At 58.8% G+C, this 54,212-nt stretch carries 66 protein-coding genes (2 of these 66 cut by a window edge); 7 read left to right on the top strand and 59 right to left on the bottom strand.

Features of this window, described 5'->3' with window-relative positions:
- The 41 genes from FIU93_RS27775 to FIU93_RS27975 form a co-directional block, all read right to left on the bottom strand.
- Nucleotides 1-701: the 5' portion of a hypothetical protein gene (locus FIU93_RS27775; RefSeq protein WP_152507381.1), read on the bottom strand. It extends 280 nt beyond the left edge of the window; 701 of the gene's 981 nt are visible here — the first part of the coding sequence; the start codon lies at nt 699-701; the stop codon falls past the left edge of the window.
- On the bottom strand, nt 702-2,396 hold the full coding sequence (locus FIU93_RS27780; RefSeq protein ID WP_152507382.1) for a hypothetical protein: 1,695 nt from the start codon (nt 2,394-2,396) through the stop codon (nt 702-704).
- A gap of 9 nt (nt 2,397-2,405) precedes the next feature.
- A complete protein-coding gene (locus FIU93_RS27785; RefSeq protein WP_152507383.1) occupies nt 2,406-5,690 on the bottom strand; it encodes a DUF4815 domain-containing protein in 3,285 nt (1,094 codons plus the stop codon).
- On the bottom strand, nt 5,690-6,793 hold the full coding sequence (locus FIU93_RS27790; protein ID WP_152507384.1) for a phage tail protein: 1,104 nt from the start codon (nt 6,791-6,793) through the stop codon (nt 5,690-5,692). The genes FIU93_RS27785 and FIU93_RS27790 overlap by 1 nt, the downstream gene beginning before the upstream one ends.
- Nucleotides 6,790-7,641: a baseplate J/gp47 family protein gene (locus FIU93_RS27795; protein ID WP_152507385.1), complete on the bottom strand. Its 852-nt coding sequence runs from the start codon at nt 7,639-7,641 to the stop codon at nt 6,790-6,792. The genes FIU93_RS27790 and FIU93_RS27795 overlap by 4 nt, the downstream gene beginning before the upstream one ends.
- A complete protein-coding gene (locus tag FIU93_RS27800; RefSeq protein ID WP_209010251.1) occupies nt 7,638-8,039 on the bottom strand; it encodes a GPW/gp25 family protein in 402 nt (133 codons plus the stop codon). Before FIU93_RS27800 ends, FIU93_RS27795 begins: the two co-directional genes overlap by 4 nt.
- Nucleotides 8,039-8,608 carry a phage baseplate assembly protein V gene (locus FIU93_RS31790; protein WP_173017424.1) on the bottom strand — a complete coding sequence of 190 codons (570 nt, stop codon included), beginning with the start codon at nt 8,606-8,608 and terminating at the stop codon, nt 8,039-8,041. The genes FIU93_RS27800 and FIU93_RS31790 overlap by 1 nt, the downstream gene beginning before the upstream one ends.
- A complete protein-coding gene (locus FIU93_RS27810; protein ID WP_152507386.1) occupies nt 8,605-9,243 on the bottom strand; it encodes a hypothetical protein in 639 nt (212 codons plus the stop codon). The genes FIU93_RS31790 and FIU93_RS27810 overlap by 4 nt, the downstream gene beginning before the upstream one ends.
- Nucleotides 9,240-9,722 (bottom strand): phage virion morphogenesis protein, encoded by a 483-nt coding sequence (locus tag FIU93_RS27815; protein ID WP_152507387.1) that lies wholly within the window; start codon nt 9,720-9,722, stop codon nt 9,240-9,242. Before FIU93_RS27815 ends, FIU93_RS27810 begins: the two co-directional genes overlap by 4 nt.
- A complete protein-coding gene (locus FIU93_RS27820; RefSeq protein WP_152507388.1) occupies nt 9,722-10,189 on the bottom strand; it encodes a DUF1320 domain-containing protein in 468 nt (155 codons plus the stop codon). The genes FIU93_RS27815 and FIU93_RS27820 overlap by 1 nt, the downstream gene beginning before the upstream one ends.
- A gap of 20 nt (nt 10,190-10,209) precedes the next feature.
- Entirely contained in the window at nt 10,210-10,680 is a 471-nt protein-coding gene (locus FIU93_RS31640; RefSeq protein WP_209010252.1) for a hypothetical protein, read from the bottom strand.
- Nucleotides 10,681-10,900: 220 nt separating this feature from the next.
- On the bottom strand, nt 10,901-11,860 hold the full coding sequence (locus FIU93_RS27830) for a capsid protein (protein WP_152507389.1): 960 nt from the start codon (nt 11,858-11,860) through the stop codon (nt 10,901-10,903).
- Between the two features lie 28 nt (nt 11,861-11,888).
- Nucleotides 11,889-12,263 carry a DUF2190 family protein gene (locus FIU93_RS27835; protein ID WP_152507390.1) on the bottom strand — a complete coding sequence of 125 codons (375 nt, stop codon included), beginning with the start codon at nt 12,261-12,263 and terminating at the stop codon, nt 11,889-11,891.
- A 1-nt stretch (nt 12,264) separates the two neighbouring features.
- Nucleotides 12,265-13,245: a phage protease gene (locus FIU93_RS27840; RefSeq protein ID WP_152507391.1), complete on the bottom strand. Its 981-nt coding sequence runs from the start codon at nt 13,243-13,245 to the stop codon at nt 12,265-12,267.
- A 390-nt stretch (nt 13,246-13,635) separates the two neighbouring features.
- Nucleotides 13,636-14,841, bottom strand: a complete 1,206-nt coding sequence (locus tag FIU93_RS27845) for a phage minor head protein (RefSeq protein ID WP_286202389.1) — start codon at nt 14,839-14,841, stop codon at nt 13,636-13,638.
- Between the two features lies 1 nt (nt 14,842).
- Entirely contained in the window at nt 14,843-16,441 is a 1,599-nt protein-coding gene (locus FIU93_RS27850) for a DUF935 domain-containing protein (protein WP_152507393.1), read from the bottom strand.
- Nucleotides 16,435-18,093, bottom strand: a complete 1,659-nt coding sequence (locus FIU93_RS27855; RefSeq protein ID WP_286202277.1) for a terminase family protein — start codon at nt 18,091-18,093, stop codon at nt 16,435-16,437. Before FIU93_RS27855 ends, FIU93_RS27850 begins: the two co-directional genes overlap by 7 nt.
- Nucleotides 18,090-18,686 carry a DUF3486 family protein gene (locus tag FIU93_RS27860; RefSeq protein WP_152507394.1) on the bottom strand — a complete coding sequence of 199 codons (597 nt, stop codon included), beginning with the start codon at nt 18,684-18,686 and terminating at the stop codon, nt 18,090-18,092. Before FIU93_RS27860 ends, FIU93_RS27855 begins: the two co-directional genes overlap by 4 nt.
- Complete coding sequence (locus FIU93_RS27865; protein WP_152507395.1) at nt 18,687-18,983, bottom strand: hypothetical protein; 297 nt, start codon at nt 18,981-18,983, stop codon at nt 18,687-18,689. It lies immediately after the preceding gene.
- 1 nt (nt 18,984) lies between these two features.
- Nucleotides 18,985-19,308 (bottom strand): DUF2730 family protein, encoded by a 324-nt coding sequence (locus tag FIU93_RS27870; protein ID WP_152507396.1) that lies wholly within the window; start codon nt 19,306-19,308, stop codon nt 18,985-18,987.
- 6 nt (nt 19,309-19,314) lie between these two features.
- Nucleotides 19,315-19,707 (bottom strand): hypothetical protein, encoded by a 393-nt coding sequence (locus tag FIU93_RS27875; protein WP_152507397.1) that lies wholly within the window; start codon nt 19,705-19,707, stop codon nt 19,315-19,317.
- Complete coding sequence (locus tag FIU93_RS27880; protein ID WP_152507398.1) at nt 19,704-20,906, bottom strand: N-acetylmuramidase domain-containing protein; 1,203 nt, start codon at nt 20,904-20,906, stop codon at nt 19,704-19,706. The genes FIU93_RS27875 and FIU93_RS27880 overlap by 4 nt, the downstream gene beginning before the upstream one ends.
- Nucleotides 20,907-21,042: 136 nt before the next feature.
- Nucleotides 21,043-21,453, bottom strand: a complete 411-nt coding sequence (locus FIU93_RS27885) for a hypothetical protein (protein ID WP_152507399.1) — start codon at nt 21,451-21,453, stop codon at nt 21,043-21,045.
- Nucleotides 21,450-22,085, bottom strand: coding sequence for a regulatory protein GemA (locus FIU93_RS27890; protein ID WP_152507400.1), 636 nt, complete (start codon nt 22,083-22,085; stop codon nt 21,450-21,452). The genes FIU93_RS27885 and FIU93_RS27890 overlap by 4 nt, the downstream gene beginning before the upstream one ends.
- A complete protein-coding gene (locus FIU93_RS27895; protein ID WP_152507401.1) occupies nt 22,082-22,312 on the bottom strand; it encodes a hypothetical protein in 231 nt (76 codons plus the stop codon). Before FIU93_RS27895 ends, FIU93_RS27890 begins: the two co-directional genes overlap by 4 nt.
- Nucleotides 22,313-22,317: 5 nt before the next feature.
- The gene (locus FIU93_RS27900; protein ID WP_152507402.1) at nt 22,318-22,599 is read right to left on the bottom strand and encodes a gas vesicle protein V; all 282 of its coding nucleotides are present in this window, start codon (nt 22,597-22,599) and stop codon (nt 22,318-22,320) included.
- Between the two features lies 1 nt (nt 22,600).
- On the bottom strand, nt 22,601-23,284 hold the full coding sequence (locus FIU93_RS27905) for a DUF2786 domain-containing protein (protein WP_152507403.1): 684 nt from the start codon (nt 23,282-23,284) through the stop codon (nt 22,601-22,603).
- Nucleotides 23,274-23,465 (bottom strand): hypothetical protein, encoded by a 192-nt coding sequence (locus FIU93_RS27910; RefSeq protein ID WP_152507404.1) that lies wholly within the window; start codon nt 23,463-23,465, stop codon nt 23,274-23,276. The genes FIU93_RS27905 and FIU93_RS27910 overlap by 11 nt, the downstream gene beginning before the upstream one ends.
- Nucleotides 23,458-23,652, bottom strand: a complete 195-nt coding sequence (locus FIU93_RS27915) for a hypothetical protein (protein WP_152507405.1) — start codon at nt 23,650-23,652, stop codon at nt 23,458-23,460. Before FIU93_RS27915 ends, FIU93_RS27910 begins: the two co-directional genes overlap by 8 nt.
- The gene (locus FIU93_RS27920; protein ID WP_152507406.1) at nt 23,642-23,911 is read right to left on the bottom strand and encodes a hypothetical protein; all 270 of its coding nucleotides are present in this window, start codon (nt 23,909-23,911) and stop codon (nt 23,642-23,644) included. Before FIU93_RS27920 ends, FIU93_RS27915 begins: the two co-directional genes overlap by 11 nt.
- Nucleotides 23,912-23,913: 2 nt before the next feature.
- Nucleotides 23,914-24,582 carry a DUF3164 family protein gene (locus FIU93_RS27925; protein ID WP_152507407.1) on the bottom strand — a complete coding sequence of 223 codons (669 nt, stop codon included), beginning with the start codon at nt 24,580-24,582 and terminating at the stop codon, nt 23,914-23,916.
- A gap of 42 nt (nt 24,583-24,624) precedes the next feature.
- On the bottom strand, nt 24,625-24,915 hold the full coding sequence (locus tag FIU93_RS27930; RefSeq protein WP_152507408.1) for a hypothetical protein: 291 nt from the start codon (nt 24,913-24,915) through the stop codon (nt 24,625-24,627).
- The gene (locus tag FIU93_RS27935; RefSeq protein ID WP_152507409.1) at nt 24,905-25,288 is read right to left on the bottom strand and encodes a transcriptional regulator; all 384 of its coding nucleotides are present in this window, start codon (nt 25,286-25,288) and stop codon (nt 24,905-24,907) included. The genes FIU93_RS27930 and FIU93_RS27935 overlap by 11 nt, the downstream gene beginning before the upstream one ends.
- Nucleotides 25,285-25,929: a hypothetical protein gene (locus tag FIU93_RS27940; RefSeq protein WP_152507410.1), complete on the bottom strand. Its 645-nt coding sequence runs from the start codon at nt 25,927-25,929 to the stop codon at nt 25,285-25,287. The genes FIU93_RS27935 and FIU93_RS27940 overlap by 4 nt, the downstream gene beginning before the upstream one ends.
- Nucleotides 25,929-26,687 carry an ATP-binding protein gene (locus tag FIU93_RS27945; RefSeq protein WP_152507411.1) on the bottom strand — a complete coding sequence of 253 codons (759 nt, stop codon included), beginning with the start codon at nt 26,685-26,687 and terminating at the stop codon, nt 25,929-25,931. Before FIU93_RS27945 ends, FIU93_RS27940 begins: the two co-directional genes overlap by 1 nt.
- Before the next feature lie 67 nt (nt 26,688-26,754).
- Nucleotides 26,755-28,947 (bottom strand): DDE-type integrase/transposase/recombinase, encoded by a 2,193-nt coding sequence (locus tag FIU93_RS27950; RefSeq protein ID WP_152507412.1) that lies wholly within the window; start codon nt 28,945-28,947, stop codon nt 26,755-26,757.
- 214 nt (nt 28,948-29,161) lie between these two features.
- Nucleotides 29,162-29,620, bottom strand: a complete 459-nt coding sequence (locus FIU93_RS27955; protein ID WP_152507413.1) for a hypothetical protein — start codon at nt 29,618-29,620, stop codon at nt 29,162-29,164.
- Complete coding sequence (locus FIU93_RS27960) at nt 29,613-30,455, bottom strand: ParB N-terminal domain-containing protein (protein WP_152507414.1); 843 nt, start codon at nt 30,453-30,455, stop codon at nt 29,613-29,615. Before FIU93_RS27960 ends, FIU93_RS27955 begins: the two co-directional genes overlap by 8 nt.
- Before the next feature lie 141 nt (nt 30,456-30,596).
- Entirely contained in the window at nt 30,597-30,830 is a 234-nt protein-coding gene (locus FIU93_RS27965) for a hypothetical protein (RefSeq protein WP_152507415.1), read from the bottom strand.
- Nucleotides 30,827-31,144 carry a hypothetical protein gene (locus tag FIU93_RS27970; protein WP_152507416.1) on the bottom strand — a complete coding sequence of 106 codons (318 nt, stop codon included), beginning with the start codon at nt 31,142-31,144 and terminating at the stop codon, nt 30,827-30,829. The genes FIU93_RS27965 and FIU93_RS27970 overlap by 4 nt, the downstream gene beginning before the upstream one ends.
- Nucleotides 31,144-31,455: a helix-turn-helix domain-containing protein gene (locus FIU93_RS27975; RefSeq protein ID WP_152507417.1), complete on the bottom strand. Its 312-nt coding sequence runs from the start codon at nt 31,453-31,455 to the stop codon at nt 31,144-31,146. Before FIU93_RS27975 ends, FIU93_RS27970 begins: the two co-directional genes overlap by 1 nt.
- A gap of 113 nt (nt 31,456-31,568) precedes the next feature.
- Between FIU93_RS27975 and FIU93_RS27980 the strand changes: the two genes are divergently transcribed.
- Nucleotides 31,569-32,084: a helix-turn-helix transcriptional regulator gene (locus FIU93_RS27980; protein WP_152507418.1), complete on the top strand. Its 516-nt coding sequence runs from the start codon at nt 31,569-31,571 to the stop codon at nt 32,082-32,084.
- Here FIU93_RS27980 and FIU93_RS31930 read toward each other — a convergent pair.
- Both FIU93_RS31930 and FIU93_RS27990 read right to left on the bottom strand, forming a co-directional pair.
- A complete protein-coding gene (locus FIU93_RS31930; RefSeq protein ID WP_152507419.1) occupies nt 31,990-32,601 on the bottom strand; it encodes a GNAT family N-acetyltransferase in 612 nt (203 codons plus the stop codon). The genes FIU93_RS27980 and FIU93_RS31930 overlap by 95 nt on opposite strands.
- Nucleotides 32,602-32,934: 333 nt before the next feature.
- Entirely contained in the window at nt 32,935-33,699 is a 765-nt protein-coding gene (locus FIU93_RS27990; protein WP_209010253.1) for a hypothetical protein, read from the bottom strand.
- Nucleotides 33,700-33,967: 268 nt separating this feature from the next.
- Between FIU93_RS27990 and FIU93_RS27995 the strand changes: the two genes are divergently transcribed.
- Nucleotides 33,968-34,282, top strand: a complete 315-nt coding sequence (locus tag FIU93_RS27995; RefSeq protein ID WP_152507420.1) for a hypothetical protein — start codon at nt 33,968-33,970, stop codon at nt 34,280-34,282.
- A gap of 51 nt (nt 34,283-34,333) precedes the next feature.
- Here the strand turns inward: FIU93_RS27995 and FIU93_RS28000 are convergent, their stop codons facing one another.
- The gene (locus FIU93_RS28000; RefSeq protein ID WP_152507421.1) at nt 34,334-34,519 is read right to left on the bottom strand and encodes a hypothetical protein; all 186 of its coding nucleotides are present in this window, start codon (nt 34,517-34,519) and stop codon (nt 34,334-34,336) included.
- Between the two features lie 119 nt (nt 34,520-34,638).
- Nucleotides 34,639-34,818 (bottom strand): DUF1127 domain-containing protein, encoded by a 180-nt coding sequence (locus FIU93_RS28005; protein ID WP_152507422.1) that lies wholly within the window; start codon nt 34,816-34,818, stop codon nt 34,639-34,641.
- Between the two features lie 154 nt (nt 34,819-34,972).
- Here FIU93_RS28005 and FIU93_RS28010 point away from each other — a divergent pair, with 154 nt between their 5' ends.
- Together FIU93_RS28010 and FIU93_RS28015 are read left to right on the top strand one after the other, a co-directional pair.
- Nucleotides 34,973-35,422: an Lrp/AsnC family transcriptional regulator gene (locus FIU93_RS28010; RefSeq protein WP_031269661.1), complete on the top strand. Its 450-nt coding sequence runs from the start codon at nt 34,973-34,975 to the stop codon at nt 35,420-35,422.
- Nucleotides 35,423-35,603: 181 nt separating this feature from the next.
- Nucleotides 35,604-36,470, top strand: a complete 867-nt coding sequence (locus tag FIU93_RS28015) for a transporter substrate-binding domain-containing protein (protein WP_209010254.1) — start codon at nt 35,604-35,606, stop codon at nt 36,468-36,470.
- 31 nt (nt 36,471-36,501) lie between these two features.
- Here the strand turns inward: FIU93_RS28015 and FIU93_RS28020 are convergent, their stop codons facing one another.
- Nucleotides 36,502-37,347 (bottom strand): sterol desaturase family protein, encoded by an 846-nt coding sequence (locus FIU93_RS28020; protein ID WP_152507423.1) that lies wholly within the window; start codon nt 37,345-37,347, stop codon nt 36,502-36,504.
- A 115-nt stretch (nt 37,348-37,462) separates the two neighbouring features.
- On the opposite strand from FIU93_RS28020, the gene FIU93_RS28025 reads away from it, so the two are divergent.
- The gene (locus tag FIU93_RS28025) at nt 37,463-38,110 is read left to right on the top strand and encodes an alpha/beta family hydrolase (protein WP_152507424.1); all 648 of its coding nucleotides are present in this window, start codon (nt 37,463-37,465) and stop codon (nt 38,108-38,110) included.
- Nucleotides 38,111-38,227: 117 nt separating this feature from the next.
- Here FIU93_RS28025 and FIU93_RS28030 read toward each other — a convergent pair whose 3' ends face one another.
- The 3 genes from FIU93_RS28030 to FIU93_RS28040 are packed head-to-tail and all read right to left on the bottom strand — an operon-like array spanning nt 38,228 to nt 41,350.
- Nucleotides 38,228-39,214 carry an Hsp33 family molecular chaperone gene (locus FIU93_RS28030; protein ID WP_023001809.1) on the bottom strand — a complete coding sequence of 329 codons (987 nt, stop codon included), beginning with the start codon at nt 39,212-39,214 and terminating at the stop codon, nt 38,228-38,230.
- 10 nt (nt 39,215-39,224) lie between these two features.
- Nucleotides 39,225-40,154 carry an ornithine carbamoyltransferase gene (argF, locus tag FIU93_RS28035; protein ID WP_152507425.1) on the bottom strand — a complete coding sequence of 310 codons (930 nt, stop codon included), beginning with the start codon at nt 40,152-40,154 and terminating at the stop codon, nt 39,225-39,227.
- Nucleotides 40,154-41,350, bottom strand: a complete 1,197-nt coding sequence (locus FIU93_RS28040; RefSeq protein ID WP_075281428.1) for an aspartate aminotransferase family protein — start codon at nt 41,348-41,350, stop codon at nt 40,154-40,156. The genes argF and FIU93_RS28040 overlap by 1 nt, the downstream gene beginning before the upstream one ends.
- 441 nt (nt 41,351-41,791) lie before the next feature.
- Between FIU93_RS28040 and FIU93_RS28045 the strand changes: the two genes are divergently transcribed.
- A complete protein-coding gene (locus tag FIU93_RS28045) occupies nt 41,792-42,328 on the top strand; it encodes a GcrA family cell cycle regulator (RefSeq protein ID WP_023001812.1) in 537 nt (178 codons plus the stop codon).
- Between the two features lie 326 nt (nt 42,329-42,654).
- Here the strand turns inward: FIU93_RS28045 and phoB are convergent, their stop codons facing one another.
- The 9 genes from phoB to FIU93_RS28090 form a co-directional block, all read right to left on the bottom strand.
- Nucleotides 42,655-43,356, bottom strand: coding sequence for a phosphate regulon transcriptional regulator PhoB (phoB, locus tag FIU93_RS28050; RefSeq protein ID WP_023001813.1), 702 nt, complete (start codon nt 43,354-43,356; stop codon nt 42,655-42,657).
- Nucleotides 43,357-43,436: 80 nt separating this feature from the next.
- On the bottom strand, nt 43,437-44,132 hold the full coding sequence (gene phoU, locus FIU93_RS28055) for a phosphate signaling complex protein PhoU (RefSeq protein WP_023001814.1): 696 nt from the start codon (nt 44,130-44,132) through the stop codon (nt 43,437-43,439).
- A gap of 31 nt (nt 44,133-44,163) precedes the next feature.
- Nucleotides 44,164-44,925 (bottom strand): phosphate ABC transporter ATP-binding protein PstB, encoded by a 762-nt coding sequence (pstB, locus tag FIU93_RS28060; protein ID WP_228148061.1) that lies wholly within the window; start codon nt 44,923-44,925, stop codon nt 44,164-44,166.
- Nucleotides 44,926-44,972: 47 nt separating this feature from the next.
- On the bottom strand, nt 44,973-46,325 hold the full coding sequence (pstA, locus tag FIU93_RS28065; protein ID WP_023001816.1) for a phosphate ABC transporter permease PstA: 1,353 nt from the start codon (nt 46,323-46,325) through the stop codon (nt 44,973-44,975).
- A complete protein-coding gene (pstC, locus tag FIU93_RS28070) occupies nt 46,325-47,794 on the bottom strand; it encodes a phosphate ABC transporter permease subunit PstC (RefSeq protein WP_152507426.1) in 1,470 nt (489 codons plus the stop codon). The genes pstA and pstC overlap by 1 nt, the downstream gene beginning before the upstream one ends.
- A 65-nt stretch (nt 47,795-47,859) precedes the next feature.
- A complete protein-coding gene (locus FIU93_RS28075; protein WP_023001818.1) occupies nt 47,860-48,900 on the bottom strand; it encodes a substrate-binding domain-containing protein in 1,041 nt (346 codons plus the stop codon).
- Nucleotides 48,901-49,254: 354 nt separating this feature from the next.
- Nucleotides 49,255-50,247, bottom strand: a complete 993-nt coding sequence (locus FIU93_RS28080; protein ID WP_152507427.1) for a substrate-binding domain-containing protein — start codon at nt 50,245-50,247, stop codon at nt 49,255-49,257.
- 161 nt (nt 50,248-50,408) lie between these two features.
- Nucleotides 50,409-51,764, bottom strand: coding sequence for an ATP-binding protein (locus tag FIU93_RS28085; RefSeq protein ID WP_077290630.1), 1,356 nt, complete (start codon nt 51,762-51,764; stop codon nt 50,409-50,411).
- A gap of 244 nt (nt 51,765-52,008) precedes the next feature.
- Nucleotides 52,009-52,494: an SRPBCC family protein gene (locus FIU93_RS28090; RefSeq protein WP_023001821.1), complete on the bottom strand. Its 486-nt coding sequence runs from the start codon at nt 52,492-52,494 to the stop codon at nt 52,009-52,011.
- Between the two features lie 170 nt (nt 52,495-52,664).
- Here FIU93_RS28090 and FIU93_RS28095 point away from each other — a divergent pair, with 170 nt between their 5' ends.
- Nucleotides 52,665-53,567: an MBL fold metallo-hydrolase gene (locus tag FIU93_RS28095; RefSeq protein ID WP_152507428.1), complete on the top strand. Its 903-nt coding sequence runs from the start codon at nt 52,665-52,667 to the stop codon at nt 53,565-53,567.
- A gap of 12 nt (nt 53,568-53,579) precedes the next feature.
- On the opposite strand, the gene FIU93_RS28100 is transcribed toward FIU93_RS28095, so the two are convergent.
- Nucleotides 53,580-54,212 carry the 3' portion of a DUF1499 domain-containing protein gene (locus FIU93_RS28100; RefSeq protein ID WP_152507429.1) on the bottom strand. It continues 366 nt past the right edge of the window, so only the last 633 of its 999 coding nucleotides appear in the window; its start codon lies off the right edge, out of view; the stop codon is at nt 53,580-53,582.

Here is a 54,212-nt window from a genome sequence, read left to right on the forward strand (position 1 = left end):
ATACCGGCGTCCCGCAGTCCCTTCAGATCTCCCGGCACATGCAGAAGGTTCCCCGGGAACACCCCGAAATTGACAATGTCGAAATCAGCGGCTTGCGGGCCAACATTGAGCGGTTCGGTACGAGCTGCCCCCATGGAGAGCCAGAAAAGCAGCTCGTACCGCGCAAAGCTCCCGAGAGCCGAAGGAGTCCAAGTCGGGACGTTGATCAAAAACCTGTTGCGCTTCCAAATCCCTGTCGTGGTCATTGCATGCGTCTTGTAGTCAATGCCATTTACGTCATCGGCAGGGTTGCCGCTGTTTGCTGCAAGCCTCCCTTCAATGCCCACAGTCAGCGGATTATTCACACGCCCGTAGAACTCAACAGTGTACTCCTGATTGGTCATCCTCTGCGGATAAGGGAACTTGTATCTGAACCCTGCGTAATGCTCCGTTCCGGCCCCTCCAAGGGTGCCGTTGAAAGAGACGCGCAGATAATTATCCGGGTTTTGCGGAACTTGACCATGTGCTGGCGGAAACGCCATATCATCGGCAGAGAAAAGGCCGGGGAGTTCCGAGGCAAATACCGACATCCGGTCATGAACCAAACCTGTAGTGGTTCGGCTACCCAGACCGCGCTGGTTCACATCCATGAACCCGTTGATCACAAGGTCTTTGTTGGGTCCAACCGGACCGTCAATAAGGCTTTGCGGAAGAAACGTCATTTAAACCTCAGCTTCCAAGAGAAGGACGTTGCCGTTGTGGACACACTCGGCAGGCTGATTGACCGTCATCCCTGAGGACCCATCCATGATTAGTGTGAGCGCAGTCGTCTTGGCCCCGATGCTTCCAATGCTCGGCGGGTTGAATGTCCTGAACCCATTGGAGTAGACGCTTATCGCTCCGGACGTAGCCAAGGTGACGTCTGGGTCGCGGTTCATGTGCCCGTAGGTCGCACTGAACCTTGCGGAGCTAGCCGTTACGACAGTGCCTTGGAGCGCATAACCTTCGATCATGCGACAAAAGAAGTTGCACCGGTCCTTTTCGACATCGTCGCCACGGTAGTGGCGCACAACATCGTTAAGCACGGTGAACTCGTCGCGAACGTCGCCTTCAATGACCAGGAACCCGGTCATGTTGAGCCTCCACGCATCTGTAGAGGCATCAAGGCCTTGCCCCATCCGCACGCTGAAGTAACTGTCTGACTGAAGATCCACGCCGTCGATGTCGGGGACATCCATCTTCACCGCGTGGATGGTCCACGTCGGGTTCAAGATAATGTCCTCGCTATCCACGGTGAAGCGAGTTGGCGTTGCTGATGCAGCTCCGAAATACTGATCTGCAGATAATAGGAGACTGCCGCCTCCTGGGTTAACGCCACGAGCCAAGAAGACAACCGTGATCGTCTTCCCGGCGAACTGACGGGCGGAAGGCCACCTATGCTCTATTCGGCAATAGTCGCTGCCGGTCGTGACGTCGAATTGCAGATAGTGCAGGATTTCAAACGGCATGCCGTCTTCACCGCGCGTCAAGACTTCCCTCGTCACGTCACCGAAAGCCCCTGACCGGCTCGAATACCACCTGTCGAGCGTGTATCCGTTCGCGCTATATGCTGCCTGCCCCCGCGTGTTCAACTTCATGAACGGGTTCCAGGCGTGATTCCATCGGAAAGGCTTTTCCCCGGATGCCGTGAGCGCTTGTCTGATAAGGGCCAGTTCCGACACGTCTTTCGACAACTGTGCGAAGCCTACAGTTTCGAGAGACGGCGCGCCGATCTCAACAGCAGTGAACACCAAGGCGTTGAGCGTAATCCCATCAGGAGGCTTGTAGCTCAAAGTGACGTCCGAACCGTCCAGCGTGAAATCTTCGTGAAGCACCGAGACCCCATTGAGGTTGAGGATCACGGCATTCTTTGAATTGGGCGTTGCGGGAAGCGTGAAGGTGTCGGTCTCGCCATCGCATTCATACGACGCGACAGAAGGATCGACGGTCGGTGTCGTGACTTCCTGCACCAGCTCGGCGAGCGCTGCCTGGACGTTGTTCGCGGAAAGACCGTTGATCGGGTCGATGGCAAAGAACGCGGCCTTGGCGGCAACAGACACCCACTTCTCATTGAGATACTGCAGAAGCATGCCCTGTGTAGCGTCGGATACGTCCGTATCTTCCAGCCCTGCAAGCGTGCCGGACACGTTGGCAATGCTGTTTGCCAGCGCGTTCAGCGCAGCTTGCAGGCCGTCTACATCGTCAATGACATGGGTATGATTTGAAGGCGCAACGCCAGCAAGTGCCGTCTGGAGCGCATGGATAAATCCATCGATCATCTCCATCGCCAGGATGATACGGGTGAAGTCATAATCGACATTGTTGGCCGGGTCCGGCTTCGGAATGCCGAGTTGTGCTGTAATTGCGTCGGTTGGCATCGGAACCTCTTAGTATCCGTAGGCGCGCAAACGCGCGATGGAGGGACGCGCTGCCGGCGTGCCGTTAAGGGTGACCTTCACGCGGCCGCCGTTGGGGGCGGAGAAGCCTGCAAGATTAAGCTTCGGTTCCGTCCAGCCGCCGCCAAGCGCGCGGGCGCTCTCCTGAACGAGCGGCTGCCAATTTTCATCCCCATTGCTGTCAACGAAGATCGTCACCGTAGCGCCGGCCGGCTGCCAGCGATCGAACAGCGCTCGTAAGCCAACCGGACCTTCGATCTTGAAATTCTTCGAGACATAGTCCGCTTGCTCCTGCACCTGCCCGCCAATGATCGTGGTGCCCGGCCAAAGGACAGGCGACAGGTACTCGTTGCCGTTCAAAACCGCACGCAGAGTGATCGTCTCGGAGACATATTCATCGAACTCGATGGACTGCCCTGAAGCGAGCGGGATCACATCGCCATTGGCGCGAACAAGCTCGTACCGGAACCTGGTCTGATCGGATTGCAGCTCGACCGTGCCGCGAACGACCAGGTCGGTGATCGCCTCGATGTCGCCCTGGTACAGATCGACGGTTTTTTCCACCGGACTGAACTTGGCTGCGACGATATCGATCTTGAGATCGCTTTTCGGATGCGCCACCCAAGTGGTGCGGTTCGATCCGGAGAACAGGTCGCCATTGGTATAGGGCTGCGATGAAACCAGCTGCTGGGATTCAGGAACCACCTCACCAAGCGTTGCGATCTTCAGGGCGTGGTCCGCATCGTCGGTCATGATGACAACGCAGTATTTTTCCGAAGCACTGAGATAGTGCGGCGCATCCCAACGCGGGCTAACCTTGTCACCAGGCTGAACGCCAACCATCGGAATGAACGTGGTCGCCAGAACTTCATTGGTCGGATAACCGTTCAGGGTCCGGGCGAGCTGGCAAACCAACCCGTTGGCCGGGTCACCCACCTCGGCGATCTCCACGTCGAACCCAAGCATCATGCAGTCAACAGGCGGGACAAACGTAAAGGCAAGTGGATCGCCGTTCATGCCACCTTCACGACCGTTGCCTTCACCAGGGCCGCGATTGTTGGACACGTTGTTAACGTTGGTGACCCGCACGATATTGTTGATCACGTTGACCACGGGTGGCGGTGCGGCCCTGGTCACCAGATTGACCCGGCGCATCACCTCTACGGTGATTTCACCTGCGCCAACGAAGGACGCCTCGGCAAAACCGCCTGCAGCACCTTCCGCCCGGATTGCGTGCGTGCCGGTCGGGACACGAGCCGGGATCTGGAATGTGCCCTGCACATCACCGTTGGCACCGGCAACAAGCGGGCCGGCCGGTGTCACGTCCCGCCCCGCGAACAAAAGCTTTTCGAGCTGCTCATTTGGCGCGAAGCCTTCGATGCTGAAGTCGATATCGATCTGCCGCAGGAACTCTGCTGCCCGTGTCGTCTGCCGTACTTCTTCGGTAATCGTAGTGCGGCCCGGAGACTGACCGGGAGCTGCCGTGAACTGGCGCGTTATGGACGAGGTCCATTGCGTTTCGGTCTCAGTCCAGAAGTCGTTATTCGGGTTGAGTGCCAGCAATCCCGGCATCGGGTTATAGTTGGCGTACGGGTTGACCTTCATGGACCCGGTTGCGAGCGGCTGCGAGATGATCACTTCTTCGGTGTAATCAAGGATCACAAGCGTGTTGATCGTCTCGACAAACTGCTCATAGACCGGGAGCTGCAAGACGCCCTGGTTAGCGGCTGCTGTTTGGACCACACCCTCGTCGCGGTAGAAATCGCTCCAGAAATCATCCGTGAAGATGCCATCGGCAGAGATCGCAGCTGCGTCCGGCACAGATTGCTCCATGAGCGTCCGATTGAGCTGATCGGCAAGTTTCACCGTCAGCCGCAGATATCCCCAAAGTTCATCATAGGTCGGTACGCGGGTGCCATTGTTGACGATCTCCGGAGCGCCGTCCCACGTGTTGTGGATCTCGGCAATCTTCAGATAGCCCTCGGGCGGCTTCGGCGGCAGAGCGCCCTTGCGTGCGGACTGCCCTTTGACGATGCTCGGCGTGCCATCGATATCAAAAACAAGAACATCCTTGCGCGGGATCTTCGAGTTGTAAGTCAGAAGTGCCGTTTCATCGGTCACACCGCCTGACAGTGTGATGGTCGTTGCGTCGAAGGCATCCGGCGCGACCTGCTTGAAATACCGATAGGTGACGACATAGGTGCTGCCGGCAGCCGGCTCATCACCAGCCGGAGCCCAGGAGATATTGTCACCGGACAGGGAATATGTTGCCGGATCAAACGTGGTCGCAGCCTGCGTCACGCTTATGATTTCGACAATCGACGCTTCCTGCAGTTCATCGAGCCCGTTAGGCACAGGCCCGCGCGTCACGTTCTCGGAGATCTGCATGGTGACAACCGCAGAAACCACGTTCGCGATCGGCGGCCTTGCGACGGTCAGAACGGCAGTACCACTGCCACCATCGGTGAAGGTCTTTGCCTCGGCCGAGACCAGTTCAAGATCCGGATCTTGTGTCTGGAACAGAGTGAAAGCGGTTTCACGCGTACGGCGCCAGCCCTGAATGTTTGCAGCGCCAGCACCCACCGACAGGATCTGCCGATCGTTGCCATCGTCCCCAAGCGCGCTGACTTCGCAGCCGGCAACGATGTAGGAGCCGCGTGCGCGGTCGTAAATCGCAGCAGTCGCAAGAATGCCATCAAGTGCAGGCGGAGCGGTCTGATCAACGACGGTGCCATCGAGCAGCTTGTAGACCTGTATAAACTGGCCCTCGCCGCCATCGTTCAGCAAACCCCACTCAAGTGACCGGTTCGTCCGGTAAGCGCCCGGCTCGCCTTCTGCATCGGTACCCGGATGCAAGCCCACGAGAGACGGATCTTCCTCATGACCAATACGGGTGACCACCTGGCGCACACCAACGATCACGTCGCCGGAGATCGGAACATCATCAAACTGCGCTGCAGCAACGGACAGAACATGACCGTCAATGTAGATCCGGCCAGCCTGCAGGATGATGCTGGCCGTTGTCGGAATGGCATTCGGGTCTTCCGGGTCAATGTCGAATGCGACCTTGATTTCCGCATCGCTTTCCCGATTACCATTCCCAGCAACCAGATCGCCAATTGCCTGGATGCGCCGGCCGGTCAGCCCCTGCAGTTCATTGAGTTCCGCACCCTGAATGAAGCGGTCCTCGACAAAGACCAGATCCGTCCGGGTGGACGGCGCGTCTGGAGTTCTGTCATAGGCGGCGTCAATGCCGGACTCGTGTTCGTAGGCCATCAGAACCTCAAGAAAAATTGGACGTATTCACGCACGGTCTCGCCAAAAAGGATCGAGATCGGCTGTGACGCGATTTCAACGCCTCCTGTCAGGCCGGCAGGCTCCAGCCAGAGTTGGCCGGGTTTCGACTGGTCGGTGACATCAGCGCCGAAGACGATGGAGACAGACGCGGCTTCGGCGCCATAACCGTCACCGAACCCGGTGCGCGCAAAGACATGCACTCCGATCGGGTTTTCAAGGTTCGGCTCCAGGTAGTCAGTACCGAACGCGTATCCGGTAAGCCCTTGCTCAACACCCCGGCAGACGGCCCGGCGATAACCAATCGTCTGGTCAGCGTCATCGGCAAAGCGAAGCCAGCAAGGCAACGCCTCAATGGCACTCGCCATCGATACCCTGCGGCCAAGTGCGGCGTCATCGGCCCACTTGAAGGTGGCAGTTGCCCAGGGAAACTGCATGTCGGCCCAAAGCTGGCTCGGGACCTCGGGAAGCCAAACGCCAAGCGCGGTCAGGTTACCTTCCGTCAGAACGTGGGTGTAGCGATAAGCTCGACCGAAAGACCATTTCGGCCCCTTGCCATCGATCCGGACTCCGCTGTCATCCCCAAGGATCGAACCGCTCAAACGGGTTCGGCAACCCTCTGCGGCCGGCACATCGTAGCCATGGACGCCACGGCGGAATGTTGACCGCTCTGGAATACTGAGATCAACGATGCCTGCGATCTTGGGAAGATCGTCACGCTCATCGCGAACCCGGTCCAGATCGATCTGGAACTCTGCCCAGGCAAGACGCCGCGCAGGCGGGTCCTGGATCGTGCCCGAATAGCCCACCATGTCGAGACCTTGCGCAACCGCGGAATGGGTGCCACGCACCCTTGCCCAGGGCAGCCCGCGTGCAAGAACTTCGGCGTAGCTGGAAAGATACGGAACCAGAGCGGCAAGGCCGTATTCATCGACCAGGAACGGACGGAGATCCGGAGGCTGCCGGCTGTACTTCCAGCCGGAGATGTATTCGACGCCCGGCACAAGGTCGGGCATGAGGTAGGTGGCATTCGCCAGCGCACGGTGTTGTAGGCTGACATTGTCTGGCAGGCGGTCGGCGCTCATCGGCTGCGCCCCCCGTCGACAATTGTGACCGTGCCGATCGCAATGGCTTCATTTGATCCCGCAACCACATCACTGGCCGGAAGTTGGACCGCGATGTTGGAGACCCCTGGCAGCATGGCGTTCGCCGTGATCCAGGCCCGTGTCAGATCAAGCCCGAGAAGATCTACTTCAGCATCGCGTGCGGTTACGAGGTGGCTTTCAAGCTCCTGCAGGAGAGACGCCGGCGCATCCGGTGACAGGGTAACGATGATCGTTACGTCCACGATCTGGCGAACCGCAGACATGACCTCGTAGCGGTCAGATACGAGCTTTACCCCCGGAGCTTCAAGGGCCGTTTGAACGATGTTTAAAAGGCTTTGACTGGCGTTGCCGCCGATCTCGGTAGAGAGCACTGCAACGTTTACGGTTGGATCGCGACCAACGCGCCACGTTGCGATGTCGCGAACGCGGATATCCGCCCCCATCGCTACGCTCTTGAAGCGTTCCTTGGTACCGCCAACGGAACCGCCGATCGTTGCCAACTGGATACGCACCCGGAGCCGGGTGTCGTCTTCACCCGGAAGTCTTGCGAGATTGTAAAAGCTGGCAAGGTGGTCCAGATCCGCACCGGTGGAAAAGGCAAGGATCTGGTTGCGGGCGGCCTCGTTCACATAAGAGGTAAACAGCATGGCGTAGAACGCGGCCAGCTCCAGTTGGATCATAGCCGGGTCACTGGAGACGTTCGCGTCCCAGGTGATGCCGAGCGCATCGCTTTCGGCAACCATCCTGTCGATCATGTTCTGAAGCCACTCCTCATGGTCGATCGACTTCAGAACTTCAGGATCGGGGAGAGCCTCAAGATCTATCATGCGGCCTCCCGGTAGAGCTTGAGGGGAGCGGTCGAGGCTTCGACAGCAACCTTGTCTTCGTAGTTCCCGAAACGGCCCTCCGGATAGTAGGTACCCGAATGGCGGACGCCGAGACCGCCCTCCCTGGTCAGCCTGACAAGCTGCATGGAATGGATCCTGTATTCCGGTTCATGGGTATGCACGGCGGTGATGAGGGCGTTGTAGAGCCGGAGCGCGAGTTCCGGCGTGATGTCTTCGCCGTGCAGGGCAAAGTGTTCGGAGCCAAAGTCGAGCGCCATGACACGCACATCGAGACGCGTGGTCCAGATGATCTGAAGGCTCTGGGCAACATGCGCCCAGCCCGTCAACGGTTCGAAGGTTTCGAAGTGAACGCCGGTTCTGTAGCGGAGAGCTTTCATCAGGTGATCGCCCTCACTTTGTTGGACCCTTCGATGATCGGCCATAGGCCTTTCGAGGAACCAATTTTGACATCGACCCGATCGCCGACACGGGCAACCCGCTTACCGTCTTCGCCGCCCAGGTGAACGTCTTCGCTTTCGACAACGACTTTCGCAGACTTCACAAGTGCATCGGAGCCACGCAGCTCCAGCCGGGTATCACCGAAGGTCACCACGACTTCACCCGCATCATCGGAGGGCGATCCATTGTCGTCGTCATAGCTGCCGGCGATGGCGATGCTTGCCGTCCCGATCGTGCCGGACGGGCTGAACAGGATCATCTGTTCGTTGTCGGCCGGCACCGCATGAACCTTGAGCCGGCCGACACCGGGTGCCGCCCATTTGACGGGAGGAGAGAGGATCGGCTTGCCTTCAGCATCCACAGCAAGCTGCAGGCGAACGGTGCGCTCTTTCATGTCCTGGCTGCCGGGGTGGACCTTGCCGCGCAGGACGGCGCGCGCAAGCCGTCCTTCGGCACGGCGCAGAAACCGGCGAAGCGTTCTGAGTTCGAAAGCGGCGAGATCTGTCACGGTTCTTCCCCTTCGATCATGGCGATGATTTCGGGCGGGATGTCCGTTTCTGCGAGGAACTTCAGGCCTGGGCCGCGTTCTTCATCCGGCGCGACAAACGCCGGTGTTTCACCGCCGAGGAAATCGGGACCAAGGCCGATGATCTCTTGTGTCCAGGTAACGGCGTAATAGGCCGTCCCCTTCTGATAGGCGGTTGCGGTGAACATCGGCCGGAAAGCGGGGGCCGGTTCGGTAAGCGGCAGACCAATGTTGGCAAGCCCCCAATCAGAAAGGTCCGGATCGTTCAGGATCGCCAGCAAGCGGGTGCCGATGGCATTGGCAACGGTTTCCCTCGGTATCCGCCGGCCGCGCGGTTTGTCCGCGAAGTCTTCTGCGACAATGTACGCGGCAAAATCCACCGGCATGGTGTAGTGCCCGGCCGTTTCCCGCATGGCCTTAATTTGGGTCCAGCCGAGCAACACGCCCGGAGCGCGGATCAGGTCGCGCGACATCACATCGTAGATGTCCAGCTTTCCCGGATGAGAACGGACGGTCAGCCCGCCGATCTGCGCGCCGATGGTCGCGGTGATCGCGAGGGTCATGGCCGAAACCTGGTCGGCGTTGATCAGGTCCGTCAGGGTGGTCGGCTCAATCATTGCAGGCCTCCGATCCCGAGAAAGTCAGTCACCAGATCGCGGATCTCGATCTCGTTCTCCGCCGAGATCCCGACGAACGCACGCGCGGGGACAACGACCTTCTGCGCAAAGACGTTCTGACCGCCGATCTGAAAAGCGAGAGCCTTTGCGTCTTTGGGTTCGATGACGGCACCGAATTGATGGACATGTGCAAACTCCCAGCTCGCACCCCACTCCGCCTGCGTGGCGGAAGAAGTTGAGGCAACGCTGTCCAGGAGATTGCGGCCGGTCTCGCGCAGAATGCTTGTACCGTTGTGGTTCGGTGCCCACGGCGTTCCATCCGGAGATGTCTTTTCCGTTTCGATGCGGCGGCGGGTCTGGCTCTCACCAAGGGCGGCGATCGCCGCCATCAGCGGCGCGGGTTCGAAGTCCAGCAGCGGTTCAAGGCGCACCAGGGCATCGTCAAGCTCAGTGCTGTCAAGCCGGATTGAAACGCTCATTAAAACCCCCGTAAACGGTCACGGGTGAAGACACGCTCCGGGGCATCTATCAAAACTTCATTGGGTGAGCTGAGAGCATCGGAACCGTTTGAGGAACCGCCATCAGAGCCGGACGGCTCGAAAGACAGCCCACCTTTGCCGGAGGCAATGGCCTCAAGGCGTTTGATAGCCGCCTCGTACCGATCCTTGATCTGATCGTTCGAACGGGAGAAGGACAGCGCAATACGGTAGAGACCGATATCGATGGCATAGACCTTCAATAGCTCAAGGCTGTCGGCGTCGAGATTGTTCAGATCATTGCTGCCATAGCGGGCCTTGAGGATGCCACGGATTTCCGTGCTGGCGGACGCCAGCGCCCCCGCCACCCTGTCCGCATCGACTGAGCCGTCATTCTCATCTGCGGCAAGCAGAATGAGTTCATCAGGGTAACGCAGTTCTAGATCGGACTGGGAGGCGTAGGCGGTCATGGCTTCCTCAATGGCGGGGCTCAGTAGTCTTCGAATTCACCTTCCACGGCCTGAGACCGCTTCAGTTCCTCAAACTCGCTGCCGGTCATTTCGGGTTCGGCCTCGGGCTCGTAGGTATCGCCGTTCAGACGAACGTGGCAGAGCACGGGGATTTTCTTCCGTTCGGGTCCGTCCTGGGCGGAGGCTGCCGCTTTTGCTTCAGCTTCTGCTTTCGCCTTTGCATCAGCCTCCGCCATCGCGTCAGCCTCGGCTTTCGCCTTCGCATCGGCTTCAGCTTTCGCCTTTAATTCGGCCTCTGCTTTTGCCGCCTCATCAGCCGCCGCTTTTTCTGCAGCTTCATCCGCTGCTTTCTGTTTCGCTTCGGCTTCTGCCTTTGCCGCCGCGTCTGCGGCCTCTTTGGCGGCTGCCTCGTCAGCGGCGGAAGGCTTTGCGTCGGTCGATGCGGCCGTCTTGGGAGAACTGGTTTCATTGGATTGCTTGCGCGGTGCCATGATGTAACTCCTTTGGGGATCGATGAGGGCCTGCCAGCCCTCCTGGATGCCGGGAGACGCACTGGTCTCTTCTTGGGTCGGGGCACGGCATCTTCCCCTCGTATGCAAAGGCCGCTGTTTCCACTGGACCTGTGGGTCCGCCTGCCAGTGGAGGGGCTTCGCTCGGAGAGCCTTCAGTCCAAAGGCCCTCCTTGCTCGCGGCGCTCCCCGAGGAAACCGCTTAGACCGGGTTCTGGATCAGATAGCCCACGTCTTTGGCGACGATCTCTTCCTTGACCCGTTCACCGGAACGGATGCGGAAACCGCCTTCAAGGCCGATATCCGGATCTTCGATACGGCCGGCAACCTTGGTGCCGTACTGAGCCGTGAAGCCCCAGGTCACTTCATTTTCGATGTGCGCGGTCGGATCGGTGTAATGGGCGGCAATGAAGTTGCCCCAGGCACGAGTGAGATTGGCAGCTTGCCCAGGACGGGCGGTGTTGACATGGGCATCGCCCACAAGCACCTGCTTGATCTCAAGCAGCTCGGCGAGCTGCTGCTTGGTGATGAACCCTTCGTTGGTCAGATTGCCCTTGATGGCATTGACCAGTTTCGGGTGTCGCTTCAACCAGTTCCAGACCACATTGCCCATCGACAGCTGATTGGGGCGGTAGATCAGGGTGCCCTGCAGGGCGGTGTCCAGGACACCGAGCGGGTCGGAATTGGCGTAGTCGGACAGCTTGTCGGTGCCGACAAGGGCGACGCGCCGTGATGCATCGTAGTTGTTCGGATCCTGTACCTTGGCAGCGACCCGGACTTCGCGGTCAAGCTGAGTGATCTTGGTAAGCATCATGACCGAATGCTGTTCGGGATCGTAGGTCGAACGCTTTTCCTTGCGCGCGGCAGCGGCAGCATTGATGTCGGAGTTCGGGATCGGAACGTCGAGACCGTAATCCTTCACCGAACTTTCCCGCTCGGACCCGGAGAACACGATCTGATTGACCTGACCGCGCCGGCCGACTTCCGTGTCGGGCACGGTGAAAGCCTCGGCAATCGGATATTCGGTCCACTTGAACTGCTCGCCGCCGACGCTTTGACGGGGCATGACATCATCGGCAATCAGGGACTGTGCCGGATTAGAATAGCCGATCGCGATTGCGGTCAGGATCGGATCGACGACAAAGGGGCGTTTGGTAGCCATTTTAAAGTGCCTTTAAACTCGCGGCCGATCAGACCGGCGTGTTGAGAATGCCAGGGGCGATGACTGCGGAGAACTGATCGTCCATGGTCGCATCCTGCAGCGCATAGCCTGCGTAGCGGACAACTGAGCCGGCCACCGGCACCGCCTTGACCGCCTTGCCGTTTGCGTCCGAGGTGAAGAAATCACCGAAATCGAGGTCCCCACCAGCTGTGACGGGTGCGGGACCGGACAGGATGACATCCGCCATGTCACCGGCATCGATGTCGAAGGTGTCGGCCACCCCGATGATGAGATCAGTGGCATCGGAGGCGGTTTCGACTTCCTTGTCGACGGCAGACGCCGCGACGAGGCGCAACCCGGACACAGCCGTGTTCGCCCGGAAGGATTTGATAAGCGGCATCATGTCAGCCGTTTCCTTTCACGTGATTGACCGCCTGAGCGATATCGATGTGGATGCCCTTGGCGGCCTGCTCTGCCTGATAGGCGGTTGCCTTGGCCGAAAGGGTGACGGGATCGCCCGGCTCATCGTCAGACAAAGTCGTTTTGTCATCGAGGCCGGACGGAGCGAGACCTTTGGCGGTCGCGCCCAGGAGCGCCTTGACCTGGTCAAACCCTTCGTCGGTCGCGCAGAGCTTTTCGTAGTGGTCGCGCTGAGCGGGAAAGATCTTCTTGTCGGCGAGCGCGCCTTCCAGCAGCTCATCAACGTCCTTCTTGCGACCATCCGCTTTCAGGGTTGCAAGCTCTTGAGTGGCGGCCGACAACTTGGTCAGCGCCTCATCGTGAACGGATTTATCGACCTTGCCGGTCGACAGGGCCGTGATGGCGGTCAGGCAGGCAGCCTCATCCGCATCCGTACCCAGGCCAAGGGCCTCGGCAATAGACTTCATCGGGTCTTCCTCTGTTTCAGTCTCGGGAGAAGCGTGAGCAAGCGCCGGCATGGCGAGCGCCGGAGCCGCCACAAGAGCGACGGAATGCAACCAAGTGGCCTTGCCTTCCTTGGTGTGATGGAAAGTCGGGGAAATGAAACGCCGGCTTCTGGCGGCCAATACGTCCTTGCCGGTGTCCAGCCAATCGACACGGCCATAGAGACCGTCCGGCTTGGCGGCCATTTCCTTGATCCAGCCAACGGCGGCCGGCTTGTCGTTTTTCGAAATGCCGTGGTCGAGGTCGACAGGGATGTCGATACCATCGGCGTTGAACCGGGCAGCGAGCGCCTCGGCGTCGAAAATGTAAAAGCGACCGTCGCGGGTCGTTACCTTGCCGGCCGGAAGGATCTTGATCCACTCCGGCGCGGCGGCCATTTCAGCGGCAGCACCGGCCGTGGCGATTTCGGTAACCACGGCACCATGGGCAATGTCAGAAGGAGAGGCGGTCTGCTTTGTCATGCCGCCAAGCTAGGCTGGCGCGCGCATGCCAGCGGGGCTGACAACTGTCAGCCGCAGCACCGGGAGCAATTTTTGGGGATGGGTGGACCGTATCAGACCGGATTTGAAAGCGCTACCCGCATCTGGGTCTCACGTACGCAGGCACGATCGTTTTTAAACGGGGTTTAAACAGGCGTGAGCGCCTTCGTGCCTGTTTCGCGGGGCATTGGGCGTCAAAGCCCTTCCTCGGGCTTCTCAGCCGGTTTTTCTCGCGCCTAAAAATTCGGGAAGAATTCACACCTCTATGATGTTGTCAGATCGGTCGGAAAAACGCATATTCATATTCGTGGCGGCGCGAAGTCGATGGTGCCGGCCGAATGCGGCCGCGAGGGGTCACGTCCTCCCGCTACATTACTCCTTCTCAATCCATTTCAATGCACGGCGCTGATCGACCTGATAGATCGTGTGCAGCCGCAGGAAGCCATCCGCTGAGCGTTTGATGACCAGCTTCCACCAAGAAAGCCCCAGGCTGATATAGACCGCCCGTTCATTTTCCGATCGACCTTCGTCAACGATCGTTCCCAGATCAAGCATGTCCTGGACGATGCTGAAGGTGTCGATCGTCACCACTGCATGCTTTGCTGTCTTTGCCTGGATGGTATCGGTAGACGCCACGATCAGGGATGTCTTTGCGTCCAGAGCTTCCTGCAGCTGTGGGGCGACCGCGACCGGAAGGTGCACTCGTTCCTTCAGCCCCGCGATCACTTCAGGAGTGCGGCCAGAGAACAGCTCCTGGATGCGGCCACGAGCAACATCGGGACCGGCCGCATCCAGTTCCTCATTCAGGCGGTCGATCAGGGTGCGCGCACGAGCCCGGCCGGGGTTGGTGTGCCAGCCCGGATCGATCCCGACTGGAACCTGTTCCTCGATGTCCCGGCGCTTGTGCTTGAAGGTTCTGGTTTCAATCTGAGGGGCTGTCTTTTCGATCCGGACCCACTCTCCATCAATCGTTAGCCCGCCATCAGAAATCAGCCGGTTCGCTTCAAATCTGGTGACCTGACGGACGGCACATTTACAGCCCCAACCATTCGGCGGGAAATGCGTGTTCCAGAAAGGATCATCGACAGGCAGAAGAATACCGGCCCAGACGAGGTGTTCCGGTCGCGGATCGGAGGCAACGGAACGCACGTAGAGCAGATAGGGCAAAGCGCGCTTGGTTCGCTGAGCACGCTCCCATTGTCCCGCAGCTCGGGCGGAGCGCATGTTTGACCAGAAGATTGTCTTCAGCCGGCGCGACCGGGAAAAGTCGACCAAGCTGTCCTCTGCGATGCCGGTTGGGTCCTTGACCCGGCGCGGCCCCCACCAACCAATCTTGGTGAGATCAGTGGCAATCTTCTTCTTCCAGGTGTCGAAACTTTCGCCATTGGTAATTGCGTCGTCTAGCGACTTCTGGAAGGTGCCGAGCAGCTCGGTATCAACGGCCTTGGCAACCGTGAATGCAAAGGCATGTTCCTGCGCCCAGACATCCACCCACGAAAAGCCCGGCCGCAGACGTTTCTGGCGGAAGTAATCCGTGACCTCACGGGGTGTTTCGAAGTCCTTTGAGGTTTCGGCCAAGTCAGTCCTCATCCCTCGCGTCGCCAAGGCCACGGGTAATTGCCGTGAACCGGGCAAGCGATTGGCGCATTGGTTCGCTGTCCGGGCCGGCCTGGTCGAGACGGCGGCGCACGTCCTCAAAGTCGCTTGCTTCCAGAATGATCTTGCGAAGCGGTGCCAGGAGCGGATCGGTGACCGGCTCCCAGTCGATCGCCCCGAACAGGCGGTCGAACTCGTCCAGGTCCGGATTGGGATCGGAACGCAGGCTTGCGCAAGCCGAGCAGGCACAGCCAGCGACATGGGCGGCAAGCTTCGCTTTGTCACCTTCGGTCTCTGATCCGTCCTTTGCCTTTTTCGGATCGTCGGCCGGGGTCTCCACCTTCGCCGCTGCCGGCGCTGTCAGGATCTCTTCATCTTGAGTCGGCTCAGACAAGGCAAGCTTCTCGCGGACTTCCCGCTGCCCCACCTTCAACCCCATAGGCACCAATGTGCCGAGGGCGTTGGTGAGCGCCTCAAGATCTTCCGGCTGTGCAACCGGGAAGGAGACGAGCGGATAGACCTCCTGAGGGCCGAAGTTCATGTTGACGAACGGGATGATTAGATCGCGGTTATAGGTGGCCGCCATCTGTTTGCCGTCCGCCTCGTTGATATCGAGACGCACCTCGTTATGGATTGCCGCCTGGGCAAGCGACGATCCATCATCGGCGGTCATCGTCTGGCCAACCACGACTTTCGAGACCTGCCGATCGACATAGTCGAGCAGCTCGCCGAAGACGGCAGAGCCATGGGAGCCTTCCACCTTGTGGAATTCAACGTCCATTCCCTGAGGGATGATGGCGGCCGCGTCGTTGGCAATCGCCTTTACCGCGCGGAGCAAAGTACGCTTGTCCTGGTCGCTCGCCGTCGAGTGATAACGGCCGACGCGGATCGGGATGCCGTAGATCTCGGAGAACGCCGCCCAGTCTTTCAGGCCGAACGACTGGATCAGGAATGCCCAGGCGGCCGGACGGGCAAGGCCACGCCGCAACGGGATGCCCGCCTTGGTGCGAGGTTTGTGCACGATGAACTTGGCGGGCGGAAGTTCTTCGCCGTCGAGGTTGGTGTCAGTCGCCAGCAAGAGCTGCGTCAGCGATTTGCGATCAAACTGGAAATAGCGCGGATCTCGCCATTTGTATTCCACCGGCCGGAGAGCCTTGCGCTCATACTCCCACATGATCTCGCAGACCGAATAGCCTTTGCCGATACCGTCTGTGAGTTCCCCGGTGGTCTCGTTGATATCCGCTCCATCCATCAGTTCCTTGACCGCGTCAACGATCTTGGTTGGCACACCCTCAGCAGCTTCCACGACAGGCGACAGGCCCTCGATCGCCAAGCGGCGGGTCTGCAGCTGCGATGCATAGTGAAGGTAGCGTTCCTCCATTTCTTCAGCGAGCGTGAGATAGGCGCGCGCATGGCCGTTCTGCGCATCGATCAGGATCTGAGCCAAACGACCAGGAGTGAGGCCCGAGGCTTCCCGGTCTTCGATCGTGCGCCGCACCCCCATGATTTCCGGGGTGGCGATTTCCTTGGACAAGGCGGCCTTTTCGATCGGCCGGCCGTATTGGTCGATAAGCCCTACCAAAGCTGCCTCCCTGAGGTGTCGTTAAAGGCGCTGTCGGAAAGCGGGCTCTGCGAGGCCGTTTCTTCCTGCGCGGTGTAGGCGTATTCCGGAATGTCCCGCTCACTAGCGAAGTGACCGAGCAAGCAGGCAATGCCGGCATCGCCGTGACGCTTGCGTCCCCGCTTCGCCTTTTCAAGCGTGCGCTCATCGCTCGGGATCTGGGCCACGCCCTGGATCTGTTTGAAGCTCCTGAGATCCTGAAGGACATCGTCGTCGCGCGGGATTGACCGGATATCGCCATCTTCAAAAGCCTGTTTGAACTTCGGCGTATTCTCCCGGTACCACTCCTTGGAGAACTTGATCGCAGCAATCATGTGTTCGCCGAATTCCTGCTGCGCGACCTCTGCGAGGTAGGCCCCGTTGCCCCCGGCGTCCATAGCGCCACCGGCAAAGCGAGGCAGGCCCCGGATCAGGTAGAAAAGGATTTGCTTCTGCTGCTCATAGGGAACGTTGCGCAGTTCGATCGTGAACGGCGTATCGAGGCGGAGATCCCGCCCGATAGAAAACGGCCACAGGACACTCAGGTCGGCAACGCGTGCAAAGTCTTCCCCGAAGACATGGCGCTGGCGTTTGTCGAGATCTGCGAGCAGCGGCCCAACCTCGCGATCAAGCCAATCTTCGACATAGGCAATCCGAACGGCCTCGGGTTTGAAAACGAAGTCGTCGCTGCATTCCAGGCGAACAACGGGAATACCGTCCGCCATGCGGGAGCGGATTAGCGCGCCATTGAGGAAAGCCCCGGAGCCCTTGGACGGAATGCAGAACAGCTCTTCGTCGGCATCATCGCCATAGTCTTTCAGGATACCAGCGCGCCACTCCGCTTCGCCCTCGGGCGTCCATTCGTTTCCAGTCCGGAGACAGATCCGCTGGTAAAGCCCGTCCCTCAGGGCATCGTCAAAATCGAAGCGGACAATCTCGTAACTCTTTTTGCCGGCGCGACAGTCCTGGATCAGCTCGTTGAACGGGTTGTCTTCCCCATCATGGGTGGAGATGATGCAGACCTTGCCGCCCCAGATCAGGAACGCCATGGCGGCCTTGATCAATTCCTTCAGATCGTCATGGAACGCGGCCTCATCGACAATGACAAAACCTTGCCGGCCGCGAAGGGATCGGGGTTTGGAGGTAAGCGCAACGATCTCGAAGCCGCTCGCAAACTGGATCCGGAACGCCTGGATGAAGCGGTCGGCACCCTTCTCATCCCTGCCATCCGGAAACAGGTACTCTTTGACGCTCGCAGCGATGTCGTAAAACGACTTCGCCCACATGCCGCAAACGTCGATGAACTCGCGCGCCATGTCGAGGTTGTAGCCGATGTACATGGCATCCATGCCACCGGCAGATCGTGCCGCGCCGGCTGTAAGCACGGCCTGTGCCCCCAGCGCCCAGGTGGCCCCGGTGCGCCGGCTCTTTTCGACAATGACGACTGAATGGATCGACGTGGCAGAGAGAAGCCGCTTCTGATAGTCGAGCAGCACATCGACATGGTCGATGTCTGCAAGTTCCTGCAGTTCAGGCGGAAGGCCGTAGAGCGAAGCGGTTCGCAGCTCCTGCCATTCCTCCTGGGTAATGGCACGGCCGATCTTGAATTCGTCCTGGTCTGAAACCGCGCTCATATATCAAGCCCGAGGATCTTGGCCTTGATGGCGCGGACAGTGTCCTGGGTAAAGCCTTCGGCCTTTGCCACCTGCTCGATCGCTTGGGTGGCTTTGTCTGCAAAGTCTTTCTCAACCTTCTGCCGGCGTGTGGTCGAAACACCCTGTGCCTGACACGCTGCCCGCAGAGCATTGGCAAGGTTCATGGCTCCCTTCGGATCGACACCGCTCTCGCCGGCATCGGTCAAGAGTTCGAAGACCAGCGTCTTGATGGCCTCGGCCGCAATAAGGGTGAGATCGTCGGAGGCCTCCGCGTCGAACCGCTCGGAGATCGTCGCGGCGATGGCGCGGGTGTCTTCCAGCCGGCGTGTCAAATGCGCCTGCTTGATGGAATAGCGATTGAAGGCGGAAAAGGACGGGATTTTGAAGTCGAGTTCACCACGATGATCTTTCTGCAGCTCTTCAAGCTTCAGATAGAATTCTTCATAGATTTCCTTTTGTGTGTGCTCGCGCCCGCGCAGCTCGTTGGCCGCCCAGACAATGATTTCATCACATTCAGGCGGCAGTTGCTCGATCGCGGAGAGACGGCCACGGCCTTTGCGGCGATTTGCCATTTAGCCCTCCACGGAAGGACGGCCAACGCCTTCCAGGAATGCCCGACGCTCCACATGGTCGAGGCCAGCCCGCAGCAGTTTGACGACCAGGACACTGCCGACCTCTTTCACGCTGACGGCGTTCAAGCCTTCAAGCACCCGGATCTGAGTGCGGACATAGTCGCGGGTTTTGAGGTGTCCGAAATTCTCAAGAACCTTGGTAAGGATGGTTTCATTGAGCTGATGATCATTCTGGCCGGCCAGCTCTTTCAGCATGATCAGCCGGCAGTCAGCGGCGACAACGTCGAGATAACTCATGTCAGTTGCTCTCCTTCATCAGAAAGCCTTCAACGCGGCGGACAGTGCGTGAGATCCCGGACAGGCTTTCGTCCAGCCGCCCGACCGTCCCGTCCAGTTGAGCCATTGCCAGTTTGAGTTCGTTCACATCGTCTTTGTTCGGCAGATGCTTCAGTTCGCTTTCGATCGACTGCACGCGTCGATCCAGATCAACCAGCTTGGCGTCAACCGCTTTGAGGTGTTCCGCATTGGCTTTGGCCTTGGAAGTGATCCAGGCGTACACGGACGTGAGCAGCGATATCGCGAGCGCCACCACACCAAGCCATTCCTTCAATCCGTCCGGCATCGGGCCTCACTTCAGGATCTTGATGGCACCGACAACGGTGCCGGTGTAAAACAGCCAACGGATCATCTGCCCGCCCCATTCTTCCAGGATGGGGACTGTGGCCACCTTCCAACCGAACAAAAAAACGCTGTCCAGGATCACAGCCGCCCACCAGAAGCCGAGCGGCAAAACGAACAGGCCGGCGAACACCCAATAAAGCAGGTACTCGAATTTCGATTTCTGGAGATCCGCCATGATGCGTGATTCAGAGACTGCCGCCTTGACCACCTCAATGGTGGTCTGGGACTTGATCCGCTCCCGCTCGGTTCCAAGCGCAGCTTTCTGCTCCATGTAGCGAAGCGCCTTGTCGACCAGGCCGGAGCTGGCGAACTTGAGAACCCAGGCAAGAAGGAAGCTCATCCGATGTGCCTCCATTCCTTGGCATCGTAGAGCCGGCGCAATTTGATCTTGCGGGCAACGAGGTAGACGGCGACACCAATGGCAATGAGGGCAAGCCATTTGTTGCTGGAGATCAGTTGCAACACCGGCTGCACCATCCCGGCAACCTCCTGGATCGTGTCGGTAACGCCTTTGAGAGATTCAAGGCCCTGCACGCCCGGAACCGTCTCCAAGGTTTCAGCGCCGGCACCTGTCGCCAGCACACCGATCCCGATCCGGGTCAGCCAGTCGGCCTGCTTGATGGTTTCCGAACCGGCCTTCCGAAGATCTTTGACAGTCAGGTTTTCGCGGGTACCGCCCGGCTGGTCTTTCACCGGGATGGCCTTGTCCAGCATATCGCTGGTCTTGGGGCCGACGACACCGTCCGGCTGCAAGCCGTTGTCAGCCTGAAACGCAATGATCTGACGGCGGGTGGCCGGACCAAAATCAGCATCCGGTTTGACGTGATAGCCGAGATTGACCAACCGCTCCTGGAGAGCCTTCACCCGGTATCCCTCGGACCCGAGGCGCAGCAAACCGGGGTTATAGTCAACCCGACCCGTCTTGTTGGCGATCCGCTCATAGGCGGCTTTCATCAGGCCGGCATAACGCGCCACCTGTCCTGGGCCGTTGTAGCGTCGGGCAATCGCGCGCCAATCACGGTCGCGGATCGCCTGCAACAAGCCCACGCGCTCGAGATAGGTCAGGAAGGCTTCGATCTGATTGGCTTCGGTTTCGGCCAGCGCCAAGACGAATTCCTGCACGGTCGCATAGCCGCACAGCTGAGCGTTGAAGCCCATGATTTGCGGGCCGGCGTAGGAAGCCGAACGCAGGCCGGCTGTTTCCTCCAGCTCGACCATGGCTTCCAAACGATCCCAACGGGCATCAGAGCCGGAGCCGCCCAAACCTTTGTAGTTGGCCTTGCCCCACTTCGGCACCGCAAGGCCAAGGCGCTTGGCCTTGTTGCGCAGGTTCTGTGGAAGCTCCCGCCAGAAGACATGCTTTTCGGTGAGAATGATTAGGCGGCCCTTGTCATCAAAGGCGCGGCCATTGCTTTCGACTTCAAGGATCGCCTGCAGCACAGCAACTTCGCACTGCATGCGCGCGGCAGCCAGTCGGAGGACGCTGTCGTCGCTGAGCTTTCCTCCGCCTTGCCGGAGTTTGAAAATGATATCGGACATCGGGCCTCATCCTGGCGTCTAGGGAGGCCTTCAAGATCTGTTTTTCAGTGGGAATAGCGGGGCTGACAGGTGTCAGCCAGAGCGATTTAGCGTTCGGGAAGAGAATTTGAACGCCGTTTAATCGCTTGTCAAATGCCTAGAACAGCGAGCCTTGCTTGCTGTCTTCCTCTTCCCGGATCTTCTTGCGCATCCGGAACGCGGATCGCTCCGACAGGCCGGCCCGCCGTGCGGCCTCGCGGGCGCTTGTACCCGCTTCCAGTTCCCTTGCAAGCCGGGTTCGCGCCTTTGCCATGCAGCCGGCCGGACCACGGGGAATGACAACGTGTCGAGCGCCAGCCTCGCGACCTTCAGGGGACAGGGTGCGCAGATGCTTGCAAATCAGGTCTGCCGCCTCTCGGCCGACCGTTTTCACAAGCCAATGATCGTCGGAGGCTCGGGAAGGTATCGTGACGCGTGTCCCCCCGACCCGCTCGGCAATCGCGAACGCTGCCGGAAAACCGGCAATCTCCGCAATCTCTCCAAGCAGGCCGGGCAGGTCCTCGTTCATTTCTTCACCGACCGATAGAACTTGCCGAGCCGGTTCATGAGCTGGATCCAATCCGTGGAGTTCAGTGAACCCGGATCGTCTTTGCCACAGCACGCAACCATGTAAGTCGTGAGAGTTTGCGCGGGCTCTTTGCCGACCTTTGCCAACTCCGCCCAGATGTGCAGGCAGATCTGAAACCGATAGTCGTTCAGAATTGGGGACTGGTTTTGATCCTGGGTGAACAGGTCGTAATTCTGTGTTGACCGGCGCAACCACATCTTCAGCGCATCGATCGCCTTGTTGGCGTCTCGGCCGTCCTGCAAAAACCGATGATGATCCAAACCGGTCTGACGCTGCAGGAACGCGATCATGGCCTCATCGCTCTTGTTCGCGATGACACCGAGATTGTGACCGGCGATCCAGAGCGCCTGCAGCTTTTTGGCAAACTTGCCGGTCGCCCTCTTGCCCTGGGCCGCATTGGGGTCCTGTTCGGGCAGAAGCCGCTGCAATGCAGAGATGACCTTCAGTTGCTCGGCCGATGCCATGCCCTTGCAGGATCGTTTCCCGGTCTCCCGCTCCAGCAGGTCCCGGTACGTATCATCGTCCAGGTTGGCGTTTTTCTTCAGGACATGGATCTTGGCGTAGGCGTTCATGATCCGGCCCTTTCCTTCTTGATCTCGTTGACTTCCAGGATGGCTGCCGCAGCTAGTCGCATGTAACTGGGCCGCCGTTTCTGCCAGTCCTCGACAAGGCTGGTGTCGGTGTCAGCGCTCAAGGGCTTCTCGACCGAGGACAGGCCGTCCAGCGTCAGTGTGCTGGCAACATGAGGCGCGTAGACGGTCTTGAACATCGCAAAGGCAATCCGCTCAAGTTGGCTCATCTGCGTTAGTCCTTGTAGGGTAAGCGGCCCTGGGCGTATCCACCCACCGCACCTGCATCACCCATCGGTTCCATCCGGGTGGCTGGTTGCGGCGTGGCTTCCTGCCGGGCCTCAAGTTCACGTTTCAGGAGTTCGTTGGTCACCTGCTGAAGATCGCCCAGAAGGGCCTTCCGGTTTTGCAGGCGGTACCGGCTGTTCTCGGCCTTGCGCAGCAGAAGGGCACGCCTGTCGCGCAAGGCATCGGTCTCACTCAACACACGATGATCGGAGTTGGCGAGGCGGTGCATCTTATGAAGCTCCGGCCAGTTGTTTTTGCTGTGAGGTGCCGTCAACGCCGTGGGACAAGTTGACGTCCTTTGCGGCAATGAAACCGGAAGCAACCACTTCATGGAAACGGACGGAACCCGACCGTTTTTTAATTGCCTCTAGGTTTGGAAACAGTTCCTCTTTCGCATGGATCGAAGCCTCAAGTTCCTTGCGGTTCGCAACGCCCTTGAAAAGCTCCAGAAGCCGTTCCTGCAGCCTGATTGTCATCCCAAGCTTAAAGTCTGATACGGCCTGTCTCTTCGTCGCTTTCAACCTTCGACGGCGATAGAACGTTGACTTGCGAAAGTCCCGAACTGCCTTCTTGATTGCGCGATCGCAAACGACCCAGAGATACGCGGCAATCTCGGGACCAGGCTCTTTCCCGATGAACGTTAACCGGTCTCCATCATGGTCACATTCCAGCACGAATGCACAATTCGTGCAGAGCGCAATGATGGTCCAGAGACGGCTTTCCGGGGCTTGACCGCGCGTATCGCAACTGGCCGAACTTTGACGGATCTCAAGATCCAGTTCCGAAAGACCCGCTTCACGCATCAGGTCCGCTGCCTTGGCGGCAGCTGCCATCGCTTCCGCCTCGGTACAGCCATTCGCAGTCGTCTTGTCGCGCAAAGCATTGATGCGCTGTTTCAAACGATCAAGATCCATCGCCGCTTCCTTTCACAGCTTCGCTCCAACGCTCAAAGGCAACTCCGGATTTTTTATCCGCGTCGTAGAACGCACTTTCAGCCTTGTCCGCCGCCAGCCGTGTCTCGAGCATCTTCTGTTCGGCCTTGGCCCGTGCGAGACGGGCCTGGTCGTATTGGATACGGAGATCTTCGCTATTCACTTTCGACCTCCCGCACTGCGTCCACGATCTGCACAAGATCGTCGTATTCATCGGCAACCGACTGCATCCCGTAGGCGTGGCCATCGTCCCAAGCCTTTTCAAACATGAGGTCCAAGGCTTGCTTCGGCAGGTGTTCCACACCGTGGCGCTGCTCAAGTTGTTGCCGGATGTAAGCTTCACTGGACATCGCAATCCCCCTGGGCGTTCGAGATTGCGATCTCCAGGGGTGTCTCAACCTTGCGAAGGGCAGGCTTCTCATAGCCAAAGCGTTGGAGGTAAGTCCTGCGAGCTGACTGCCACGCCTTTCTAGCTGCAGCGGGTGCACTCTTGAGCGCGGGGCGTTCAGCATCCAACCGGGCGATCCGGTCTTTCAGCGGCAAGCTGTCCGGAAAGTCTTTCGTGACCTCGAACACATACCGTTCTGCTGTAGCCTTGAGGGTTCCCATCCTCACGCCGCCTTCGCCAGATCGATCGTGATGGTTTCCCAGTCCGCGTCCGGATGGTCGCGGCGGTAGAAACGCAGGTAGCTCTTGGACCCCGTGACACGCATGGAATCTTTCAGAGCGGCCATGGCCCGCTGCCAGCGCTCATCTTCAATGTCGAGGCGGAGCAGCATCAGGATCTCGGACTTGTTGATCTGCCCCTCTTTGTCGGTGTTGAAGGCACGGGTGACGATGGTGCGGATCTCCGAGCGGCTGTCCGAGGCCCATTCAATCAGGCATTCATCGATCAGAACCTTCGCGGTCTGGATTTCCGGGCCGAAGTCGATGAAATCCGCGACCTGCACCTGCACCTTCATGCAGCCGTCGATGGTCTGGAACGTGGTGTTGCCCTTCTTGCCGCCCTTGGTGGCGTCATACTGCTGAGCAAGCAGAGCAGTCAGTGCCAAGAGATCCGCAAAGGTGTGATTGCGGAACCGGGCGATCTGGCCGGACAGCTCTTCGGCAAAGCCGATCACCTTGCGCACCGTTTCGTCTTCCAGCTTGTGCTGCGGCTTGACGTTTTCCAGCGGCATCAGATTGTTCTTGGCGTCCCGCATGTACTTCTGGCCGTTGATGATCTCGACACCGTCTTCCGGTGCGCTCGATACGGCGGTTTCAGTTGCTGCATTTTCCATTTTTAAAGTTCCTTTAATGTCCCACTAAACGCCGGGAGATACTCAAGCTGCGCCGCCCTCGTCCGGCCCATCCGCCGAAGTGCGGATCGGGATGGAGTGGACGGGCACGGGCCGTTTCGCCTTCGGAAACAGCTCGATCTTTGGATCGGAGAGATCGACCAGGATGGCCGGTTGCCGGACCGCGTTGGCTTCAAGCTGCTTCGCCATCCGCACGCATTCGGTCAGGATGCAGCCGAGGGCGGCAGTCCGGTGCGCCGGCAATGTCAGTTCGCCGTGGGCGTTCTTTCGGATGTCCAGCTCACGCGCCAGAAACTCCAGATCTTCACTGAGCATGGCCGCCTCCCTTCAAGCGGGAGTGCGGACAACGGTTCCGGCAAGCCCGGTAGAGCTTCGACCTGGTTGAATTGGTCACCGCTCTGGGCTTTGCCTGCCAGTCAAGGCAGATGTGCCGCCCGATCTTCCCGAGGACGGGGCAATCAACCGTGACGCCCATAAGCGCGCCACGCACCTTGTCCTCGAGCTTCGATAGGTCCCCTCGATACTTGTTGCTGATGGTTTGGCTGATCACGGCCGGGGAATAGCCGAGCCGCGACGCACACGCGTTGAGGCCTTCGCATTCGGCCATGATCGCGAGTTCCGCAACCCAATCCGGCACGCCGTCTGCCCAGGCATTGGCCGCCTTCTGCTGCATGGAAAGCTTGTTCATGCGGCGCACTCCTCAGCGACAGGACGCCCCATGATTTCCTTGCGGTTCGCGTCATAAACGACTTTGGTGCGCAGGATCTTGGGCGGATTTGGTCCCGTGTTCATGGAGGACTTCAAGCGCCAGATCTGCTGAACCTTTGGGGACGCCTGCCGCAACACCTGCAGATACCCGGCGCGGCTCAAATGGGTCACATACCGCTTGGCGGTTTCCCTGGGCACCTCAACACTGTCTGTCGAGGCGGACACAGCCAGCTCAATCAGTGTGAAGCTGGACAAAGCCCGCATGGCGTTCCAAAGGTGCAGTTGCGCCAACCCTTGCGTTCCAGGGGTGCCGTCTCGGTTGATGATCGGCGTGGCAGAAGGGCGCTTGAGCAGGCGGTAGACATTGTGCAGGGCAGTGCCACCACCCGCCGTGTTCGCAAGCCTTTTCTGGTCGATCACTTCCAGGAAGCCTGCAGCGTGCAAGCGTTTCAGAAAGTCTCCAACGCAAGTATCGTCCCGGTCGTTGGACCGCAGAGCAACTTCCCGTCTGGTGAACGTCCTCCGGTCCTTTCCAAGATCGCGCACCACGCTCCAGTAATGATCGTGTCCGCGAAAGATCGGCGTGCCGGCTGTAACAGTCAGTTCAAGCTGGATGGACATCAGGCAGCCCTCCGATTGACGCGGCGGGGTGGTTCGCCGGTGTAGAACCAGCCGTTGTCGAAAGACGCGGCGTCGAACTCTGCCTCCCGGCTGTTGCGGGCATGCTCCAGCATCTTGTTGAGGTTGACGACGATGCGCCGAGCTCGGCCCTGCGTCGTGTCGACCAGGACATCAAGGAGATCGTCATGGATTTCGAGGTGCGGGCAGAACAGGTTCGCCAACGCCCTGGCATCCTCGATATCGCAAGGCTCCGCAGGTACCCATTCAAGCACCCGGTTATGCACTCGCTCGACCTTCATCAACTTTGCGGGCAACTGCTCTTCACCGATCAACAGCACCGGAACCTGACTGTGCTCCTGGATCTCGCGAACCAGCTCCAGCATGCCCTTGTCGGCCAGCTTGTCGGCCTCATCGATGATCAGCGGCCGTGTGTAATCGTCGCCCAGAACCATGATCGCTTCTTCGGTGAGATCGGCGATCGTCATGCGTCCCGGCTTTGCGCCGGCTTCGATCAGCAGCTTTTGCAGAAAGGTTTTCTTGTTCCAGCTGTCGCCCACTTCCAGGCGCAAAGCCCCCTTTTTGTTGGTTGCATAAAGAGAGGCATAGGTTTTGCCGTAACCGGAAAATCCATGGAACACGCCGAGGCCCGGCAGGTGCACTCCGCGGTTGATCAACGTTTCCATCAGGACAAGAAACCGGGAAACGTTCTTCAGGGCTGCGAGGCCACCGGGATTGACAGAGTTGTCTCCGTTCGTCATTCTTCACTCCGTTATCTAGTTATCAAGGCTCTGAAGGTTGCCCCCTTCAGGGCCGTTTTCTTGCCCATTAAGACGCGGGCGGTACGCGTTTCTGTGAGTGCTGCGTGTCTTCCCAAAGCAGCTTGTGAGCGCGATAGATCGGCCCGGCCTGAAAGCCGGCCAGCCAGATCGCGTCTTCATCTGAAATCGATGTTCCTTCTGCCAAGCGCTGTTCCAGCTGCAGCGCCCGCTTGAACAACGCTTCCGGCGTGTGCTGCTTGGAGAGCTTGTGAACCTTGGCCGTTGGCTGCAGCGCCTGTGGCAGGGTGTCGGCCTTCAGGCTTTCCATCATCGCGGCTTCGCGCTCCGACAGTTCCCTGGGCGCACGCCGCTTTTTCACGTCGGCGGCGGCAAGGGTTCTGGCCGTAGTGTGCTCTTCGCGTTTTTGCGGGAACGACAACACCTGGGCGCGTTCTTCGTTCATGACTGCCTTGAGGGCATCGCGCGGGCCGATTTCCTTCATCGCCTTTTTGATCGGCGCGACCTGTTCGTCCATGTAGGCCTTCTGCAGGGCGCGGTATCTGGCGATGGTTTCCACCGGGTCTGCGCCGACCAGGTCTGCGCAAATCGCGTGACCGAGGAAGGTCAGTCCTTCGGCATCGAACAACCAGATCCGTCCGAGATCCTTCGGGTCCATCCGGCACAACACCTGTTCGCCCGCCATCACCGCGCAATCGGTCATGACGTAGAACTCGTTGTCGACGCGCACGCCGCCTTTCTGGACCGTCCGGATACCGCCGCCATTCGGCACGGCAGCCAAAAGAACATCCAGGGCATCCGGGTCGACAGTCAGCACCTTTTCCGTCGAGGTGGCTGCTTTGGCCTCCGGCGACATTTTCTTCAGGCCGCCATGCGGGTTCCGGCCATAGGCGTTTTCAGCCCAGTCGTTCGCCATTTCCTGAAGTTCTTCGGGCGACACATCCACGCCAAAGACATTGTAGTCATCAAGGCCAAGGCGCTTGGCGAACGCCTTCCGCCCTTCAATGACTGAGCGTTCGGCAACGTTGTGCCCAACGAACCCCGGCAGCAGCTCTACAAAACCATGCTGGAATGTCTTGATGACACGCTCCACATGCGGCTTCTGTTCGGGCGAATAAGGCGGGCAAATCAGATGCTCAATGTCGAGATGCTTCAACAACCGAACGGTCGACTTCGCCTTGAAATCCGAGCCGTTGTCCGACTTGATGGCTTCCGGCACGCCCCATTTCAGGATGGCTTCGCGCACCAGGAGGCCAACAGCGTCCGCGCGAGGTGTGCAGGAAATCAGGAAGATCGACCGGCGCGACCAAACATCGATGCAGGCGTAAACGTTCCACCGGCCTTCCGTGGTCAACATGTCCACCGGCGAAGCGTCGATTTCCCAGAGTTGGTTGAGACGTTCGATCCCGGCAGATGCTCCGCCGATCATCACTGCCCGATCGGTGTTCTTCCAGCCGTCCGGATCGGTGTGGCGCTTGAGCGCGCTGGCAAATTCCAGCTTCCAGCTCTTCAAGGTGTGTTGAAACGTCCTCAAAGGTGGCAGGTCCCGCTTCGAGACTTCACCTGTCTCCGGATTTACGACCTCGATCTGCTTGCCGAATTTCGCTTCTGCCATCGCTCTGAGAACATTGGCCTTCAGGTGCGGTTGCTGGAATATCGCCGCAAGCACATAGGACTTCAGTGTGCCCTGTTCGGCTTGGTCCAGGACGCCTGTTCCCTTGCGCGATTGTGCAGGGTGGAACGCCAGTCGGTTTTGGCTTTCTTCTGCCTGGGACCGCCACCGGGCCAGACTGCGCAAGGAAAGGCCTTTGACCGTCGCATAGACCCAATCAGGGACCGGGACTTTCTTCTCGGCATAGATCAGGATGAACCAATGGTCGCTTGCATTCTGATGAAGGCCGGTCTGTGCCCGGAACCTCTCTGCAGCCCGCAAGACGATCAGCTTGGCATTCCGCTTCCGCTCGGCCCGGTGATCGAACTCGGGATCGTCGGAAGACTCCAGGATCAGGTCCTCATCCTTCAATTCAACGAAGGTGGCGCAATACTGCAGCTTCTGAGTGAGCGGAAAGAGATCCGTGTGATACTCAAAGCCACCGCCGCCTTCCCGGCCTTGCCGCTTACGGGCGTAGCAAGAGCTTGCCCATCCTTCGCGATCTGCCAGCTTTTGGACACCGCGCTCTGACGCAGGAAAACCATCCAGTTTCAGGTCTGCAATCTCTTGAGCGGTCAACCAGAGTTTCATGCACCAGCCCTCCGGTGTTTCTTCTCCTGTTTGCGGTCGTAGTAAAGTTCCCGGTAAGCGATGGAATACCTAGCCCGAACCGCACTCGGAACACCGTCGCCACTGCGAAGGTGCCGGCTGTAATCCCGCTGCGCTTTACGCAATCCGCACTTCGGCGACTGCTCATCGCAATCCGGCAATTTGCAGGTGAAACAGGGGTGAATATCGACTTCTTTCATTGCGCCCCCCGCAACCGCGCCTGCAGCGTTTTCTTGCGAGTTTCGATCATGCGGGCATGGTCCTCGATCAACGCCAGCTCAATGACGTTTTCGTACTTTCGAGGAACCACAGCCATGTCGAACCCTTCGGCAAGAAAGCCGAGCAGCTCGGTTTTGCCGGTGGCGTGTATCAACGCGATAAAGCGCTCCACCGTGATGTTGTTTTGGGTTTTCGCTTCCGAGGCATAGGCCTCAAGTGTCTCTTTGGTGACCTTGTATCCAAGCCGCTCGCTCATCTGGGCGGCAACGGTGCGCCTGTCTTTGCCGCAGTCTTTGAGAACTCTGGCGATGGCACGGCTGATCCGGGAGGCAAGCCGTGTACCGGGAAAAGCGTCCGGCTCGAAACCAACCGATACGCGTGGCGGCGTCCAATCGTTGAAGAGATCGAGGGTGAATTCATCGCGCGGCTTACGCATCGAGCCAGCCCTCCCTTTTAACCAGGTCAAGGATCTCTTCCTTGAACCCCCTGAACAGGGTCGCGCGGAAGTGCTTCCCGAGCTTGGGCAGATACTGCGTGACCGTCTTCTCCCGCTTCTGGGTATCGGTCTCCGGTTCTTCGCCTGAGATTTTCAGGATCGCATCGGCAATGGACGCGACAGCTGGCTTGTCGCCCAGGATCAGCGCCAACACTTTGGCTTGCGCATCCGCGTCCAGAACCGCCAGCGCCTTCAGGTCGCTCTGTTTGCCTGCAAAGGCGGTGCCCTTCAGGCGCTCACGGGTCTCGGGGGACAGTCCCTCAAAGATTTGCACCGCAAGCCGAACAGACCGATCGGACAGCCCCGTGCTCTCGGCGGCATTCTGGCAAAAGGCAAAAATTGCCACTTGCCTCTTTTCGCCGCCTGTATGCTGGTTGCCGCGTTTGCCGCCGTGCTTGGTTTCCGGGTGCCGTACCTCGTAAATGCGCTTCATTTCCGTGAGCGCCTCGCACCGTTCCAGGGCGTTGAAATCCTTGCGGCCAAGGTTTTCCAAAATCTCGTGCAGGCGAAGATCTTCCGCCTCCAATACGCCGCCGTCTGTCTCCAGAATGCGGGCTTCAATCTCTTTCCACTTGACGATCCCGGCAGCCGTCAACCGATGGGCTCCGGCAACAAGGGTGTAGCGTTTCCCGTTGGGGACAACGTCAATCGGTGTTTTCTGTCCGGTCTCAATAAACATGCCGGACAGGCATTCCGCCCACGCCTGATCCACATCCCGCAAACGGCCCTCGGGAATATCGATCAGGGAAACCTTGATGGACTGATACGCGCTCAATTCGAACCTCAATGATTTCTGGGAAAAGGACCGGGCGGCCCGTCTCAAGAATTCCAAAGCCGCCCGATAAGTTGTTGGCTTCGCGTCAATTGCGGCAGCGCCGCGTCTCACCACTGACGCAGGTGACGCGCTTTGACCGCCCTAGGTCCGCCTGAACAGGAGGGCAGCCAGAAGTCTTGAAAGGGTTGGAAAACGACGTCGGCTGCGGTAGCCGAACTCCGTGTAGTGCGATTGAAAAGCTTCCGGAGCGAAGAAGTCGTTGCGCCTGGAACGAGGGCTTGAGATCGATTTGAGGAGGCTATAAACGCCCAAAAGAAGCGTCAGAAGCAGTGCGACCGCGCCACCCATGCCAACCAGATACGGAGCGGCGTTCATCGTCCCTGCGCCCCTTCACCGGCCAGACTGGTATAAGGAACCGCCATCCAGGCCGCCCCGCCGATGCCTTTTTCATTCAAGTCGTCGCATAAGCTTTGCGCCACGACCTCCGTGTGGAACCTATGAGCGTCTCCCAAAAACAAAGATGTCTCTGCGACAAGAGCTTGGTTTCCGCCTTGCGTCTCGACCAGGGAGACACCTGCTGTGCAGAAAAACCGGTTTCCGGATTTGGACACTTTGGTGACAACAAAGCGCTCGCAGAGTTCAGCACCATCCGTCTGCGCGGACAGCAACGTCTGATCATGCGCTCCCATCACGCCGCCTTCCTGTCCGGCCGAACCGAAGCTTTCTGGCTAGCGGCGGAACGCTCGTTTGCGGTAGAAAGGATTCGAGCGGAACGGATCGGATAACGGTCGGGCCAGAGCTTGTCCGGTTTCACTTCAAGGAAATCGGCGATCGCTTTCTCGGCCTTACGGTTGGTACGCGTCCAGACCTGGCTAAAGGTCTTGATCGTGATTCCAGCCCTGTTAGCCAGCTCGCCGAACGTCATCCCCTGACGGTGAATTTCGGCGGTGATGGAAAACCGGTCCCATCCATCTGGCGGAGCGTGTTTTGGTTTTGCCATTTGGGCCTCTCTGGTGGGAAAACGGCTTGCTGCAACAAGCCGTTTTCTTTGGACTTTTGGTGTGACAACTCGGCGTGAATGTTCGCGCCGACAAAAAGGAGTTTACATAGTTTTTGGACTTATTCAACGATAAGTCCAAAAAATGTGTAATTGTGGATATGGCCCGTCCTTCCAAGCCAAAAACTGCGCTTGCTCAAAGGCTTATTGATGTTCGTGGACAGGTAACTCGCGAAGATTTCGCACGTTCAATCGAGGTTATACCCGGAACTTATGCAAACTATGAGCGTGGTGATGCCGAGCCGAACAGTAGTGTGCTGGGGAATCTGGCTCGCGTTCATGGTGTGAACTTGCATTGGCTGCTCACAGGTCAAGGCAGCATGCTTATTGGTGGTGACTTAACAATCAACTCCACCAAACTCAGTGATATCCGCAGGTTTATTTGGAACATCGCTGAAACTTACTGGGAGCAGACGCCCCGAAGGACGAAGCCCGCCGCCTTCGCTGATAAGTTTCTGGAGATGTTCGATTATCTCCTTACCCGGGAAGACGTAAAAGAAGACGCGGCTGCCGAAGTGATTCAGTTTGGCGCTGAGCAGCTGAAGCGCGCATCCGGTCGAGACGAGCGATAAGCAAGTCGTAGTCGGTTACTCGGTATCCGATTTCTGGAAGCCCGACACCGGCAATGACCCTTTCGCGAAACACCTCGGGCTTGCACCCTAGGAAGGGATAGATGCGTCGATAAGGGTTTTCCTGAAATGCCCAAAGACAGGCCGGCCAGAGCCCTCTTTCCTTTAGGGACGTTGCGAGCGCCATTAGTCCCAATGGCCCAAGTTCACCGCCCCTGTGTTCTGGCAGGAGATAGCAGGCATGCATTTCACCTGGAACTGCAATGGCGGCATCGGCATTAGGCTTTGCCATCGCGAACCCTACAGTGCGCCCGGCGTTCTCCAGCACAAAAAGGCTATCGTCACGACAGCCAGACTCAAACCAGTTCGTCCACTGCCGAAAACGGTACTCAAAATTTCTCTGCCTATGTACGATTTGTGGCATGAATGCATAGACTTCTTGCCAGCATCTTACGTGTATTTCTGCAATCGTTTTTGCGTCAGCTTCAAGAGCTTCTCTTAAATTAATAGTGGTAGACATCAACAAAACACCCCCTTAGATTGCAATGGCTTAGGTTGCATGGGGTGCACAATGCGTGACTACAATTTGCGTCAGATTATTACAGATGCCAGCACAAGCAAGATCGGGTGGATCAAGTTCGGCATCACGGTCTGCGCCACGGCTGTCGTTAGCGTTGGATTGACGGCGGCCTACTACAATTCCAGGACCGACAGGTTATCAAATGACGAACTCGCCAAGCTTGCCGAGTTCGCCGCGTGCTCAACTGGCGTGCCGGCTTCGACACTCTGGATGTCTGCTCATCGAAATAGTGATTGGACAGCTACCAGCCAGATACAAACCGTTCGCCGGTTGTTAGTTGACATCGATGTCGACCGATGCAGTATCCGGGAGGCCGCGAATACTGACGCTGACGATGGGGAAATCTGGGCTTTTTCGCCAGACAACCGAAAAAACTGAATGTCGATAGCGGACCACCTGTGAGCCATTCGCCCGCATCTGCGGTGACATACGCTCTACCAGATCATGCAGAAAAGTTGAGTCCGGGGGGAACATAGCCACAATGTCTCCCTTTTCCTGCAGCGCTACAGACCAGCAGTCGCCACATTCGCTCTGCAACTCGACTAAGGCGTATGGGGCCGTTACAGCAACAAATGTGTAGTCGCCGATCCGTTTCACGACGGGAACGAAAGAAGACCCGGAAGTCCGGCCAACTACCGGGCTTCCGATAACAAGTTCGTCAGTCGCGATGGCAACGCGAAAATAGGTTCTATCCGACAGGTCCAATGACACCGTTGGAAACTTGTAGCTGTCGTGAAGCAGCCGGCCATCAGGCCCTATCACGATGATGGCTCGAACGCCTGGAATTCGTGACGCTAGGCGTTTCAGTTCTACATGTATCAGCCGATCAACCCGCACACTTGATAATATGAACGATGCCGCGTCGATCGCCTGGTCGGTTGCGAATAGCACGCGTTCTGCTGCCAGTTGGTTTGTTCTAGCTGAACGCACCGTGTCAGAGATGAGAAATTCCGTTTCGCTAATCTCCACGTCATTTTGCGCGATGGCGGAACTTGTGAGCCATATCGCAAAGACGAGAACTGAAAAAATGCGTACCACTAAACTCTCTCCCCAGCATTGGTTCGGCGCAAAACGCCCATCGTGCCAATGGGTAAAGTCGCTAGCGTGACTCAACCGTGACAGGAAGCGGCGGGAAGGTAGTACCCTGGCGATTAGTGCGGAATTGGTTTGAGACCTTTAAATGGCCCTTAAACAACGTCTTAAATGAACCACCCACTACACGCAAAAATTGGAAACTCGTTTTCGATCACGCCGCAAGTTGATATGTAGAAGGCTTCACCGTCGTTTTTTAAGAGTTGAGGTAAAAATGATTGCAGGCTTTTTTGGCACCGGGGTGTTCATTGCCCTGGTTATTTTTTCGGTGGCACCGGTGGTAGTGGCTGATTGGTACAACGCCCGAGCCGTTGCAGTTCTGGCTGCGATCGCGGCAGTCGGTAGTGTCGCTCTAGCTGCTGTTACAGGTGACCTAACTCTCTTCGTGGTCGGTTGGGGCGCGTCCGCTGTACTCGCGGCCTTGTCTCGTATCGTTGGACTGAAAGCCATCGAACTTGTTCAGGGGTACAAGGGGGCGGTCCATCCAAGAAACGCTCATCAGTTGGGTAAACCTGGCTTTCATCGCTAAGGGGCTTTCACTGCTCGTCGAGCGCAATTCGAAAGTTCGGACCTCGTGCTATCAACCGATCTGCGCAATTTCCTTCAACCCCGCAGATTTCTGCCGATCAAGCCCAGGTCCGAACTCATCGCAATAATCGCGTTGCAGTTCGGACCTCATTTTTTGTGTTTCGTTGCTTTCATTGCAGAATTTCTTCTCGCGCAGCTTCATTTGCCAAAGTGATCTCAGTTGGACTGCCAAAATCATTGCGCGTCCTGAAATCACGCTAATTGGCGTCTTCTCGGTAAAAACGGCTGGATTTCGCCAAAAACCGGGTAATCCCACTTAATCCCACAAAAGCCCCAAGTGCCAACTCTCCTTGCGCATTACATCCGGACATCAGCGCGGCTGAGGCCAACATCCTTCAAGAGATAGTCGGGCAGATCAGCCAGGTGGGCCATGTCGCGCCGACGGCGCAGGCACTTCAACGCAAAGTGCAAGACGGCAGCACCGAGACCGGCTCTACGGACGCGCGCCAGGTGCAGGGGTACAAGGTGATCGGTCATCTGTTTTGCTCCTTTCCGACGGGACAGGAGCAAGTTTAGAAAAAGCCTCTACGGACAGTGCGCAAAATTCTCAACTTCGAGCGATAAATTCGCAAAAATTCGGATTTTGAGATAAACTACCGCAAAGCTACGTCGAACAGGACCCTCCCCCATCATGGATCTGGACGATTTCGATCATCAGCTGCTGCATCTACTCAGTCTCGATGCCCGGCAAACCGGCAAGGAACTTTCCGAGAAGGTTGGCCTGTCTTCTGCCGCCTGCCTGCGCAGGGTGCAACGCCTGAGAGAAGTCGGGGCGATCGAGCGGGAAGTGGCCATCGTGTCACCGGAGGCAACGGGCGCCTCCGTTACCTTGCTCGTGATGCTGATGCTGTCGCGTGGACAGCCGGAACGTATGGCGAAGTTGCGGCAGAAGTTGCTGAAGCTTCGGGAAGTGAAAAAGATCTACCACGTCACGGGCCCGGCCGATCTGGTACTCACCGTGCAGTGTTCTTCCATGGAAGCCTATGCAACTTTCACCGAAGCGCATTTCTATGAAGACGACATCAAGGGCTTCGATACGATCGTCGTCCTGCGCTCCTATGATCCGGAACCGGAGACCTGACCGCATTCCGCGGAATTCAGTCGACGCTGTGAATGTCAGAGGTCACGCGTTTGTTTTCAGGAATGCCTCGTGCCATCTTCGACGGAGCGGGCTGACAAGCGCTGCCGGTTCGCGATATTCTGTCTGCGCGATTCCCGGCGCGTATTGCCGACCATGACTTGATACGGAACGAGACGTCCGCGTGCCAGCTTCACTGCCACTTCTCAAGACTATCTGCCGCGTTGCAGCCGGGCTGCTGACGCTTGGCACTTTGACGCTCGGCGTCCTGTCGGTTTCAGCCCAGGAGGCTTCGGTCCGCGTTCCCAATTTCTGGGATCCGAAAGCCGTCCACGACCGGCCAAATGCCATTCCGGACAAGATCCAGTTTCTGGCGACCGACGGATATCCGCCCTTCGTCTTTCGTGACCAGCATGGCCGTCTTACCGGCTTCAATGTCGATCTCGCGCGGGCTCTCTGCCAGGAGCTCGGAAGTTCCTGCGCCCTGCGCATCAAGGACTTCGAGGTTCTTCTACCTGCATTGGACGAAGAAGAAGGCGACGCGATTATCTCCGGCCTGTCGCGCAGCCTCCCCTCCACGCGCCGCCTCAACTTCACCGAGGACTATCTGAAGCTGCCGGCGCGGTTTGTGGTTCGGGCGTATAACGCGTCCGATTTCAACGAGCAGGCTCTCACCGGCAAGCGGATAGCCGTTGAAGCAGGGTCCCGCTACGAGGCGTTTGCCAAGCGCTTCTTTCCCGATGCCGAGATCATCAGCCTGGAAACCGCAGAGGCGACACGTGAGGCGGTCAAGGGCGGTTCGGCCGATGCTTTGTTCGGCGACGGCCTGAACCTGTCCTTCTGGCTGCCGAGCGAAGCTGCAGATGGCTGCTGTGCCTTTGCCGGCGGCCCGTGGCTGGAGCCGGGCTATTTTGATGAAGGCATGGCCATTGCGACCCGCCAGGACGATCCGGAACGGGCTGCGGCCCTTACATATGCCTTGCGCCAGCTTCACCAGAAGGGCATCTACCGCGAGCTTTACCTGCGCTATTTTCCCATGAGCTTCTTCTGACCTTTCCGGCCATTCCCGACAAAGAACCAGGTCAGCTTTTGCCTTTCGCGTCCTCGACACGCGCCTCCTTCCGGCGGTCCGGATTTTTCAGGAACGGGATCGCCAGGCTGAAGGGAAACGAATGCGCACGCGGCGTGAGCGCGGCACCGAGCCCGATTTCCATTGTCTCCTGTCCCTGTTCGGGATCTTCCACGTAGGTTCCGAACAGACGGTCCCAGACTGAAAGATAGAACCCGTAGTTGGAATCCGTCTCGTGCGGTAGCACCGAGTGATGAATGCGGTGCATGTCCGGAGTGACGATCAGAAACCGCAAGGGGCGGTCCAGCCAAAGCGGCAAGCGGACATTGGCGTGGCTGAAAACCGCAGAGCCGTTGAGAACGATCTCGAAGATCAGCACGGCTTCAACAGGACCGCCGAGGGCGATGATGACCAGCCCCTTCCAGAGGAAGGACAGCAGAATTTCGATCGGGTGGAACCTGAGCGCGGTTGTTGCGTCCACCTCACTATCTGCGTGGTGCATGCGGTGAATGCGCCAGAACAGAGGAACCTTGTGTGAGACCAGGTGCTGAAACCACACCGCAAGATCGAGCACGACGAAGGTGATCAGACCGGCCACAACACCCGACCAGCCGAGCAATGCAAAGAGGCCCCAACCCTTTTCCTGTGCCAGCATTGCAAGGCCGACGCCGCCGATGGGGAAGATCAGCCGCACCAGAAGGGCATCAAGCAGAACAATGCCCCAGTTAGTCGGCCAGCGCTTCAAACGGCCGCTCTTCAGGCGCCGCCGTGGCAAACCCGCTTCCAACAGCGCCATTATCAGAAAGATGCCGCCGAAACAGGCCATGCGAACCTGGTTGATGTCGATCTGGTCAAACATGGGGTCTTTTGAAACGTCCTGACTAATGCTGCTTGCCACGGTCCCGATGGCACGATAGGGCGATACGACAATACTCCTGATATCATTCCTTGCCGCTGCGACAGATCACATCATCATGACCGACTTTCTCTGGAACCGCCCCGAAACGCCACCTGTGGCAACACTGCTGCTGGCCCATGGCGCTGGCGCAGCCATGGACTCAACCTTCATGAACAAGCTCGCGGCAGCCCTCGCGAGCCAAGGCATTGCAGCCGCACGTTTTGAATTTGCCTATATGGCCGGTCGCCGGACGGGAGGCCCGAAAAAGCCGCCGCCCCGGGCCGACAAGCTGATTGCCGAGTTCCAGACCGCGCTGCAATCTGTCCTCAGCCAGAGCGACGGCACTCTGCTGATCGGCGGCAAATCGATGGGTGGTAGGGTCGCCGCGATGTTGGCAGGCGGCGGCTCGCTGCCTGGGCGCGCCAAGGGCGTTGCCTGTTTCGGCTACCCTTTCCACCCGACCGGCAAGGCCGATGCCGAGTGGCGGCTCCAGCCGCTGCAGGACGCCAAACGACCGGTTCTGGTTCTCCAGGGCGACCGGGATCCGTTCGGCTCGAAGGCGGAACTCGATGAAGTCACCTTGCCAGCTCATGTCGGCCTGACTTATCTGGAAGACGGCAACCACGACTTCGGACCGCGCGGCAAGTCGCCGGCGACACTCGACGGCAACATCAAACTTGCAGCCGAAGCAGTCAGGGCATTCGTGGATCGGCTCACGAGTTAGGGCCCACTACGTGCCCGGACAAGCGCAGCGCAAGTCCAGGGCTTGCGCGCAAGGCAGCAAGGAAAAAAGCCCGGACCGTTTCCGATCCGGGCTTTTTGAATTTCACGACAGTCCGGCTTACTGGCCGGGCTTGCCGTCGAATTCGTAGCTGGTGCTGCAGAACTCGCAGGTGACGATGATCTTGCCGTCGACAGTCATGTGGTCGACATCGTCGTCACTGAACCCGGCGAGAACATTCTCGATCTTCTCGCGAGAGCAGCTGCACTTGTCGACCAGCGGCTGCGGCTCGAAAAGGCGGACGCCGCGTTCGTGAAACAGCCGGAAGAGCAGCATTTCCACGCTGACTTCCGGATCAGTCAGTTCGACATCCTTGACCGTCTCGACCAGTACCTTGGCTTCCACCCAGGCATCGTCCTCGTCAATCTCGTGCGGGCTCGTGCCTTCCGGGGCATTGCCCGGATCGATGTCAGCCTGGCGCATGCGTTCCGGCGCTTCCGGCAGGAATTGGATCAGGATCCCGCCGGCGGTCCAGGTTTTCACGTGCCCCTCGCCTTCCTGGCGGGTGAACAGTTCACCGACACCAAGACGAACTTCTGTCGGGATCTGCTCGGATCGCTCGAAGTACCGGCGTGCGACTTCTTCCAGCGAGACACCATCCAACTCCACCAGTCCCTGGTAGCGCTGCATGTGCATTCCCTGGTCGATGGTCATCGCCAGATGTCCGTGCCCGAGAAGAGCCTCCTGCGTCGCCTTGCCGTCAGCCATCAGCGCTGCGACTTCAGCAGCATCGAAGGTTGCGCAGGCGCGGATTGCGTCGGGTGACTTGAAGTCAACGACCAGCATGGACACCGGCCCCTTCGTCTGCGTCTGCAGCGTGAAGCGACCGTCGAATTTCAGCGACGTGCCCAAGAGGCTGGTCAGAACGATCGCTTCCGCCAGCAGGCGCGAAACCGGTTCCGGATAGGCATGCCGGTCCAGAATTTTTTCCAGGACAGGACCAAGCGCGACCGCACGGCCGCGCACGTCGAGCCCTTCCACGGCAAAGGGCCGGACAGCGTCCAGCCCTGCAGGCGTAATGCCCAGTTCATCAAGATTAAGTGCCACTTGGCTTGCCTTATGCTGCGCCGAAGCACCAGGCCAGAATGCCCTTTTGGGCATGGAGCCGGTTTTCGGCTTCGTCAAACACAACGGAGTTGGGACCGTCCATGACGTCCGAGGTGACTTCCTCACCCCGGTGGGCCGGCAGGCAATGCATGAACAGGGCGTCCTGGTTTGCCTCAGCCATCAGGCGTTTGTTGACCTGATAGGCGCTGAGGAGGTTGTGACGCGATTCCGCATCGTCATCACCCATGGACACCCAGCAGTCGGTCACGACACAGTCGGTCCCCTTGACTGCCTCATATGGGTCCGTCGTGACCTGAATGGAACCACCCTTGGCACGAGCAGTTTCAATCAGGTCCATCGGCGGCGCCAGTTCGCCCGGCGTCGCGATGCGCAATTCGAAATCGAAGCGCGGCGCGGCATGAATCCAGGAAGCCAGCACGTTGTTGCTGTCACCGGTCCAGGCAACGCTCTTGCCCTTGATCGAACCGCGATGCTCTTCAAAGGTCAACAGATCCGCCATGATCTGACAGGGATGCGAGAGCTTGGTCAGACCGTTGATCACCGGCACTGTCGCATTGTCGGCAAGTTCACGCAGATCGTTGTGATCGAGGATGCGGATCATGATCGCGTCGACGAAGCGCGACAGAACCTGCGCCGTATCGGCGATTGTCTCTCCGCGGCCGAGCTGCATTTCCGCACCGGTCAGCATCAAGGTCTCGCCGCCAAGCTCGCGCATGCCGACATCGAAGGAAATGCGCGTACGGGTCGACGGTTGTTCGAAGATCATGGCCAGCACCTTGCCGGCCAGAGGACCCTGGCCGCGATGCACGCCGTTACGGCTCGACTTGATCTTCCGGCTGGTGTCCAGGATGGCGCGCAGTTCGTCGCCTTCGAAGTCCGTCAGATCCAGAAAGTTCCGGTAGGTTCCGTTTGCGGTCATCAGGCCGCTCCTTCCGCCAATTTCGCTTCCATGGCGACAGCAGCCTGTTCCAGGCGCTCGACAGCAATGGAAATTTCCTCTTCGCTCATGGTCAGCGGCGGCATGATGCGCACCACGTTATCGCCGGCAGGAACTGCCAGCAGACCGGCTTCACGGGCTGCAAGCACATAATCTGCCACCGGCACCACGCATTTCAGACCGAGCATCAGACCGTTGCCGCGCACTTCGGCCAGAACGTCCGGATGGCCGTCCACCAGTCCGGCCAGCTTCTGCTTGAAGCTGAGCCCCTTCTGACGGACACCTTCCAGGAACCCGTCTTCCAGAACGACGTCCAGAACGGCATTGCCGACTGCCATGGCCAGCGGATTGCCGCCAAAGGTGGTGCCGTGGGTCCCGGGTGATAGCGCCGCCGCCGTTTCTGCCGTTGCAAGACATGCGCCCATCGGGAACCCGCCGCCGATACCCTTGGCGATTGCCATCAGATCCGGTTCCACGCCCGTCCACTGGTGAGCGAACAACTTGCCGGTCCGTCCGACACCGGTCTGGATCTCGTCGAAGATCAGCAGAATGCCGTTGTCATCACAGATCTTGCGCAGCGCACGCAGGAAATCGGCCGGAATTTCGCGGATACCGCCCTCGCCCTGCACGGGTTCGATCGCGATCGCGGCCGTTTGCGGTCCGATGGCATCTTTCAGCGCATCCAGGTCTCCTGCCGGCACCTGGTCGAAACCGGGAGCCTTCGGGCCAAAGCCTTCAAGATATTTCGCCTGGCCGCCAGCCGCGATGGTCGCGATGGTCCGGCCATGGAAAGCGCCTTCGAAGGTCACGATGTGGAACCGCTCGGGGTTGCCGTTGTCATAATGATAACGGCGCGCGCATTTGATGGCAGCTTCCATCGCTTCCGCACCGGAATTCACGAACAGCACCTTGTCGGCAAAGGTTTCCGCGCACAGGCGCTGCGCCAGCCGTTCGCCATCCGGGATCTGGTGCAGGTTGGAGGTATGCCACAGCTTGGCTGCCTGATCCTGCAATGCCTTGACCAGATGCGGATGGGCATGACCGAGTGCGTTGACCGCGATGCCGGAACCGCAATCGAGGAATCGTCGGCCATCGGTGGTAACCAGCCAGACGCCTTCCCCATGATCGAAAGACAGGTTCGATCTTGCGTAATTTCCGAATAGTGCAGTCGCGGACATAACCTCGTTTGTCTCCTTTAAACGCCCCTGCTGTCCCCTGCGTCGCCCCGACGCCGGGCCGTCACCTTGAAAAGATGCCGAAGGGCCAAAACGCAACGTGCCGCCCCGATGAGGCGGCACGCAGCGGCTTTCTTATACACTGCCGGTACCATGCACTGTCAATGGAAATGGCGCACAAGACATTTCATGTGCCGCGGAGGGCGGATTTCATAAAATTCTCAATGACCTCGCCATAATTGGGGAAAAGTCGTTTCATCCCCAACTGGTTTGGGTCGAGTGGTTGCCTGACAAATTAACGTTATTGTAACCTCTCAGCAATCAGACACGAGATCTCGTGAGGCAAATCACCAAGAGGCACTAGATCTGCCAGCATTAAGCGTGCTTGCGCATGCTTAACACGGGGTTAATGGCCGCAGGACGGTCAAACTAAAGGGTGCGGCAATGAGTTGGACAAACGAACGAGTTGAGCTTCTCAAAAAGCTTTGGGGCGACGGCTTGAGCGCAAGCCAGATCGCAGGCGAACTGGGTGGTGTTACCCGTAACGCCGTGATCGGCAAGGTGCACCGCCTTGGCCTGTCCGGCCGCGCCAAGTCCACCTCTTCAAGCGCCAAGCCGCGCCGGCCGCGCACCGCAGCTCCTGCAACGGGTGCAGCGCCGAAGAAACCGACGACGTCACATCCGCAGTCGATCGGCGCAACGGCCCTGAAAGCAGACATCTCGCCTGCACCAGTGGTGGCTGCCAAGCCGCGCGTAGAGCCGATTGCAGAGCTCGTTCCGATCTCGCAGCGGGCTACCATCCTGACGCTGACCGAGCGGACCTGCAAATGGCCGATTGGCGACCCGGCGACCGACGACTTCTACTTCTGCGGCCGCCAGTCCGATGCCGGCGTCCCCTACTGCGCTCATCACTGCAAGATCGCGTATCAGCCGGTCGCCGACCGCCGCCGCGATCGCAAGACGATGGCTCAGGCAGGCTGATAGCCTCGCACCTAACCAATTCATGAGAAAGCCCGCCATCTGGCGGGCTTTTTTTTGTTTGGGCCTTCCATTGACCAGATGCCCGACCCCGACCAGTGACCTCCCACGGCTTGTTCTTGGCACCGCTCCATGCCGTTTCCGTTCCATCAAAACAAACCTTGTTTGACCACTCCGCCACGACAGGGACCGCAGGATCAGCCCCGACACCGACACAACTGATGGGGTTGTCGCAGAAGAGAACCTTGCTCCGCGAAAGGCACATAACCGCTGAGAAACAAAAAGCCCGCTAGAAAGCGGGCTCCTTAATTCCATTCTGCAAGTTGCCCTCAGGCAGTGGCAGAGGTGAACTGGTCATTGAAGGCGTATCCGGCACCACGGACGGTACGGATAGGATCCTTTGCCTTGCCCTTGTTCAGAGCCTTGCGCAAGCGACCGACGTGAACATCGACAGTGCGTTCGTCCACGTAGACATCGTGACCCCAGACCCCATCCAGCAGTTGTTCGCGGGAGAAGACACGGCCAGGCGATGTCATCAGGAATTCCAGCAGGCGGAATTCCGTCGGCCCCAGGTGTATTTCCTTGGTGTTGCGGCGAACGCGGTGCGTTTCACGATCCAGTTCGATATCGCCGGACCGCAACATGCTGGACACCACTTCCGGGCTTGCCCGGCGCAGGATGGCGCGCACGCGGGCCATCAATTCCGGTACCGAGAAGGGCTTGACCACGTAGTCGTCGGCACCGGTCGACAGACCGCGGATGCGCTCTGCTTCCTCACCGCGTGCCGTCAGCATGATGACCGGCAGGCGCTCGGTATCCTCGCGCGCCCGCAGGCGGCGGCACAGTTCAATTCCGGACAGGCCCGGCAGCATCCAGTCGAGCAGCAACAGATCCGGCAGGCTTTCCCGCAGGCGGATTTCCGCCTCATCACCCCGGACACAGGACTCGACCGAGTACCCTTCCGCTTCCAAATTGTATCTCAATAGAAGGCTGAGCGGTTCTTCGTCTTCAACGATGAGCACCTTCGGCATACATCTCGCTCCAATTACCGCAACCGGCGCCGAAGCGCCGGCCGTTAAGATCTTCTGCAAATCCGACGATTACCGGCGGGTCAGACCGCGCCTGTTTCGTCGACCTTTGCCCGGTCTTCCGGCAAACGCTCGCCAGTGACCATGTAGTAGACGTTCTCGGCGATATTCGTCGCGTGATCGCCGATGCGCTCGATGTTCTTTGCGCAGAACAAGAGATGGACGCACTGGGTAATGACCCGCGGGTCTTCCATCATGTAGGTCAGGAGTTCGCGGAAGATCGACGTGTAGATCGCGTCGACCTCGGCGTCGGCTTCCTGAACCCGGCGGGCGGCTTCCGCATCCTTGCGGGCGTAGGCATCCAGCACCTGCTTGAGCTGCGAAAGAGCGAGTTCCGTCATGTGCTCCACACCGATCGCGAGCTTCTTGGACTGCAAGTCGCTGTCGATGGCGATGACGCGCTTGGCAACGTTCTTGGCAAGATCGCCAACACGCTCCAGGTCATTGGCAATGCGCGTTGCGGCGGTGATTTCACGCAGGTCCTGCCCCATCGGCTGGCGGCGGACGATCAGCTCGATCAGCTTCACTTCAAGTTCGTTGTAAAGGCTGTCCAGACGGACATCGCCCTTGATCGTCGCCTTGGCAAGCTCCAGATCCTGCGACACCAGCGCGGACACCGCATCGGCGAAAGCCTTTTCGGCAATACCACCCATTTCGGCAACCTTGCCGGCCATGGCCGTCAGTTCGTCATCGTAAGCCGAGACTGTATGTTCAGACATCCTGTGTCCCCTTCAGAAACCTAAAAAATGCTTAGCCGAAGCGGCCCGTAATATAGTCCTGCGTACGCTTGTCCTTCGGATTGGTAAAGATGTCCTCCGTCAGACCTTCCTCCACCAGAACACCCAGATGGAAGAACGCGGTACGCTGAGACACACGGGCAGCCTGCTGCATCGAGTGGGTCACGATCACGATGGTGAAGTTTTCCCGCAGTTCGTCGATCAGCTCTTCCACCTTCGCAGTCGCGATGGGGTCAAGCGCCGAGCACGGTTCGTCCATCAGGATCACTTCCGGGCTGACGGCAATCGCACGGGCAATGCACAGACGCTGCTGCTGACCGCCCGACATGCCGGTGCCCGGCTCGTCCAGACGGTTCTTGACTTCTTCCCAAAGCCCGGCCTTCTGCAGGCTGGAGGCAACGATTTCATCAAGCTCGGACTTGTTGCGGGCCAGACCATGGATCCGCGGACCGTACGCAATGTTGTCGTAGATCGACTTGGGAAACGGGTTCGGCTTCTGGAAAACCATGCCGACCTTGGCGCGCAGCTGTACGGGATCGACCTTGGGATCGTAGATGTCTTCACCGTCGATCTTGATCGACCCTTCCACACGGCAGATGTCGATGGTGTCGTTCATGCGGTTGATCGTCCGCAGGAACGTCGACTTGCCACATCCGGAGGGACCGATGAAGGCAGTCACGGACCGCGGCTGGATCTCGATGTCCACGTCCTTGATGGCGTGGGTATCGCCATAATAGACCTGCACCTTGTTCGCGGAAATTTTGCTGTCGGTCATGGTTTTCGCCTGTTCAAAATTCGGCATCTCGTTCATCGGAGCAATCCTTACCAGCGGCGTTCAAACCTGCGGCGCAGGATGATAGCGATAATGTTCATGGTCATGAGGAAGACCAGCAGCACGATGATCCCGCCCCAAGCGCGTTCATAGAAAGCCGGGTCGGCGCGTTTCGCCCACTCGTAGATCTGGGCCGGCATGGCCGAGTTCGGAGAGAAGAAACCGGCAGCCACACCGTCCGGGAAATTGGAGGCGATGAAACCGACCATCCCGATCAGCAGCAGCGGAGCGGTTTCCCCAAGCGCCTGTGCCAGACCGATGATCGTGCCGGTCAGAATGCCAGGCATTGCCAGCGGCAGGACATGGTGGAAGATCGACTGCATCTTGGAGGCGCCAATACCAAGGGCCGCATCGCGGATGCTCGGCGGAACGGCCTTCAAGGAGGCGCGGGTGGAGATGATGATCGTCGGAAGTGTCATCAACGTCAGCACCAGGCCACCAACCAGCGGTGCAGATTGCGGCAGATGCATGAACTGGATGAAGACCGCCAGACCGAGAATACCGAACACGATGGACGGAACGGCGGCCAGGTTGGAGATATTCACCTCGATCAGATCGGTGAACTTGTTCTGCGGAGCGAATTCTTCCAGATAGATGGAAGCAGCCACACCGATCGGCAGCGACAGGAACAACACCACCAGCATCATGAACAGCGACCCGATCATGGACGCCCCGATGCCGGCCTGCTCCGGACGGCTGTCGGAAGCATCGGTTCCGGTGATGAAGGCCCAGTTGAAGCGCTTCTCCAGAATGCCGGCGGACTGCATCTGGTCAGCCAGATCCAGGTGTGCGGCATCCAGGTTCTTGTCTTCGGCAAGATCCTCGCGCTTGACGCGGCCCTTCAGGTAGCCGTCGACACGGGATGAGGCGATCAGCTCGAAGGTTACCGTCGTGCCGATCTTGTCCGGGTTGGCAAGTGCATAGTCACGAACCGTTGCGGCAGCCCCTGAGGAGAACAGCTTCTGCAGGTCCTTTGCCGACATGTCGGTGGTGATGTTGAGACCGGCAAGTTCCTTGGCAAAGGCGTCGTCAATGATGGCCCGATACTTGGAGGTCTTGACCACCGACTTTTCCGCTTCGGCAATCTGCTCCTGATTGAGGGGGACATCCACCTTCAGGAAGGTCTGGCTGAAGGCGCCAAGGCCGTTGGAAAGGATTGCCCACAACAGCGCGACGAGGAAGAACAGGCCGATGCCGATGGCAATGATGCCGTAGAGCTTGAAGCGGGCTTCAGCGGCGTTGCGCTTTCTGGTCAGCGGGTCGAGTTCGAGGATCGACGTGGTCTTGTGCGGGGTCGGAGCGCTGGTCTTGCCCGACGGTGGCGTAAGGGTCGTGTCGGTCATTAGTCGTACTGCTCCCGATATTTGCGCACGATGTAGAGCGCGACGATGTTGAGCCCCAGGGTCACAACGAACAGGGTCATGCCGAGTGCGAAGGCGACAAGGGCTTCCGGGGAGGCAAAGTCGGCGTCGCCGGTGAGCTGGCTGACGATCTTCGCGGTCACGGTGGTCATCGCTTCGAGCGGGTTCATGCTGAGGCGGGCAGCCGCGCCGGCCCCCAGAACAACGATCATGGTTTCACCGATGGCGCGAGAGGCCGCGAGCAGGATGGCCCCGACGATCCCCGGCAGGGCCGCCGGCAGAATGACCTGCTTCACGGTTTCCGAATGGGTGGCACCAAGTCCGAGCGAACCGTCACGCATGGCCTGCGGCACAGCGTTGATGATGTCGTCGGAGAGCGAGCTGACGAAAGGGATCAGCATGATGCCCATGACAGCACCCGCGGTGAACACCGAGGAAGCACCGGACATCCAGCTTACGCCGAGCGCACCGCTGGAGCCGAAGACGTTCATCAGAAGCGGGCCGACTGTGAGCAGCGCGAAGAGACCGTAAACGATGGTCGGAATACCGGCCAGGATCTCGAGCAGTGGCTTGGCAACGGCGCGTACGTGCGGCGTTGCATACTCAGACAGGTAGATGGCAGCGAACAGACCGATCGGTACGGCAACGGCAAGTGCGATCAGGGAGATATACATGGTCGCCCAGATCAGTGGCACGATCCCCAGCTCCGATCCACCGCCGAAGCTCGGCGCCCAGGTCAGGCCGAAGAAGAAATCAGCAGCCGGATAGAGCCGGAAGAACTCGACCGTGTTGAAGATCAGCGACAGCACGATGCCGACAGTCGTCAGGATGGCGATCGAGGCTGCTGCAATCAGGATATAGCGGACGACCGTTTCCACGACGTTGCGGGCACGGAAATCCTTGTTGGTGCGCAGAACACCGACAGCGAAACCGATCAGGCCGACCGCCAGAACGCCGATTGTCCGCAACAGCAGGCCTGTACCCGAGATGCTGCGGTATGTCTGCGCGGCCCGCAACGTTTCGGCGGTCACTTCGGAACCGAGCGCGACACCTATCTCGCCGAGACGGCTGCGCACGTCGGTCAGATCGGTACGGATGGAAGACGCCATGTCGGCCGACATGGCGCCTTGAGAAACGGCAAGATCGAGACCCTCGGCAACACGTACGACGTCGCTCATGACGAGGTCGAGTGAACTTGCGGCAATGGTCTCTTCGGAAATCTTGGAGGAAACCTGACTGTCAAGAATGATGGGCTGGAAGATCAGCCACGCAATGAGCAGCAGGAGGGCAGGAACCAATATCGAAACAACGACGTTCCAGCCGTAATAACCAGGCAGGGAATGGAGCTCACGCACATCCCCTCCGGCAGAACTTAAGGCTTTTCCGCGGCCGACTATGTATCCGGCGACAGCCAGAACCAGCAGCGCAATAAGAATATATGGAAGTGACATAGGGCGACCCAACCGGCAAAGAAGAAAGAAAGGGCGGCCGAAGCCGCCCTTCCGGAAAGATGTGCTTAGTTGCCCATCGTTTCTTCGGCTTCGATGGAAGCCTGCGTAGCGGCAAGCTCCGGATCGGAAACCAGGCCATACTGGGCCAGCGGGCCGTCCGGGCCAGCGATTTCGTCAGAAACGAAGAACTGAGCGTATTCTTTCAGGCCCGGGATAACGCCGATGTGTGCCTTCTTGATGTAGAAGAACAGCGGACGGGAAACCGGGTACTCACCCTTGGCGATGGTTTCGGTGGACGGAGCGATACCGGCCATCGTTGCCACTTTGAGTTTGTCGGTGTTGTTCTCGTAGAACGCCAGGCCGAAAACGCCAACGCCGTTCGGGTTGGAGTCGATGCGAGCCAGGGTCTCGGTGTAGTCGCCGTCGATGTCGACCGACTTGCCGTCCGTGCGGACTGCGATGCAGGCGTCTTCAGCGTCGTCTTCGGACATGCCGCCGTCGATCATGGCTTTCAGAGCGCCGGATTCTTCACAGCCAACAGCCAGAACTTTTTCTTCGAACACTTCACGGGTGCCGTGCTTGGTGCCCGGGATGAAAGCAGCGATTTCCGCGTCCGGCAGGGAAGCGTCAACTTCGGACCACTTGGTGTACGGGTTGTCGACGATCTGACCGTCCTTCAGGACTTTCGGGGACAGAGCGTTGAACCACTGAACCTGGGTGAATTCGTTGAAAGCCGGGCCGTCTTTCTGGGAAGCGAAGACGATGCCATCGTAGCCGATGCGGACTTCGATGATGTCTTTCACGCCAGCTTCGGCACAAGCCTTGATTTCCTTCTCGCGGATAGCGCGGGAAGCGTTTGCGATGTCGATGGTGTTTTCGCCAACGCCGGTGCAGAACTTCTTCAGACCAGCAGAGGAGCCACCGGATTCAACGACCGGTGTCGGGAAATCGGTGTTTTCGCCGAATGCTTCAGCAACGATGGAAGCATAAGGAAGAACCGTGGAGGAACCAGCAATCTGCACCTGGTCGCGAGCCTGAGCCGAACCAACGAATGCAGTGGAAGCAACGGCAAGAGCAGTTGCGCTAACGAGGGTCGTAAATTTCACTTGACCACTCCCTTTGAATGTCAAGGTTTCTAGATGATCACCGCGCTTGGATGTGCACGAGCGATGCGGGGAACCTAGGCTCCACGGATGAGAGTTCTATGACAGTTCCTTTTCAGTTTTGTGACAATTTAAGATACTGAAATTACTCAAGAAAACCTGTTCCTTGACGGTTTTATGTCGCAAAGGGTCACAAAAACCCGTCTCGAGGTGCACATGGTGCAGCTCTCACTTGCCTCGGCAAAGCTGACAGGCATCCCTTTTATCCATCTGGCGAGCGTTATGCCTGATCAGGGAGGTTTTCAGGCACCTGCCGCAGCGGCCGAACGGGGTTTTGCATTGCCCGGTTCAGCTCGATCAGAGTTGCAAGGCCGGCAACGCCATTGCGTCGGCCGCCACTTGCCTGCGTTTTTCGGCAGACAGGGGAATCAGTCCCTTGCTCGCCAGATACCCATCGTCGCCCCAGGCCTCTTCGCTGGTGAAGGCAGCCACATACTCCTCCATGCCAGGAATAAGGCCGACGTGTTCCTTCTTGATGTAGAAAAACAGCGGGCGGGACACCGGGTATTCCCCTGAGGCAATCTTTTCGAACGTCGGCTCGACCCCGTTGACGCCGACGCTCTGGATCTTGTCCCGGTTCTGCATCAGGAAGGAATAGCCGAAGATGCCGACCGTCACGGGATTGGCCTCCAGAGCACCGACGATCAGGTCGTCGTTCTCGCCCGCTTCGACAAAGCTGCCGTCCCGGCGAATGCGCGTGCAACCGTCCTTTTCCAGATCCTTGACCGTCTTGCAGCCTTCTTCCATGACAAGTTCCTCGAACGCGTCACGGGTGCCGGAGGTCGGAGGCGGTCCAAGCACCTCGATTTCCTCATTCGGCAAGTCCGCGTCAATGTCCGACCAGGCGAGGTTGCCGTTGTCGACAAGCTGTCCGTCCTTCGGAAGTTTCTCGGCCAGCGCCTCGAAAATCTGCTCCACGGTCAGGGTGAATTTCGGGCCATTGCGCGAATTGGCCAGCACGATGCCGTCATAACCGATTTCCACTTCGACCGGCGTGACGCCGTTTGCGAGACAGGTGTCCAGTTCCGAAGGTTTCATGCGCCTGGATGCATTCGTGATGTCCGGCGTGTGTTCACCAACGCCCTTGCAGAACAGGTTGAAACCGGCGCCTGAGCCCGTGGATTCGACAATCGGGAACTTTACGCCGTTGCTGCCGACTGCTTCTGCGACTGCGGTCGCAAATGGAAATACCGTGGACGAGCCGACGATAAGCAATCGGTCACGGGCTTCGGCGGTCAGGGATGCCAAACAAAAAACGCCACACAACACAGCGCGGGCTGAAAAATACATCGGCACGTTAAAACTCCTGGACAAAATGCTGGCGCGATCCGGCTAGACAGGCCTTCCTTCCGGCGGATCGCCTGACCGGTCACAAAAGACTTTTCCGATCTTGCAGTGGCAAGTCTCTAGCAGTCTCGCGTCTCAGGAATACGACAGTCGCCAATCCGGCATCAGGCGGAGATCTTCTCGGGCAGACCTTCAACGTTCTCCATGGCAGGCAAACTGACCTTGAACGTCGCCCCCTGCCCCGGCTCGCTCTCCACCTCCAGCCGGCCCCTGTGGCGTGTCAGGATGTGCTTCACGATGGCAAGCCCGAGGCCCGTCCCCTTCATCGCCCGGCTCGATTCGACATCGACCCGGTAGAACCTCTCTGTCAGGCGCGGCAGATGCTCACGCGGAATGCCCTCGCCGTAGTCGCGTACCGAAAGTTGCCAGGTCAGTGCATCCTGCGGCGCCTGCGGTCTTTCAAGGCCGACGTCGACGAACTTGCCGTCATGGCCGTATTTCAGCGCGTTCTCAATCAGGTTTTCCGTCACCTGGATGAGCTCGTCCCTGTCGCCCCTGATCCGCACGGGGGTGTCCGGGAGTTGAAGCCGGATCTCGACGCCCATGTCGGAGGCCAGCGGAGACAGCGCATCGGTCGTATGCCGGACGATTTCTGACAGATCGACAGCATTTGCGGGCCGGACGTGCGCCTTCAGCTCAATCCGCGACAGCGACAGGATATCATCGATCAACCGGCGCATACGCCCCGCCTGATCCAGCATGATCGACAAAAACCTGTCTCTCGCCTCCGGATCGTTGCGCGCAGGTCCTTGCAAGGTCTCGATAAATCCGGTTAGCGAGGCCAGAGGCGTGCGCAGTTCATGGCTGGCATTGGCGACGAAGTCCGTGCGCATGCGTTCAAGCCGGCGATTTTCTGTCAGGTCCTGAATGACCACCAGAATGAAGTCCGGCAAGCTCGGCATCTTTTCCAGGCCTGCGCTTCCGGGCATGTAGATCGGCGAGATATGAGCCTCGTACCAGGTTTCGGTCGGCACCTTCTCGATCCAGCTGATCTTCTCGGCCTCACCCGTTGTGCAGACACGGTCGAACGCTTCCAGCAGCGAAGGAGCCCGCAGCGAGAAGGACAGAGGATCACCCGGTTTCACGCCTTCATAAATCGACAGCGCCTGCTTGTTGACATAGCGGGTGATGCCCCGCCCGTCGGCAACGAAGCAGGGTGTCGGCAACGCATCAACAGTGACCTTCATGCCCGTACCCGGCCACATCCTGCGGATTTCCCGCTGGGCATTCAGCTTGACCCTGCGGCTCGAAGACTTGCGCGGCACGAAACAGGCCACGACAACAATTGCCGCCATGGCGAGCAGCGCCGTCGTCAACGGCACTTCATGGACGATGACCGCGCCTGCGGCAGCAGCAAACGCGAACAGCAGAATCCAGCGGGCTTCGCCAAGTCGGGTCAGCGGCGATGCGGCCTGCCGGTCTTCAGCAGGTTCTTCGATTGGCGAAGGCGGTTGGGTCATGGACGGTCGAGCGAATTCGTTTCAGCAGTTAGGTGTCCCGAGTGCAGACACTATTTCGACGTCTCAGTAAATGTGCAAGGCCGGAATAGGGAGATCGGGGCAGCATCGGACCACTCCCCTAACACGGAAAGCATGTCAGCCAAGCGACAATCAAATACACCCCTGAAAATGGGCTCCGACCCACCAACGCTCTTCGCGTCAGGTGAACCGAAACTTCCGAACCGGCGCCAAATACCCGCACCAATCACCGATTTTGAGGCAAGGGATGTCTGGCGGCGGATTTCAGGTTGTCCAGAATACGCGGCCAGCCATCAGGCTGGCGCATGCGTTCCAGATATTCCGCTCCCGCTTCGCCATGTCTCAGAAACTCACTGTGAACGATTTCAAGGCGCGTGCTGTCCCCGGCCTCGCGGAAGTTCACCATGACACGGCTTGCCGTCGCAGGATCCGCAACTTCCTCGCCATCCCGGCTGACCTGCCAGGCCAGACGAATGTAAAGCGGCGGTTCCAGTGAGAGGACGGTTCCCCAGACCCTGTGCTGGCCTTCACTGTCGATCTCATAACAGCTACCGCCCGCATAGGGATCGATACCCGCCTGAACCTTGCCCTCGCCCGCATCCTTGAAAGGCGATGTCCACCACAGATCAAGCCGGTCGACAAACAGTGAAAACGCCTGGCTCCGCGGCAGATTCAACATGCCTTCAACCCGGCACTCGGTGTCATGTGTCATGATTTTCCGTCAAATTCGTTCTTTCCAACCCCAAACGCACTGTTTCACATTTGGACCCGGCTTGGCAAAGTACCGCTTCCCTAGCCGATTCAAACGTCAGATACATGACGTACAGACCGAGGCAGAACCTGCCGAAACTGTCGCCCCTGGCGGAACCAACTGGAGACATCATGAAGCACGATCGCACGTTCGATCCGCAATATGGAACTGCCGTCGAGCTGATGCCGGGCGTGCGCCGGCTAACGGTAAACAACCCGGGGCCTTTCACCTTTCATGGCACCAACAGCTATCTGCTGGGGACCAGTCGGCTGATCTGCGTTGACCCCGGGCCTGCCCTGGAAGGCCAGGTCGACACCATCTTGAAGGCTGCACAAGGCGCAGTCATCGAGGCGATCCTGATCACCCACACGCATGTGGATCATTCGCCGGGCGCACGGCTGTTGAAAGAAAGAACCGGTGCCGAGATCATCGGGTGCGGGCCGCACCGGCCGGCACGAGCGCTTCTTGAAAACGAGGTCAATCCACTCGACGCCAGCGGCGACAAGGACTACGCGCCCGACAGGTTGCTGGAAGACGGCGAGATGTTCGAGGCCGCAGGCATTTCGCTTGAAGCCGTCGCCACGCCCGGCCACACGTCCAATCATCTGTGTTTTGCTCTTGCCGGGGAACCGGTTCTGCTGTCCGCCGATCACGTCATGGGCTGGTCGACATCGGTCGTCGCCCCGCCCGACGGCAGCATGCGGGACTACATGGCCTCGATCGACAAACTGCTGGCCCGTTCCGAATCCGTCTATTTACCCGGACACGGCGGTATTGTTCGCAATGCCATCGACTACGTCCGCGACCTGAAGCAGCACAGGCTCGACCGGGAAGCCTCGATCCTTCATGAACTGGCAAAAGGCGAACGATCAATTCCGGAAATCGTATCGGTGCTCTATGCAGCGGTTGATCCGGCGTTGCACCCGGCAGCAGGTCTGTCCGTATTCGCGCACCTGGAGGACCTCGCGGACAGAGGCCGCGTCGAGGCCAGTCCGGAGCTGTCTCTTGCCGCCCGCTATCGCCTCACCGGCTGAGCCTGCAAGCGATCAGCCTTCCAGATCGACCGCATCCAGACCTTCGGCAACCGGCGCATCCTCGTCCTCGAAATAGGGTTTGAAGCTCGGCAACGGAATGGTCTCGCGCAAGTCTTCAACCGGTTCGGCCGGCAGGTCTTCTTCCAGCTCGGTCTCGTCGACCGAAAGCCGCGCCAGATCGCCGTATGTTTCCAGGAGCACACGGTCGATCTCGCTGAAGACAAGACGGATGCGGTCCGCATTGTCGGTCAGGTCCTTCAGCGGTGTGCGGGAACGCGAACGAACGTCAAGCAGGGCCCCCACCGAATCCGGCCGGACGCGCAGTACGATATCGTGTTTCAATCCCAGGATCTGCGAAGTGCCCTCGGCCTGCAGATAGGTCGGTGCATCGAGGAGATCGGGCGGCAATTCATCAACGACCTGCCAGTTCAGACCTTCAAGCGCCTTGACACTCGCCGCATGCAGTTGAGCGGTAGAAATGCGGTATCGACGCGGAACGATATCGGGGTAAAGACGGTCTTCCGCCGAATTGGCCACAGCAGTCACGCCCGGCGCGGCACCCGTATAAGCGGCAACGGCCGGCCAGACGTCTTCAACAAGCGCGGTGTTCAGCCAGTCGAGAAAAGGCTGTTCGCTTGAAGCCAC

Origin of the sequence: Labrenzia sp. THAF35 (genome assembly GCF_009363595.1) — a bacterium.
Taxonomy (GTDB): domain Bacteria; phylum Pseudomonadota; class Alphaproteobacteria; order Rhizobiales; family Stappiaceae; genus Roseibium; species Roseibium algicola.

Coding starts and splice junctions, on each gene's coding strand:
- FIU93_RS27780 (WP_152507382.1), bottom strand. CDS start 2,396: ATGCCAACCGACGCAATTACAGCACAACTCGGCATTCCGAAGCCGGAC.
- FIU93_RS27785 (WP_152507383.1), bottom strand. CDS start 5,690: ATGGCCTACGAACACGAGTCCGGCATTGACGCCGCCTATGACAGAACT.
- FIU93_RS27790 (WP_152507384.1), bottom strand. CDS start 6,793: ATGAGCGCCGACCGCCTGCCAGACAATGTCAGCCTACAACACCGTGCG.
- FIU93_RS27795 (WP_152507385.1), bottom strand. CDS start 7,641: ATGATAGATCTTGAGGCTCTCCCCGATCCTGAAGTTCTGAAGTCGATC.
- FIU93_RS27800 (WP_209010251.1), bottom strand. CDS start 8,039: ATGAAAGCTCTCCGCTACAGAACCGGCGTTCACTTCGAAACCTTCGAA.
- FIU93_RS27810 (WP_152507386.1), bottom strand. CDS start 9,243: ATGATTGAGCCGACCACCCTGACGGACCTGATCAACGCCGACCAGGTT.
- FIU93_RS27815 (WP_152507387.1), bottom strand. CDS start 9,722: ATGAGCGTTTCAATCCGGCTTGACAGCACTGAGCTTGACGATGCCCTG.
- FIU93_RS27820 (WP_152507388.1), bottom strand. CDS start 10,189: ATGACCGCCTACGCCTCCCAGTCCGATCTAGAACTGCGTTACCCTGAT.
- FIU93_RS31640 (WP_209010252.1), bottom strand. CDS start 10,680: ATGGCACCGCGCAAGCAATCCAATGAAACCAGTTCTCCCAAGACGGCC.
- FIU93_RS27830 (WP_152507389.1), bottom strand. CDS start 11,860: ATGGCTACCAAACGCCCCTTTGTCGTCGATCCGATCCTGACCGCAATC.
- FIU93_RS27835 (WP_152507390.1), bottom strand. CDS start 12,263: ATGATGCCGCTTATCAAATCCTTCCGGGCGAACACGGCTGTGTCCGGG.
- FIU93_RS27840 (WP_152507391.1), bottom strand. CDS start 13,245: ATGACAAAGCAGACCGCCTCTCCTTCTGACATTGCCCATGGTGCCGTG.
- FIU93_RS27855 (WP_286202277.1), bottom strand. CDS start 18,093: ATGAGCGCGGTTTCAGACCAGGACGAATTCAAGATCGGCCGTGCCATT.
- FIU93_RS27860 (WP_152507394.1), bottom strand. CDS start 18,686: ATGGCAAATCGCCGCAAAGGCCGTGGCCGTCTCTCCGCGATCGAGCAA.
- FIU93_RS27865 (WP_152507395.1), bottom strand. CDS start 18,983: ATGAGTTATCTCGACGTTGTCGCCGCTGACTGCCGGCTGATCATGCTG.
- FIU93_RS27870 (WP_152507396.1), bottom strand. CDS start 19,308: ATGCCGGACGGATTGAAGGAATGGCTTGGTGTGGTGGCGCTCGCGATA.
- FIU93_RS27875 (WP_152507397.1), bottom strand. CDS start 19,707: ATGAGCTTCCTTCTTGCCTGGGTTCTCAAGTTCGCCAGCTCCGGCCTG.
- FIU93_RS27880 (WP_152507398.1), bottom strand. CDS start 20,906: ATGTCCGATATCATTTTCAAACTCCGGCAAGGCGGAGGAAAGCTCAGC.
- FIU93_RS27885 (WP_152507399.1), bottom strand. CDS start 21,453: ATGAACGAGGACCTGCCCGGCCTGCTTGGAGAGATTGCGGAGATTGCC.
- FIU93_RS27890 (WP_152507400.1), bottom strand. CDS start 22,085: ATGAACGCCTACGCCAAGATCCATGTCCTGAAGAAAAACGCCAACCTG.
- FIU93_RS27895 (WP_152507401.1), bottom strand. CDS start 22,312: ATGAGCCAACTTGAGCGGATTGCCTTTGCGATGTTCAAGACCGTCTAC.
- FIU93_RS27900 (WP_152507402.1), bottom strand. CDS start 22,599: ATGCACCGCCTCGCCAACTCCGATCATCGTGTGTTGAGTGAGACCGAT.
- FIU93_RS27905 (WP_152507403.1), bottom strand. CDS start 23,284: ATGGATCTTGATCGTTTGAAACAGCGCATCAATGCTTTGCGCGACAAG.
- FIU93_RS27915 (WP_152507405.1), bottom strand. CDS start 23,652: ATGTCCAGTGAAGCTTACATCCGGCAACAACTTGAGCAGCGCCACGGT.
- FIU93_RS27920 (WP_152507406.1), bottom strand. CDS start 23,911: ATGGGAACCCTCAAGGCTACAGCAGAACGGTATGTGTTCGAGGTCACG.
- FIU93_RS27925 (WP_152507407.1), bottom strand. CDS start 24,582: ATGGAAAATGCAGCAACTGAAACCGCCGTATCGAGCGCACCGGAAGAC.
- FIU93_RS27930 (WP_152507408.1), bottom strand. CDS start 24,915: ATGCTCAGTGAAGATCTGGAGTTTCTGGCGCGTGAGCTGGACATCCGA.
- FIU93_RS27935 (WP_152507409.1), bottom strand. CDS start 25,288: ATGAACAAGCTTTCCATGCAGCAGAAGGCGGCCAATGCCTGGGCAGAC.
- FIU93_RS27940 (WP_152507410.1), bottom strand. CDS start 25,929: ATGTCCATCCAGCTTGAACTGACTGTTACAGCCGGCACGCCGATCTTT.
- FIU93_RS27945 (WP_152507411.1), bottom strand. CDS start 26,687: ATGACGAACGGAGACAACTCTGTCAATCCCGGTGGCCTCGCAGCCCTG.
- FIU93_RS27950 (WP_152507412.1), bottom strand. CDS start 28,947: ATGAAACTCTGGTTGACCGCTCAAGAGATTGCAGACCTGAAACTGGAT.
- FIU93_RS27955 (WP_152507413.1), bottom strand. CDS start 29,620: ATGCGTAAGCCGCGCGATGAATTCACCCTCGATCTCTTCAACGATTGG.
- FIU93_RS27965 (WP_152507415.1), bottom strand. CDS start 30,830: ATGAACGCCGCTCCGTATCTGGTTGGCATGGGTGGCGCGGTCGCACTG.
- FIU93_RS27970 (WP_152507416.1), bottom strand. CDS start 31,144: ATGGGAGCGCATGATCAGACGTTGCTGTCCGCGCAGACGGATGGTGCT.
- FIU93_RS27975 (WP_152507417.1), bottom strand. CDS start 31,455: ATGGCAAAACCAAAACACGCTCCGCCAGATGGATGGGACCGGTTTTCC.
- FIU93_RS31930 (WP_152507419.1), bottom strand. CDS start 32,601: ATGTCTACCACTATTAATTTAAGAGAAGCTCTTGAAGCTGACGCAAAA.
- FIU93_RS27995 (WP_152507420.1), top strand. CDS start 33,968: ATGATTGCAGGCTTTTTTGGCACCGGGGTGTTCATTGCCCTGGTTATT.
- FIU93_RS28000 (WP_152507421.1), bottom strand. CDS start 34,519: ATGATTTTGGCAGTCCAACTGAGATCACTTTGGCAAATGAAGCTGCGC.
- FIU93_RS28005 (WP_152507422.1), bottom strand. CDS start 34,818: ATGACCGATCACCTTGTACCCCTGCACCTGGCGCGCGTCCGTAGAGCC.
- FIU93_RS28010 (WP_031269661.1), top strand. CDS start 34,973: ATGGATCTGGACGATTTCGATCATCAGCTGCTGCATCTACTCAGTCTC.
- FIU93_RS28020 (WP_152507423.1), bottom strand. CDS start 37,347: ATGTTTGACCAGATCGACATCAACCAGGTTCGCATGGCCTGTTTCGGC.
- FIU93_RS28025 (WP_152507424.1), top strand. CDS start 37,463: ATGACCGACTTTCTCTGGAACCGCCCCGAAACGCCACCTGTGGCAACA.
- argF (WP_152507425.1), bottom strand. CDS start 40,154: ATGACCGCAAACGGAACCTACCGGAACTTTCTGGATCTGACGGACTTC.
- FIU93_RS28040 (WP_075281428.1), bottom strand. CDS start 41,350: ATGTCCGCGACTGCACTATTCGGAAATTACGCAAGATCGAACCTGTCT.
- FIU93_RS28045 (WP_023001812.1), top strand. CDS start 41,792: ATGAGTTGGACAAACGAACGAGTTGAGCTTCTCAAAAAGCTTTGGGGC.
- phoB (WP_023001813.1), bottom strand. CDS start 43,356: ATGCCGAAGGTGCTCATCGTTGAAGACGAAGAACCGCTCAGCCTTCTA.
- phoU (WP_023001814.1), bottom strand. CDS start 44,132: ATGTCTGAACATACAGTCTCGGCTTACGATGACGAACTGACGGCCATG.
- pstB (WP_228148061.1), bottom strand. CDS start 44,925: ATGACCGACAGCAAAATTTCCGCGAACAAGGTGCAGGTCTATTATGGC.
- pstA (WP_023001816.1), bottom strand. CDS start 46,325: ATGACCGACACGACCCTTACGCCACCGTCGGGCAAGACCAGCGCTCCG.
- pstC (WP_152507426.1), bottom strand. CDS start 47,794: ATGTCACTTCCATATATTCTTATTGCGCTGCTGGTTCTGGCTGTCGCC.
- FIU93_RS28080 (WP_152507427.1), bottom strand. CDS start 50,247: ATGTATTTTTCAGCCCGCGCTGTGTTGTGTGGCGTTTTTTGTTTGGCA.
- FIU93_RS28085 (WP_077290630.1), bottom strand. CDS start 51,764: ATGACCCAACCGCCTTCGCCAATCGAAGAACCTGCTGAAGACCGGCAG.
- FIU93_RS28090 (WP_023001821.1), bottom strand. CDS start 52,494: ATGACACATGACACCGAGTGCCGGGTTGAAGGCATGTTGAATCTGCCG.
- FIU93_RS28095 (WP_152507428.1), top strand. CDS start 52,665: ATGAAGCACGATCGCACGTTCGATCCGCAATATGGAACTGCCGTCGAG.